Origin of the sequence: Parapusillimonas granuli (genome assembly GCF_013416525.1) — a bacterium.
GTDB classification, from domain to species: Bacteria; Pseudomonadota; Gammaproteobacteria; order Burkholderiales; family Burkholderiaceae_B; genus Parapusillimonas; species Parapusillimonas granuli.
The window spans coordinates 56044-113503 of record NZ_JACCEM010000003.1 but is presented as its reverse complement, the minus strand read 5'-3'; the positions used below and the strand labels follow the sequence as shown (position 1 = coordinate 113503).

General features: G+C 67.3%; 47 protein-coding genes (1 of these 47 cut by a window edge). 16 read left to right on the top strand and 31 right to left on the bottom strand.

Annotated features, from left to right (window positions below):
* The 3 genes in view from H0A72_RS05880 to H0A72_RS05870 are tightly spaced (at most 5 nt apart) and all read left to right on the top strand, a layout consistent with a single transcriptional unit that may run on beyond the window.
* Positions 1-475: the 3' portion of a TlpA disulfide reductase family protein gene (locus H0A72_RS05880; protein ID WP_180154143.1), read on the top strand. Its footprint begins 20 nt before the window's first position; only the last 475 of its 495 coding nucleotides appear in the window; its start codon lies off the left edge, out of view; the stop codon is at positions 473-475.
* A gap of 5 nt (positions 476-480) precedes the next feature.
* Positions 481-1380: an acetylglutamate kinase gene (gene argB, locus H0A72_RS05875; RefSeq protein WP_180154142.1), complete on the top strand. Its 900-nt coding sequence runs from the start codon at positions 481-483 to the stop codon at positions 1378-1380.
* Between the two features lie 4 nt (positions 1381-1384).
* Positions 1385-2107, top strand: coding sequence for a pyrimidine 5'-nucleotidase (locus H0A72_RS05870; protein ID WP_180154141.1), 723 nt, complete (start codon positions 1385-1387; stop codon positions 2105-2107).
* 6 nt (positions 2108-2113) lie between these two features.
* Here H0A72_RS05870 and H0A72_RS05865 read toward each other — a convergent pair whose 3' ends face one another.
* Genes H0A72_RS05865 through gpmA form a run of 4 tightly spaced genes read right to left on the bottom strand, consistent with a single transcriptional unit; the run spans position 2114 to position 6669 of the window.
* Positions 2114-2863 carry a HesA/MoeB/ThiF family protein gene (locus H0A72_RS05865; RefSeq protein WP_180154140.1) on the bottom strand — a complete coding sequence of 250 codons (750 nt, stop codon included), beginning with the start codon at positions 2861-2863 and terminating at the stop codon, positions 2114-2116.
* Complete coding sequence (locus H0A72_RS05860) at positions 2860-4383, bottom strand: S41 family peptidase (protein WP_180154139.1); 1524 nt, start codon at positions 4381-4383, stop codon at positions 2860-2862. Before H0A72_RS05860 ends, H0A72_RS05865 begins: the two co-directional genes overlap by 4 nt.
* A gap of 60 nt (positions 4384-4443) precedes the next feature.
* Entirely contained in the window at positions 4444-5916 is a 1473-nt protein-coding gene (locus H0A72_RS05855) for a murein hydrolase activator EnvC family protein (RefSeq protein ID WP_180154138.1), read from the bottom strand.
* Positions 5917-5919: 3 nt separating this feature from the next.
* Complete coding sequence (gpmA, locus tag H0A72_RS05850) at positions 5920-6669, bottom strand: 2,3-diphosphoglycerate-dependent phosphoglycerate mutase (RefSeq protein WP_180154137.1); 750 nt, start codon at positions 6667-6669, stop codon at positions 5920-5922.
* Positions 6670-6758: 89 nt separating this feature from the next.
* On the opposite strand from gpmA, the gene H0A72_RS05845 reads away from it, so the two are divergent.
* The 5 genes from H0A72_RS05845 to H0A72_RS05825 all read left to right on the top strand — a co-directional run bounded on the left by H0A72_RS05845 (position 6759) and on the right by H0A72_RS05825 (position 10145).
* The gene (locus tag H0A72_RS05845; protein WP_343060151.1) at positions 6759-7169 is read left to right on the top strand and encodes a rhodanese-like domain-containing protein; all 411 of its coding nucleotides are present in this window, start codon (positions 6759-6761) and stop codon (positions 7167-7169) included.
* Between the two features lie 25 nt (positions 7170-7194).
* Positions 7195-7452 (top strand): glutaredoxin 3, encoded by a 258-nt coding sequence (grxC, locus tag H0A72_RS05840; protein WP_180154136.1) that lies wholly within the window; start codon positions 7195-7197, stop codon positions 7450-7452.
* 73 nt (positions 7453-7525) lie between these two features.
* Complete coding sequence (gene secB / locus H0A72_RS05835; RefSeq protein ID WP_180154135.1) at positions 7526-8041, top strand: protein-export chaperone SecB; 516 nt, start codon at positions 7526-7528, stop codon at positions 8039-8041.
* Positions 8042-8062: 21 nt separating this feature from the next.
* Positions 8063-9121, top strand: coding sequence for an NAD(P)H-dependent glycerol-3-phosphate dehydrogenase (locus H0A72_RS05830; protein WP_180154134.1), 1059 nt, complete (start codon positions 8063-8065; stop codon positions 9119-9121).
* A gap of 28 nt (positions 9122-9149) precedes the next feature.
* Complete coding sequence (locus tag H0A72_RS05825; protein WP_180154133.1) at positions 9150-10145, top strand: Bug family tripartite tricarboxylate transporter substrate binding protein; 996 nt, start codon at positions 9150-9152, stop codon at positions 10143-10145.
* Between the two features lie 11 nt (positions 10146-10156).
* Here the strand turns inward: H0A72_RS05825 and H0A72_RS05820 are convergent, their stop codons facing one another.
* Complete coding sequence (locus tag H0A72_RS05820; protein WP_180154132.1) at positions 10157-10627, bottom strand: tRNA (cytidine(34)-2'-O)-methyltransferase; 471 nt, start codon at positions 10625-10627, stop codon at positions 10157-10159.
* 18 nt (positions 10628-10645) lie between these two features.
* Positions 10646-11416 (bottom strand): ComF family protein, encoded by a 771-nt coding sequence (locus H0A72_RS05815; RefSeq protein WP_180154131.1) that lies wholly within the window; start codon positions 11414-11416, stop codon positions 10646-10648.
* A gap of 86 nt (positions 11417-11502) precedes the next feature.
* Between H0A72_RS05815 and H0A72_RS05810 the strand changes: the two genes are divergently transcribed.
* Positions 11503-12453 (top strand): methyltransferase domain-containing protein, encoded by a 951-nt coding sequence (locus tag H0A72_RS05810; RefSeq protein ID WP_180154130.1) that lies wholly within the window; start codon positions 11503-11505, stop codon positions 12451-12453.
* Positions 12454-12485: 32 nt separating this feature from the next.
* Here H0A72_RS05810 and H0A72_RS05805 read toward each other — a convergent pair whose 3' ends face one another.
* The 5 genes from H0A72_RS05805 to rsmB form a co-directional block, all read right to left on the bottom strand.
* On the bottom strand, positions 12486-13604 hold the full coding sequence (locus tag H0A72_RS05805) for an NADH:flavin oxidoreductase/NADH oxidase (protein WP_180154129.1): 1119 nt from the start codon (positions 13602-13604) through the stop codon (positions 12486-12488).
* Positions 13604-14302, bottom strand: coding sequence for a response regulator (locus H0A72_RS05800; RefSeq protein WP_180154128.1), 699 nt, complete (start codon positions 14300-14302; stop codon positions 13604-13606). Before H0A72_RS05800 ends, H0A72_RS05805 begins: the two co-directional genes overlap by 1 nt.
* A 10-nt stretch (positions 14303-14312) precedes the next feature.
* Positions 14313-16661: an ATP-binding protein gene (locus H0A72_RS05795; protein WP_180154462.1), complete on the bottom strand. Its 2349-nt coding sequence runs from the start codon at positions 16659-16661 to the stop codon at positions 14313-14315.
* Positions 16661-17242: a DUF4390 domain-containing protein gene (locus H0A72_RS05790; RefSeq protein WP_180154127.1), complete on the bottom strand. Its 582-nt coding sequence runs from the start codon at positions 17240-17242 to the stop codon at positions 16661-16663. The genes H0A72_RS05795 and H0A72_RS05790 overlap by 1 nt, the downstream gene beginning before the upstream one ends.
* Before the next feature lie 76 nt (positions 17243-17318).
* Positions 17319-18629, bottom strand: coding sequence for a 16S rRNA (cytosine(967)-C(5))-methyltransferase RsmB (gene rsmB, locus H0A72_RS05785; RefSeq protein ID WP_180154126.1), 1311 nt, complete (start codon positions 18627-18629; stop codon positions 17319-17321).
* A 179-nt stretch (positions 18630-18808) separates the two neighbouring features.
* Here rsmB and rimO point away from each other — a divergent pair, with 179 nt between their 5' ends.
* Entirely contained in the window at positions 18809-20131 is a 1323-nt protein-coding gene (gene rimO, locus H0A72_RS05780) for a 30S ribosomal protein S12 methylthiotransferase RimO (protein ID WP_180154125.1), read from the top strand.
* Between the two features lie 61 nt (positions 20132-20192).
* Here the strand turns inward: rimO and fmt are convergent, their stop codons facing one another.
* Complete coding sequence (gene fmt, locus H0A72_RS05775; RefSeq protein WP_180154124.1) at positions 20193-21131, bottom strand: methionyl-tRNA formyltransferase; 939 nt, start codon at positions 21129-21131, stop codon at positions 20193-20195.
* Between the two features lie 31 nt (positions 21132-21162).
* Positions 21163-21675 (bottom strand): peptide deformylase, encoded by a 513-nt coding sequence (gene def / locus H0A72_RS05770; RefSeq protein WP_180154123.1) that lies wholly within the window; start codon positions 21673-21675, stop codon positions 21163-21165.
* A 110-nt stretch (positions 21676-21785) separates the two neighbouring features.
* On the opposite strand from def, the gene dprA reads away from it, so the two are divergent.
* Genes dprA through H0A72_RS05755 form a run of 3 tightly spaced genes read left to right on the top strand, consistent with a single transcriptional unit; the run spans position 21786 to position 24380 of the window.
* Positions 21786-22970 (top strand): DNA-processing protein DprA, encoded by a 1185-nt coding sequence (gene dprA / locus H0A72_RS05765; protein WP_180154122.1) that lies wholly within the window; start codon positions 21786-21788, stop codon positions 22968-22970.
* A gap of 19 nt (positions 22971-22989) precedes the next feature.
* Positions 22990-23904, top strand: a complete 915-nt coding sequence (locus H0A72_RS05760; RefSeq protein ID WP_180154121.1) for a hydroxymethylglutaryl-CoA lyase — start codon at positions 22990-22992, stop codon at positions 23902-23904.
* Complete coding sequence (locus H0A72_RS05755) at positions 23901-24380, top strand: hypothetical protein (RefSeq protein ID WP_180154120.1); 480 nt, start codon at positions 23901-23903, stop codon at positions 24378-24380. Before H0A72_RS05760 ends, H0A72_RS05755 begins: the two co-directional genes overlap by 4 nt.
* Before the next feature lie 27 nt (positions 24381-24407).
* On the opposite strand, the gene H0A72_RS05750 is transcribed toward H0A72_RS05755, so the two are convergent.
* The 8 genes from H0A72_RS05750 to H0A72_RS05715 form a co-directional block, all read right to left on the bottom strand.
* Positions 24408-25424, bottom strand: a complete 1017-nt coding sequence (locus H0A72_RS05750) for an amino acid ABC transporter substrate-binding protein (RefSeq protein WP_180154119.1) — start codon at positions 25422-25424, stop codon at positions 24408-24410.
* 78 nt (positions 25425-25502) lie between these two features.
* Entirely contained in the window at positions 25503-26777 is a 1275-nt protein-coding gene (locus H0A72_RS05745) for a phenylacetate--CoA ligase family protein (RefSeq protein ID WP_180154118.1), read from the bottom strand.
* 8 nt (positions 26778-26785) lie between these two features.
* Entirely contained in the window at positions 26786-27622 is an 837-nt protein-coding gene (locus H0A72_RS05740; RefSeq protein ID WP_180154117.1) for an ABC transporter ATP-binding protein, read from the bottom strand.
* A gap of 58 nt (positions 27623-27680) precedes the next feature.
* The gene (locus tag H0A72_RS05735; RefSeq protein WP_425502486.1) at positions 27681-29003 is read right to left on the bottom strand and encodes an ABC transporter substrate-binding protein; all 1323 of its coding nucleotides are present in this window, start codon (positions 29001-29003) and stop codon (positions 27681-27683) included.
* Between the two features lie 164 nt (positions 29004-29167).
* A complete protein-coding gene (locus tag H0A72_RS05730) occupies positions 29168-30232 on the bottom strand; it encodes a branched-chain amino acid ABC transporter permease (RefSeq protein WP_180154116.1) in 1065 nt (354 codons plus the stop codon).
* 17 nt (positions 30233-30249) lie between these two features.
* On the bottom strand, positions 30250-31179 hold the full coding sequence (locus H0A72_RS05725; protein WP_180154115.1) for a branched-chain amino acid ABC transporter permease: 930 nt from the start codon (positions 31177-31179) through the stop codon (positions 30250-30252).
* 15 nt (positions 31180-31194) lie between these two features.
* Positions 31195-32028 carry an ABC transporter ATP-binding protein gene (locus H0A72_RS05720; protein WP_180154460.1) on the bottom strand — a complete coding sequence of 278 codons (834 nt, stop codon included), beginning with the start codon at positions 32026-32028 and terminating at the stop codon, positions 31195-31197.
* Positions 32028-33962 carry an AMP-dependent synthetase/ligase gene (locus tag H0A72_RS05715; protein ID WP_180154459.1) on the bottom strand — a complete coding sequence of 645 codons (1935 nt, stop codon included), beginning with the start codon at positions 33960-33962 and terminating at the stop codon, positions 32028-32030. The genes H0A72_RS05720 and H0A72_RS05715 overlap by 1 nt, the downstream gene beginning before the upstream one ends.
* Positions 33963-34143: 181 nt before the next feature.
* Here H0A72_RS05715 and H0A72_RS05710 point away from each other — a divergent pair, with 181 nt between their 5' ends.
* On the top strand, positions 34144-34818 hold the full coding sequence (locus tag H0A72_RS05710; protein WP_180154114.1) for a Crp/Fnr family transcriptional regulator: 675 nt from the start codon (positions 34144-34146) through the stop codon (positions 34816-34818).
* Between the two features lie 26 nt (positions 34819-34844).
* On the opposite strand, the gene H0A72_RS05705 is transcribed toward H0A72_RS05710, so the two are convergent.
* A complete protein-coding gene (locus tag H0A72_RS05705) occupies positions 34845-35810 on the bottom strand; it encodes a Bug family tripartite tricarboxylate transporter substrate binding protein (RefSeq protein ID WP_180154113.1) in 966 nt (321 codons plus the stop codon).
* Positions 35811-36058: 248 nt separating this feature from the next.
* Between H0A72_RS05705 and H0A72_RS05700 the strand changes: the two genes are divergently transcribed.
* Entirely contained in the window at positions 36059-37348 is a 1290-nt protein-coding gene (locus H0A72_RS05700; protein WP_180154112.1) for a Glu/Leu/Phe/Val family dehydrogenase, read from the top strand.
* Positions 37349-37352: 4 nt separating this feature from the next.
* On the opposite strand, the gene treY is transcribed toward H0A72_RS05700, so the two are convergent.
* Genes treY through glgA form a run of 8 tightly spaced genes read right to left on the bottom strand, consistent with a single transcriptional unit; the run spans position 37353 to position 56166 of the window.
* Complete coding sequence (treY, locus tag H0A72_RS05695; protein ID WP_180154111.1) at positions 37353-40019, bottom strand: malto-oligosyltrehalose synthase; 2667 nt, start codon at positions 40017-40019, stop codon at positions 37353-37355.
* On the bottom strand, positions 40016-42190 hold the full coding sequence (gene malQ, locus H0A72_RS05690) for a 4-alpha-glucanotransferase (protein ID WP_180154110.1): 2175 nt from the start codon (positions 42188-42190) through the stop codon (positions 40016-40018). Before malQ ends, treY begins: the two co-directional genes overlap by 4 nt.
* Complete coding sequence (treZ, locus tag H0A72_RS05685) at positions 42187-44034, bottom strand: malto-oligosyltrehalose trehalohydrolase (protein ID WP_180154109.1); 1848 nt, start codon at positions 44032-44034, stop codon at positions 42187-42189. Before treZ ends, malQ begins: the two co-directional genes overlap by 4 nt.
* Positions 44027-46168, bottom strand: coding sequence for a glycogen debranching protein GlgX (gene glgX / locus H0A72_RS05680; RefSeq protein ID WP_180154108.1), 2142 nt, complete (start codon positions 46166-46168; stop codon positions 44027-44029). The genes treZ and glgX overlap by 8 nt, the downstream gene beginning before the upstream one ends.
* Complete coding sequence (glgB, locus tag H0A72_RS05675; protein ID WP_246436870.1) at positions 46165-48126, bottom strand: 1,4-alpha-glucan branching protein GlgB; 1962 nt, start codon at positions 48124-48126, stop codon at positions 46165-46167. The genes glgX and glgB overlap by 4 nt, the downstream gene beginning before the upstream one ends.
* Positions 48123-51491, bottom strand: a complete 3369-nt coding sequence (treS, locus tag H0A72_RS05670) for a maltose alpha-D-glucosyltransferase (RefSeq protein WP_180154106.1) — start codon at positions 51489-51491, stop codon at positions 48123-48125. Before treS ends, glgB begins: the two co-directional genes overlap by 4 nt.
* Entirely contained in the window at positions 51488-54511 is a 3024-nt protein-coding gene (locus H0A72_RS05665; protein ID WP_180154105.1) for an alpha-1,4-glucan--maltose-1-phosphate maltosyltransferase, read from the bottom strand. The genes treS and H0A72_RS05665 overlap by 4 nt, the downstream gene beginning before the upstream one ends.
* Before the next feature lie 2 nt (positions 54512-54513).
* Entirely contained in the window at positions 54514-56166 is a 1653-nt protein-coding gene (gene glgA, locus H0A72_RS05660) for a glycogen synthase GlgA (RefSeq protein ID WP_180154104.1), read from the bottom strand.
* A 198-nt stretch (positions 56167-56364) separates the two neighbouring features.
* Here glgA and H0A72_RS05655 point away from each other — a divergent pair, with 198 nt between their 5' ends.
* Positions 56365-56607, top strand: coding sequence for a hypothetical protein (locus H0A72_RS05655; protein WP_180154103.1), 243 nt, complete (start codon positions 56365-56367; stop codon positions 56605-56607).
* Here the strand turns inward: H0A72_RS05655 and H0A72_RS05650 are convergent.
* Positions 56577-57422, bottom strand: a complete 846-nt coding sequence (locus tag H0A72_RS05650; RefSeq protein ID WP_180154102.1) for a glycosyltransferase family 2 protein — start codon at positions 57420-57422, stop codon at positions 56577-56579. The genes H0A72_RS05655 and H0A72_RS05650 overlap by 31 nt on opposite strands.
* Positions 57423-57460 lie beyond the last annotated feature (38 nt).

The window sequence follows — 57460 nt, the reverse complement described above, 5'->3', positions numbered from 1 at the left end:
CGCAATCGCCGTCCTGGCCCTGGCCGGCATAGGCATCTGGCAATTCTCCGCGCCCTTCAAGGCCGCGCCCGACGTCACCTTCACGTCTCTGACGGGCGAACGAATCACCACCCGCGATCTGCGCGGCAAGGTCGTGCTGGTCAAGTTCTGGGCGACCAGCTGCGTCACCTGCATCGCCCAGATGCCGGACACCATCAAGTACTACAACGAACTTTCGCCCAAAGGCTTCGAGACCATCGCGGTGGCCATGCAGTACGATCCGCCCAACTACGTCAAGAACTACGCCGAAACGCGCCAGCTTCCGTTCAAGGTGGCGATCGACGCCCAAGGCGAAATCGCCAAGGCGTTCGGCGACGTCCGGCTCACGCCCACGGCCTTCCTGATCGACAAGGAAGGCCACATCATCAAGCGCTACCTGGGCAACTACGATAAAGAAGCCTTCCTCAGCATCGTCAACAAGGCATTGGCCAGCTAAGAAACATGACCACTCCCATCGATCCATCCCAGCATTCCTCGACCGTCAAGGCTGACGTCCTCTCCGAAGCCCTGCCCTACATCCGCCGCTTCCACGGCAAGACGGTCGTCATCAAGTACGGCGGCAACGCCATGACCGAAGAAGAACTGCAGCGCAGCTTCGCGCATGACGTGGTCCTGCTCAAGCTGGTGGGGCTCAATCCGGTGGTCGTGCACGGGGGCGGCCCGCAGATCAATGCCGCCCTCAAGCGCATCGGCAAGGAAGGCGAGTTCGTCCAGGGCATGCGCGTCACCGACGCCGAAACCATGGAAGTCGTCGAATGGGTGCTGGGCGGGCAGGTCCAGCAGGACATCGTCATGATGATCAACGAGGCCGGCGGCAAGGCCGTGGGCCTGACCGGGAAAGACGGCGGCATGATCCAGGCCAAGAAGAAAATGCTGGCCGACAAGGACAAGCCCGGCGAATGGCTGGACATCGGCTACGTGGGCGACATCACCCACATCGAGCCGGCGGTGGTCAAGGCCTTGCAGGACGACCAGTTCATCCCGGTGATTTCCTCCATCGGCTACGGTGAAGACGGCCGCGCCTACAACATCAACGCCGACGTGGTCGCCGGCAAGATGGCCGAGGTCCTGGGCGCCGAAAAACTCGTCATGATGACCAACACGCCGGGCGTGCTGGACAAGAACGGCAATCTGCTGCGCAGCCTGTCCGCGCAGACCATCGACGAGCTCTTTGCGGACGGCACGATTTCAGGCGGCATGCTGCCCAAGATCTCTTCCGCCCTGGATGCCGCGCGCAACGGCGTCACGTCGGTGCATATCGTCGACGGGCGCGTTCCGCACTGCCTGCTGCTCGAAATCCTGACGGACCGCGGCGTCGGCACGATGATCAGTTCCCACTGATCCCATGCGTCCGCTGCGCCATGCCGTTGCCCGGCATCGTCCGCCCCTGCCCGCGGACACCGGAAAAACGGTCTGGCTGTTCGACCTGGACAACACCCTGCACGATTGCTCCAAGGGCATTTTCAAGGCCATAGACAGCGCGATGTCGCGCGCCGTCGCCACCAGCCTGCAGCTGCCTCAGCACGAGGCCGACGTGCTGCGCAAGGACTATTGGCGGCGCTATGGCGCGACGGTCATCGGCATGGTGCGCCATCACGGCATCAAGGCCGATACCTTTCTGCACCTGAGCCATGATTTCGACATCGCGGCGCTCGTGCATTCGGAATACGGCCTGGCGCGCAAGCTGGGGCGGCTGCGGGGGCACAAGATCCTCCTGACGAACGCGCCCACCGAGTACGCGCGCACGGTGCTGAAGACGCTGGGCATACTGCACCATTTCGACGGGATCTGGACGATAGAGCACATGGCGCTGCAGGGCCGCATCCGTCCCAAGCCCTCGCCCGCGCTGATGCGGCAGGTGCTGGCGCGCTTGCGCGTGCCGGCGGCGCGGGTGGTGCTGGTGGAGGACACGCTCAGGAACCTGAAGAGCGCGCGGCAGGCGGGCATGCGGACGGTGCATGTGTACCATGCGGGAACGCCGTTTTCGGCGCAGCATTACGGCCGCGCCTTGTATGTGGATGTGCGGGTCAATTCGGTGGGACGGCTGCTGGTGCGCGGCGGCGGTTGACCCCGGTCAGCGCCCCGAGCACACCGGGCAGGCGGGGTCACGCCGGAACCGTATGGTCTGCCACTGCATGGCCAGCGCGTCCAGGCACAGCATGCGCCCCGTCAGCGTGTCCCCCATCCCAGTGATCACCTTCAAGGCCTCCGCCGCCTGCATGCTGCCCACTATGCCCACGAGCGGGCCCAGCACGCCCGTGGTCGCGCAGCGCAGTTCCTCGACATCGTCGGCTTCGGGGAACAGGCAGTGATAGCAGGGCGCGTCCGCGCGCCGCAGGTCGAACACGCTGACCTGGCCGGCAAAGCGAATGGCCGCGCCCGACACCAGCGGCTTTCCGTAACGCACGCAGGCGCGATTGACGGCGTGGCGCGTGGCGAAATTGTCGCAGCAGTCCAGCACCAGGTCCGCCTGCGCCACTTGCTCGTCGAGCGCCGGCCCCAGCAGCCGCGCCACCACCGCGTCGACGCGGACATCGGGGTTGAGGGCGTTCAAGGCGAGCTTGCCGGACTGCGCCTTGGCCTGGCCCACGCGCGCCGTGGTGTGCAGGATCTGCCGCTGCAGATTGCTGAGCTCGACCTCGTCGTCGTCGGCCAGCACGATGTGGCCGACCCCGGCGGAGGCCAGGTACAGGGCCGCCGGCGACCCCAGCCCCCCGGCGCCGATGATCAGCGCCCGCGCGGACAGCACGCGCTCCTGCCCTTCTATTCCGAATTCGTCCAGCAGGACATGGCGCGCGTACCTCAGCAGCTGCTCGTCGTTCATGGCTGAACAGGCACCACGCCCTGGGGAGTGACCCTGTAGCGGAGCACTTTGGGAGCCTCAGCGGCTTTCACTGGGCTTTTTTTTTCAGCCCCGGATGAATTCCCTTTTGTGCTCCCCTGTGCTTTGTCGGCCGGCTTGTCGGCCTTGGCGACCATGCTGGGATCGCTCTTCTTGACCGGCCGGCCTTCCAGGAAATTGATGGCCTGCATCAGCTGGTAGTCGTCGCCGCCGCCGAACTCGAACATCTTGGGCTTCGGCTTGCCGTCGTCGTCGGCGGCTTCCTCGGCAGGGTCTTCGACCACGCCGCTGTTGATCAGATGGCGCTGCAGGTCGACCTCGCGGGGCAGGCGGAAGAGATTGCCTTGCGCGGTGTCGTCCACGGTGATGTCGGGATCGACGCCGGTGACCTGGATGGAGCGCCCCTTGGGCGTGTAATACCGCGCGGTGGTCAGCTTGATGCCGGTGTCTTCGCTGAGGGGCAGCACGCTTTGCACGGACCCCTTGCCGAAGGTGCGGTTGCCCAGGATCTTGGCGCGGCCGTGGTCCTGCAGGGCGCCCGCCACGATTTCGGAGGCCGATGCGGAGCCGACGTTGACCAGCACCACCATGGGGATGGTCTTGACCCATTCGGGCACCCGCACCCGGTTCGGCGGCTCGCCGTTGAGCAGGTTGCTGGTGAAGCCCACGGGCTTGGAGAAGTACTCGCGGTTGGACGAGGGAATGCGGCCCTTCGTGGAGACCACCAGGATGTCGGGCGGCAGGAAGGCCGACGAGACGCCGATTGCGCCGTCGAGCAGCCCGCCCGGGTCGTTGCGCAGATCGAGGACCAGCGCCTTGGGTTGCTTCTTGCTGCCGAGTTCGGTCAGCTGCCGGGCCAGGTCTTCGACGGTGCGTTCCTGGAACTGGGCGATGCGGACGTAGCCGATGTCGTTGTCCAGCATCTTGCTGCGCACGCTGCGCACTTTGATGAGGTCGCGCACGATCGTGATCACCAGCGGCTTGTCGACCCCCGCGCGCTTGATGGTCAGCACGATGGAGGTCTTGGGTTCGCCGCGCATGAGCTTGATGGCGTCGTTGAGCGTCATGCCCTTGGTGGGCTTGCCGTCGATGTGCGTGATGAGGTCGCCCGACAGTATGCCCGCCCTGGCGGCCGGCGTGTCCTCGATGGGCGAAATGACCTTGGGCATGCCGTCTTCGCTGCCGATCTCGATGCCCAGGCCGCCGAAGCCGCCCTGCGTGATGGCTTCCATTTCCTTGAACGCCTCGGCGTCCAGGTAGGTGGAATGCGGGTCCAGGTCGCTGAACATGCCCTTGATCGCGTCATTGATCAGCTTGTCGTCGGCCACCGGCTCGACGTAGCTGGCCTTGATGGCCGCAAAGACGTTGGCGAACTGCTGCAATTCTTTGAGCGGCAAGGGCTCGCCCCGCTGGGCGGCCGCCGTGATGCCAAGGCTGATGAGCACGCCGCCAAGCGCGCCCGCAACCACCAATCCAAATCCGCGTAACCTGCGAGTGCTCATGCACGTTCCTGATGAAAGACAAAACCCGATGCCGGCGGCATCAGGTAAATAGTAACGAAATTACGGCTTCAACCAAAGCAGGGGATTCACAGGGGTGCCCTGGTGCCGGATTTCAAAGTATAGACCCGGGTCGACCTGCCCGCCGGTGGCGCCCACGGTGGCGATGGTGTCGCCGCCGTGGACGATGTCGCCCACCTGCTTGAGCAGGCTCTGGTTATAGGCGTAGACGCTCAGGAACTTGGCGCCATGATCGACGATCATGATGTTGCCGAAGCCGCTGAGCCAGCTCGCATAGACCACCCTGCCCGCCTCGATGGCGCGCACCGCCGTTCCTTCCGGGGAGCGCAGCACGATGCCCCGCCACAGCCCGCCGTCGGGCCGCTGCGCGCCGAAGCGGCCGAGCACCTCCCCCCGCACGGGATATGGCAGCCCCTTGCGTAGACCCTTGAACCCCCCGGAAGGTTCCGCACGGGCCGGCCGGCTCGCCGGTTCGCGCGCCGCCTCGGCCTGTCTCGCACGCTCCGCCTGCTGCGCCTGTTCCGCGCGTTCCGCCTGCTCCGTGCGCGCCGCCAGCTCCGCGCGTTCGGCCTGTTCCGCCCGCTTCGCCTCTTCCCGGGCCTGTTCCACCTGCAGCCGGGCCTGCTCGGCTTCCTGGCGCTCGCGTTCGCGCTGGGCGCGCGCCTGGGCGATGCGCGCTTCTTCCTCGGCCTTGCGCGCGGCCTCGCGCCGGCGCGCGAGTTCGGCGGCGCGCCGGGCCGCTTCGGCCTTGCGTTTTTCTTCGGCGATCCTGGCCTCTTCGGCCTGCCGGATGATGGCTTTTTCGAGGCCGGCGACCAGATTGCCCAGGCGGGCGTCATTGCGCGCCAGGCGCTCGGCCTGGCCGCGCTGTTCGGCGAGGCGCGATTCGATGCGGGCCAGCACCTTGCGCCTTTCCTCGGTCTGTTTCTCCAGCGAGGCCTTTTGCTCGGAGGTTTCCTCCACCAGGCGCGCCAGCTCTTTCCGGCCGGTCTCGGTGCGCTGCCGCAGGCCTTCCAGGCGGGCCAGCGCCTCGCGCACGGCCTGCACCGCCGCCGCCTGCGCCCGGGTGACATAGCCCAGATAGCTCAAGTCCCGCCCGATCTGCTGCGGGTCGTCGCCCGACAGCAGGGCGGCCCAGGGAGACAGGCCGCCGGCGTACTGGGCGCGCAGCTGCTCGCCGAGCTCGTGACGTCGCTTGGCCAGCAGACGCTGCTGTTCTTCGGTCTGCTTGGCCAGGTCCTTCAGTTCGTTCTCGGCATGCCGGCGGCTCTCGGAGAGTTCGGCCAGCCGCCGGTTGATGGCGGAAATGGCCGATTCCGATTCTTTCAGCTCGCTGGCCGCATCGCGGCGCGAGGACTCCTGGCCATCTATTTCCTTTTGCAGTTGCTCGATCCGCTCGCGCAGCTCGGCCTGCTGCTTTTTGGCCGCCGCCTGTTTTTCGGCCAGCGTCGGCTCCGCGCCCGCGGCCGCCCCCATCCAGAAGGCGAGCACCAGGAGACCGGCCGCGATCCGCATGATTTACTTGGCCGCCTTGCCCTGGTTGGCCACGGCCGCCATCGCGGCCTCGATCTCGGCGGGATCGCCGAGATAGTAGTGCCGGACCGGGCGCAAGTCCTCGTCCAGCTCGTAGACGAGGGGCTGGCCGGTGGGGATGTTCAGGTGCACGATGTCGTCGTCGGAAATGCCGTCGAGGTGCTTGATGAGCGCGCGCAGGCTGTTGCCGTGCGCGGCCACCAGCACGCGGCGGCCGGCGCGTATGGCGGGGGCGATGGACTCGTTCCAGAAGGGCAGCACGCGCGCCACGGTGTCCTTCAGGCATTCCGTGGCGGGCAGCTTGTCGGCGCCGATCTTGGCGTAGCGCCGGTCGAAGCGCGGATGGCGCGGGTCGTCGAGATCGAGCGGATCGGGCGCGATGGCGTAGGCGCGGCGCCAGATCAGCACCTGTTCGTCGCCGAACTTCGCGGCGGTTTCCGACTTGTTGAGCCCCTGCAGCGCGCCGTAGTGCCGTTCGTTCAGCCGCCAGCTGAGCCCGACCGGCGTGTACATGGCATCCATGGCGTCGAGCGCGATCCACAGAGTGCGAATGGCGCGCTTCAGCACGGACGAATACGCCAGGTCGAATTCGAATCCCTTTTCCTTGAGCAGTTCGCCCGCCAGGCGCGCCTGCTCGCGGCCGGCGTCGGTCAGATCGACGTCCGTCCAGCCGGTGAAGCGGTTTTCAAGATTCCACTGGCTTTCGCCATGGCGCATCAGAACAAGTTTATGCATGGTAAAAATCGCCTAAAAGTTGAAATTCTTCGTCCATTTTATAATCCCCGCAATCAGCCTATTTTCCAAAGGCCTATTCGGGATACATCGTGGACTTTTTTCTTGACCAGAACAACCTCATCCTCGTCTTCATCGCCATCGCCGCCGCGGTCATGCTGGCCTTGCCCAGCCTGTTGAAGGGCGGTTCCAAAGCCGTGGGCGTCCACGAGGCCGTCAAGCTGGCGAACGACCAGCAGGGCGTGTTCATCGACGTGCGCAGCGCCGAAGCCTTCAAGCTCGGCAGCATACCGCAGGCACGCAATATGCCCACTGCCGACATCCCCGCCAAGCACGCCACGCTGCCCAAGGACAAACCCCTCATCATAGTCTGCGACCAGGGCCGCGAGTCCGTCCGGGCCGCCGCAACCCTGCGCAAAGAGGGCCACGCCGGCGCGGTCAGCCTGGAAGGCGGCTTGCGCGCATGGCTGCAGGCCGGCCTGCCGCTGACCAAAAAGAACTGACTTCTTGCACCTGTAAAGGAATCCCATGGCTACCGTAACGATGTACTGCACCGCAGTCTGCCCGTATTGCGTACGCGCCGAAATGCTCCTGAAGCAGCGCGGCGTCAGCGAAATCCAGAAAATCCGCATCGACCTGGATCCGAGCCAGCGCGCCATCATGATGGAACGCACCGGCCGCCGGACCGTACCCCAGATCTATATCGGCGAGACCCATGTCGGCGGCTACGACGACCTGGCCGCGCTGGACCGCGCCAACGGCCTGCTGCCCCTGCTGGCAAGCTAGCCGGCGGGCGCTCAACACCCCCAGGCCCTAGGCTTACACTTACGCTTCACCTCATTCTAATCAGGACACAACCATGGCCGAGAACCAGAACAGCCACGACCAGCAAGCCAGCCGGGATCCCAGCTTCAGCCTGCAGCGCACCTACATCAAGGACTTGTCGGTCGAGATGCCCAATGCGCCCGAGATCTTCCTCGAGCAGGAAGGCCCCACCGTCGAAGTATCGATCAACGTCGGCGGCCAGCGCCTGGCGGAAACCATTTTCGAGGCCACCGTCACCGCCACCGTGACCACCCGCATCCAGGACAAGGTCCTGTATCTCGTCGAAGCCACGCAGGCGGGCATCTTCGAAGCCTCCAACATCCCGGCCGAACAGCTCGATCCCCTGATCGGCATCGTCTGCCCCACCATGCTCTACCCCTATCTGCGCGCCAACGTGGCCGACGCCATCAACCGCACCTCGCTGCCGGCGCTGCACTTGGCCGAAGTCAATTTCCAGGCCCTGTACGAACAGCGCATCGCCCAGCTCGCCGAAGAACAGAAGCAGCAGGATTCCGGCATCATCCTGCCTCCCGGCGCCACACGCCAGTAACCGGCCGATGGCTGCCTGCGCATGAGCGCCGCCTCCCCGACCATTCGCGTCGCCGTCATCGGCGCGGGCAGCTGGGGCACCGCGCTGGCGGCGCTGGCCTGCAAACAGGCCGGCGCGCTGCTCTGGGCCCGCGATCCGGCGCTGGCGCTCGCCATTCAAAGCACGCGCCGCAACGACCGATACCTGCCCGGCATCGCGCTGCCCGAAACGCTGGAAGCCACGTCCGACTTCGGCCATGCCCTGGGGCATGCCTGCGCCGACCCGGCGCGCGGGCTCATCGTGCTGGGCGTTCCGGTGGCCGGCCTGCGCGACACCTGCCGCCGGCTCGCCGACGCATTGCGGCATCTTCCCCATGCCGGCCTGAGCGTCGTCTGGACCTGCAAGGGCTTCCAGCCGGAGACCGGCGAGCTGCCCCATGAAATCGCGCAAGCCGCATTCAAGGACCTGCCCGCCATCGGGCTGGGCGTGCTGTCGGGGCCGTCGTTCGCGCACGAGGTCGCCCGCGGCCTGCCCGTGGCGCTGACCATCGCCACCCGCGCAGCGCGCACCGTCCAGGCGGTCACGGCCGCCCTGCACGGCGGCAGCGCGCGCATCTACAACAGCGAAGACATCATCGGCGTGGAGGTCGGCGGCGCCCTCAAGAACATCATGGCCATCGCCTGCGGCATCGCCGACGGCCTCGAGCTCGGCACCAACGCGCGCGCCGCCCTCATCACCCGCGGGCTGGCCGAAATGCAGCGGCTGGGCGTCGCCCTCGGCGGCCAGGCGGAAACCTTTTCCGGCCTGACGGGCCTGGGCGACCTGGTCCTGACGGCCACCGGCGCCCTGTCCCGCAACCGGCAGGTCGGCCTGGCTATCGGGCAGGGGCGCCGGCTGGACGACATCCTGGCCGGCGGCATGACCGCCGAAGGCGTGCGCTGCGCCCAGGCGGCAAGAGACCTCGGGCGGCGCCATGGCGTCGACCTGCCCATCACCGAGGTCGTGTGCCAGGTATTATTCGAAGGGCTTGCGCCACAGGAGGCGGTCACCGGCCTGCTGTCCCGTGTCGCGCGATCCGAATCGCCGCTCGCTCCGCGATAGGCATCTTTTTTCTGCAAAGAGGAATCCCATGTCTCGCTCTCTTTCCACGCGCCGCCTGCGCGCGTCCCTCCTGGGCCTGGCGGCCGCCGGACTGCTCGCCGCATCCGCCGCCGCCCAGGCCGCTTGGCCCGACCGCCCCATCCAGATGGTCGTCCCCTTCCCCGCCGGCTCGTCGCCCGACATCCTGGCGCGGGCGATCGCGGAACCCCTGTCGGCGGATCTCGGCCAGCCCATCGTGGTCGACAACAAGCCCGGCGCCGGCGGGAACATCGGCACGCGCTTCGCCAGCAAGGCCAAGCCCGACGGCTACACCATCCTGCTGACCATCAACGGGCCCATGGTGACCGCGCCGACGCTGTACAAGAAGACGCTGGGCTATGACCCCTTGAAGGACCTGGCGCCCATCACCCTGGTCGGCACCAGCCCGAACGTGCTGGTGGTGCCGGCCGGCTCGCCCGCCGGCAACGCGCAGGAATTCGTCGCCATGGCGAAAAGCAAGCCCGGCGAGCTGAACTACGGCACGGTGGGCCCGGGCAGTTCCTCGCACCTGGCGATGGCCATGCTGGAACACCAGGCCGGCATCAAGCTGCAGCAAATCCCCTATACCGGCTTCCCGCAAATCATCACGTCCATTCTCGCGGGCGACATCCAGGCCGGATTCATGGTGCCCGGCATCGCGATGAGCCAGGTGAAGGCGGGCAAGGCGAAAATCCTGGGCATCACCAGCCTGCAGCCCAGCGACGTGCTGCCGGGCCTGCCCACCATGGCCGAGCAAGGCTTCAAGGACTTCGAATCGATTTCCTGGGACGCCATCTTCGTGCCCGCCGGCACGCCGGACGACATCGTCCGGAAGCTGAACGCGGCCATCCGCAAAGTCATCGAGCGCGACGAGGTCAAGGCGAAGATGGCGGCGCTTTATTTCACCCCGGCGGCCTCCACGCCCGAGGAGTTGACCGCGCTGGTGGTCAATGAAAAGAAGCGCTGGGACGAGGTCATCAACCGCCTGGGATTGTCGCTGGACTAGGCCCTGAGCCCCTAGACCGCGCCCTGGTAGCCCGCCTGCCGCCATGCCTCGTAAACGGTCACCGCGACCGCATTGGACAGATTGAGGCTGCGCTGCGCGGGCAGCATGGGCAGCCGCAGGCGCTGCGCGGCGGGAAACAGCGCCAGCTGTTCCGCCGACAGGCCGGCGGTTTCCCGCCCGAATACGAATACGTCGCCCGGACGCAAAAGCGCCGCGCCGATCAGGCGCGAACCCTTGGTCGTCATGGCGTAGCGGCGCTCGGGGTCCCCGCCTATGTGGTCGAAGGCGGCCTGCAGGCCGTCGTGCACCCGGACCCGCGCCCATTCGTGATAATCCAGCCCCGCCCGCTTGAGCTTTTTATCTTCGAGCTCGAATCCCAAAGGGCGGACCAGATGCAGGGCCGCCCCCGTATTCGCCGCCAGCCGGATCACATTGCCCGTATTCGGCGGGATTTCGGGCGACACCAGGACGATATGAAACATGGAACATCCGTAAAAGAATCAATAAGGCGTGCGGGCCACGACCAGCCCGCACACCGAGGCCGCGCCCGCTTCTTTCAGGGCAAGCGCGATGCTGTGCAAGGTGCTGCCCGTGGTGAGGACGTCGTCCACCACGGCGATGTCCCGCCCGGAGACGTCGCCGGCGCAGCGGAACAGCGCACGCGCATGCAGGCCGCGCTCGTGCCGGTTCAGGCGGGTCTGGCTCGCGCCGTCGCGCGCCCGGACCAGCAGCTCGGGGCGGTGGGCAAGCCGCAGGCGGCGGGACAGCGACCGCGCGATCTCGGCGGCGGGGTTGAAGCCCCGGCGCAATACGGCGGCCCGGCCGGCGGGCACGGAAACGAGAATTGTAGCCTTGGACAGAGGCGGCCCCGCATCCTGGACGGCATCGGCCAGCAGGCCGGCCAGCGTGGCGGCGCTGATGAATTTGCCGCGGCTCTTGAGCTGGTGGATGAGCAGGTCGCCCGGAGCGGCGTAGTCGAACGCCGCGATGATGCGATCGAAGGCGTAGCCGCCCGGCGGGCAGTCGGGACAGCGCTTGCGGCCGTCGAGCCGCAGGCGGCAGACCGCGCAGCGCGCGCCGCCGTTCGCCATGGACGCGAGCACCAGGCCGCGGCAATACGGGCATAGCCGGCTTGCACGCGAGGCGCACTGGCACAGATCGCAATGGCCGGGCGCCAGCGCGGCGGGATCGAGCGGCAACGCGCCGTGCAAGCGCCGCATGAGCGCGGCGATGGGCGCCGCCGATTCGCGCAGGAAGTTCATATACGCCATAATGACATCTATCGTTGCGGCCGCCAGGCCTTACGCCCGCATCTGAACACGAATCGCCTTTCAACGCCATCGTCCGCCAGCCATAAATGTCCCAGCCTCCCCGACTGCGCATCAGCGCATCCCATGTCAGCCGGCAATTCGCCCGCCGCAGTCCGCTGGACGCGGCCCAGTTCCTGTACGGCGAAATCGCCCAGCGCATGCTGCAGCGCCTCAGCTACATCCGCGTCAAGCCGGTCAACGTGCTGGACGCCGGCTGCGGCGCCGGCCATGCGCTGGAACCGCTGCGCGCGCAATACCCCGACATGGACTATTCCGGCCAGGACGCCTGCAAGGCGCTGCTCGACGTGGCGCGCGAACGCTACGTCGCCAAGCCCGGCTTCTGGCAAAAGCTGCGCAACAAGCCCACGCCGCCCGTGCGCTTCCTGGAGTCCGACATGGCCGATTCGGGCCTGCCCGTGGAAAGCATGGACCTGGTCTGGTCCAACATGGCCCTGCACTGGCATCCCGAGCCTCACAACGTGCTGGCGGAGTGGCGGCGCATACTGAAGCCGGGCGCCCTGGCGATGTTTTCCTGCCTGGGCCCGGGCTCCTTGGCGGAACTGCGCGCGGCCGTCGCGGAAGCCGGCCTGCAGACGGAAACCCTGCAGTTCGTCGATATGCACGACTTCGGCGATCTGCTGCTGGGGCGCGGTTTTCTGGATCCCGTCATGGACCAGGAGATCATCACCCTGACCTACCGGACGCCCGAAAAGCTGCTGGAGGACATGCGGATCCTGGGCGGCAATCCGAGCCTGGACCGCCGGGCCGGGCTGCCGGGCCGGCAATGGCTGAACCGGCTGCTCACGGCCCTGGAGGCGCAGCGGCATCAGGACGGCACCATCCATCTGAGCCTGGAAGTCGCTTACGGCCATGCCTGGCGTTCGGCAGCGCTTCGCGCGCCGGGGGAAACGCGCATCTCGGTTTCGTCGGTGGGCAGGGCGGGCGACGCGGGCGGCCCGCGGCCTACGGTCAGGCCGCGCAAGCCGGACGAGTTCTAGGGCTCGTCAACGCTGAAAGGCGGGCGGCCCGCTCAGCGCATCCCGAACGCAGTGTTCAGAAAGATGGAATTCAAGCCCGCGGGCAGCGAGCGCCAGTACTGCGGCGGCGCCTCCAGTTGCGCGCCGAGTTCCGCGGCGGCGTGCCAGACCCAGCGCGGGTTGTAGAGCATTGCCCGCCCCAACGCCACCATGTCCGCGCGGCCCTGCGCGACGATGTCCTGCGCCTGCCGCGGCTCCGTGATCAGGCCGACCGCCATCGTCGGGACGCCCACTTGGCGCTTCACCGCCTCCGCCAGATGGACCTGATACCCCGGCGCGACCGGAATCTTCTGGCGCGGCGAGACCCCGCCGCTGGAGATGTCCAGCCAGTCCACGCCCGCGTCCTTCAAGCGCAGGCCCAGCTCGACCGTCTGCTCCAGCGTCCAGCTCGGCTCGCCGTCCAGCCAATCCGTGCCCGATAAACGAACGCCCACCGGCATCGTGTCCGGCACCGCGGCGCGCAGCGCGCGGAAGACCTCCAGCGGGAAGCGCATGCGGTTTTCCAGGCTGCCGCCGTATTCGTCGCCGCGCCTGTTCGAGACCGGCGAAAGGAACTGGTGCAGCAAATAGCCGTGCGCCGCATGCAGCTCGATGGCATCGAAGCCCAGCCGGACGGCGCGCCCGGCCGCCGCCGCGAAGGCATCGCGGATGCGCCGCAGGCCGGCGGCGTCCAGCTGCTCGGGCGCGGGCTCGCCGGGCTTGTGCGGCACCGCCGACGGGCCGATGGGCCGCCAGCCGCCCTCGGTTTCGGCCAGCAGCTGGCCGCCTTGCCATGGCGGCGCGCTAGACGCCTTCCGGCCGGCGTGGCCCAGCTGTATGGCCAGCTTCACCGGGCTCGCCGCCCGGATCACCTTCAGCAGCTTCGCCATGGCGGCCTCGTTTTCGTCGGACCATAGCCCCAGGCACCCGGGCGAGATCCTGCCTTCGGGCGTGACCGCGGTGGCCTCCAGGCACAACAGCCCCATGCCGCCCAGCGACAGGCTGCCGAGATGGGCGACGTGCCATTCGTTGGCATTGCCGTCGCGTGCCGAATACTGGCACATGGGCGACACGACGACGCGATTGGGCAGGGCCAGCCCGCGCAAGGCCATGGGGTCGAAAAGATCGGCCATCAGTTGTTCGAGCTGCTTTGCTTCTTGCGTGAGGAATCTATGCCCAGCTGCTTGAGCTTGCGGTACAAATGGGTGCGTTCCAGGCCTGTTCGTTCCGACACGCGGGTCATGCTGTGGTTTTCGCGCCCCAGGTGATATTCGAAATAGATGCGCTCGAATTCGTCGCGCGCGTCGCGCAGCGGCTGGTCGAGCGAAATGCCGCCCAGCAGGGAATGGTTGAGTTCGGCCGCGGGCTCGGCGGCGGGGGCCGACGCGGTGTCGGTGGTCAGCGGGGGCAGGTGGTCGGGGCGGCGTTCGGGCAGGCGCGCGCCCCCCGCCGGCGCAGGCGCGGCGACAGGCTTGGCCAGGGCCGCCGCGATCGTCTTCAGGAGCTTCTGCAGGGTGATGGGTTTTTCGAGGAAATCCACCGCGCCGATGCGCGTGGCTTCGACCGCCGTGTCGACCGTGGCGTGGCCGCTCATCATGATGACTGGCATGTCGAGCAGGCCTTGCGAGCCCCATTCCTTCAGCAGGCTCACGCCGTCGGTATCCGGCATCCAGATGTCGAGCAGCACCAGATCGGGGCGGGCCCGCAAGCGCGCCGCGCGCGCCTGCGCGGCGTTCTCCGCGAGCTCGACCGAATGCCCTTCGTCGTAAAGGATTTCGGACAAAAGCTCACGGATACCAATTTCGTCGTCAACAACCAGAATTCTGGCCATAAAGCGTCACCTACCTTTTTTCCGCATTATCGTTCCCTTGTCTTTCTTCGTCCAGCGGAGACGCTGGGTCGGCAAGGCGCGTGAACAGGATGGAGATGCGCGCCCCGCCTTCGCGGCGGTTGGAAATATCGATGCGACCGCCATGTTCTTCGATAATTTTTTTAACTATAGCAAGTCCCAGGCCCGTTCCGCTCGCCTTGGTGGTCACATAGGGCTCGAAGACCCGCGCCAGCACCTGGGAAGGGAAGCCGCAGCCATTGTCGGTGATGGTGAGCCGCACGCCGGAACGCTGGGTGTCGCCCTCCGCGCCGGAATACATGAGCTTGGTCTGCACGTGGATGCGGGCCTCGGCCAGCGGCTGGTGCTGCGAGGCCGCGTCGCGCGCATTGGCCAGCAGGTTGTGGATCACCTGGCGCAATTGGGTGGGGTCGCCTTCGATGTCGGGCACGGCGCGATCGAACTCCACATCGATATGCATGCTTTGCCCGTCGTCGCGCACCATGCCGCCCTCCGGGTCCCACCCGTACAGGGCGAGCACGTCGGCGATCAGCGCATTGATTTCGATGCGCTGCATCTGCGCCGGCGGCGTGCGCGCGTACTCGCGGAAGTCGTCCACCATCTGCTTCAGCGAAGCCACCTGGTTGACGATGGTGGCCGTGGACCGCGTGAGCATCGCGGCGTCCTCGTCGCTGAGCTTGCCTTCCAGCTTCATGGCCAGCCTTTCGGCCGACAGCTGTATGGGGGTCAGGGGATTCTTGATCTCGTGCGCCAGCCTGCGCGCCACCTCGCCCCATGCGACGGTACGGTTGGCGGAGATCACTTCGCTGATGTCGTCGAACACGACCAGGTAGCCGTTGCCCCGGCCGTCCACCCGCAGGTGCGTGCCCCGCGCCAGCAGGGTGACGATGTGCTTCTTCTTTTCGTTGTCGACCGCGGCTTCGAGTTCGAGCTCGAACTGCTGCTGCCAGTACTGGCGCTCGGAACCCACGGCGGCATGGGCGGCGAAGGCCTGGCGGATGAGCTGGGACAGCGCGAAAGCGCCGTCGGCGGTCTCCAGCGGCCGGCCCTTGACCGAGCGCAGGTCGGTGCGCAGGATGCTCTGGGCGCCCTGGTTGAACATGCTGACCCGGAACATTTCGTCGAACACCAGCACGCCCGAGGACAGATTGCTCAGCACGGACTCCAGATAGACGTTCGACCGCTCCAGCTGCTGCCGGTTGTTCTCGACCATGTGGCGCGCTTCGTCCAGCTGGCGCGTCATGGCGTTGAAAGAGCGCGTCAGCTGCCCCACTTCGTCTTTCTCGGGCGGCTCGGGCAGCGGGCGGTAGTCGCCCACGCCGACCGCCTGGGTGCCGGCGGCGAGCGACAGCAGCGGCCGCACCAGCCGGCGCGACACCGACAGCGCGAACACGATGGCCGCGAACACCGCCAGAATCAGCGCCAGGGTCAGGGTGATGCCGTACAGCTTGCGCAAGCCCAGCCGCGACAGCGCCAGTTCCTGGTAGTCGCGGAAGCCTTGCTGGACCTGGTTGGCGTTGCGCGCGATCTGTTCCGGCACCGGCTCGATCACCTGCAGCCAGCGCGCATCGGGCGCCATGCCCAGCACCGATGACAGCCGTTCCACCGTGTTGATCGGCAGCACCACCCGCAGATGCAGGCCCGCCTGCGCCACGGCCTCCCCGTCCCGGTCCTTGGCGGGCTCGTCGACTTCGTCGGCCTCGGCCGCCGAGTAGTAGCGCGACACCCTGAGCTGGTTGATCACCGACGCGGGCGGCAGATCCGGCAGCAACTGCCCGTAGGCCGAGGAGCTGAAGGCGATCAGCCGCCCGTTGCCGGTGAAGATCATGGCCTCGGCCACGCCATAGGACTCGCGCAGGCGCGAGATGACCAGGGACATTTCCGCATCGTTGGCGTTGCCCAGCTTGGCGGACATTTCCTTGGCGCGGGCGTTCAGGTCGTCGAGCTGCGAATCGAGCGCCGCGCGGCCCAGGTTCAGGCCGGCCTCCAGCGCCGTGTCGACCCGCACGTTGAACCAGGACTCGATGGACCGCGACATGAATTCGACCGACAGGACGTAGATCAGGGCCCCCGGCAGTACGCCGATCAGCGCGAAATACAGGGTGAACCGGGCGGTCAGCCGGGCGCCGAACTGCCTGCGCCGGATCTGGCGCAGCAGCCTCGCCGACAGGGCCAGCACCCAGAAGATCAGCGCGACGGCCAGTATCCCGTTGAGCACCAGCAAGGTGTCGTACTGCTGGGCGTAGCGCGACGCATTGCCCGTGGACCAGACCAGCAAGGCGAGCAACGCCAGGGCGCTGAGCGCGGCGACGATCAGGGCGGCGCGCAAGCCCCAGCGTATCAGCGCTGAGGCTCGACGACCGAGATTGAAAAATTGAAATTTTTCCATGGAGTAGCAAGCGACCACGCGCTGCTGTTCAGGGCGTCGACCTGGAAGGGCCGGGCAAGAAGCGAAGTGTCGAGCCGCACCCGGATGCGGCCCTCGTAAGGCTCATCGTGCTCCAGGTCGCCGATGTCCGCGACCGCCCAGCCGCGGATGTTCCGCACCAGCGACAATGCGTTGTCCAGCGAGGATTCCGGCAGCGAGAGCTCGCCGGTGCCCACGCGCCATTGCCGGGTCAGGGCGTTGTAGACGATGCGCCAGGTTTGCTGCTCGTCGACGACCACTTTGTCGAACCACCACCATCTTTTGGTAACGATCTTGAGGTCCGCCGTGAAATAAATGGGCACGCCCTTTTCGGCGGCGTTGCGCAGGTCGCCCGTGACGTCCAGCTGGACGTCGGCGTCGATATAAAGCTTGCCGTCGCGGACCATCGGCTCGACGCGCAGCACCTGTTCACCCGCCTCTTGCACGCCGGCTTCGGCGCACGCGGCCCCCGCCAATGCCAGGGAAAGGAAAACGGAAAACAGCAGTCGCAGCATTTAAGGCCTATCAATGCTAAAGAGTGGCAGGGCCGGCCTGCACAAAGAGTGGTCCGAAGCCGTCATTTTTGACGAGTCACGCCTTCTTGGCAAACAAAGCATAAAAAAAACCGTCGTGCGCCGTCATGGGATCTTCGGCCAGGGGCAGCATCTGGCCGGGCGCGTCGAGCCGGACGGCGTCGGCCTGACGCTGCAGGAATCGCCGCGCCTGGTCTTCGCATTCTTCCGGAAAAATGGAGCAGGTGGCATACAGCATGTGGCCGCCCGGGCGCAGGGTGCGCCACAGGGCATCGACGATGCGCCGCTGCAGCGCGGCGGTCCTGGCGACGTCGGCCTCGCGGCGCAGCCAGCGGATGTCGGGATGGCGGCGCACCACGCCGGAGGCCGTGCAGGGGACATCGGCCAGGATGGCGTCGAAGGGCGCGCCGTCCCACCAGGCGGGAAGGTCGGCGGCATCGGCGCACTTCAGGGCCACGGCCGGGCCGTCCAGCCCCAGTCTCGCAAGGTTTTCCCGCACGCGCACGAGCCGGCCGGCATCGGCGTCGAGCGCCAGCAAGCGGACATCGGCCCGTTCGAGCAAGTGGGCGGTCTTGCCGCCCGGCGCGGCGCAGGCGTCCAGCACCCGCATGCCCGGCTCCAGGGGCAAGAGGGCGCCGGCCTGCTGCGCGGCGTAATCCTGGACCGAAAACCACCCCTCTTCAAAGCCGGGGACGAGCGGCACCGGGCTGGGCGTGTACAGGGTGACGGCGTCGCCGCCCCGATGGAACGCCGGCATGCCGGCGGCGTCCAGGGCCCGCAGCATCTGCTGGACGGTGGCGCGGCGCCGGTTCACGCGCAGCGTCATCGGCCCCGGTTCGTCGGACGCCCGCAGCAGATCTTCCCACCGATCGGGATAGGCTTTGCGCAGGCGCGCCACCCACCAGTCCGGAAAGTTGAAACAGGCCTCGGGCGACTCCTGCGCCTGGGTTAAAATCGCCTTGCGCTCTCGTATGTAATTCCTGAGCGCCCCATTCAACAGCGCTTTGTAGGCACGCAGCTTCGGCTGCGCCGACGCCGCCTTGACGGCCTGGTCCACCAGGGTATGCACGGCATAGACGGGCAGGTGGCGCGGAACGGGCCCGCCTTCCGGCGCCTCGTGCCCGATGGCGGTCTCGAGCAAGGCCAGCGACACCAGCAGCAAGGCATCGAACAGCGGGTTGGGCGGCTTGCGGCTGACCAGCATCCGCCTGGCATGGCGGGCCTGCCCCAGCTTGCGCATGGCATGAAACGACACGGCCTGGGCCGAGGCCCGCAATTCGCCCGGCGTCGCGGCCAGGCTGTCCGACAGCGACCTGCCGGCCAGGACGTCGCGCACATTGCGCGCGCTGGCCGACAAGGTGTCGGACAAGCTGATATTGCGATGCCGGGACGGGTCTGGGTGCACAGCTGCGAAAGACGTGTGTATGAATGGGCTTTGAGTCGGACTTTATCATCAAATCGCGCGCGGCCCGTCCATGGCGCGCGGCGCACCGTTAAAATTCTTTCTTTTCCGGGCCCCGGCGGCCCGTCAACGCTAAAAGGTCATCCATGAGTTCCCCAAAAGTCGGCTTCGTCAGTCTGGGCTGCCCGAAAGCGCTGGTCGACTCCGAGCGCATCCTGACGCAGCTGCGCACGGAAGGCTATGCCATCACCCCCGACTACGACAATGCGGACGTGGTCGTCGTCAACACTTGCGGCTTCATCGACAGCGCCAAGGCCGAATCCCTGGACGCCATCGGCGAAGCCATCGCCGAGAACGGCAAGGTCATCGTCACGGGCTGCATGGGGGTGGAAGAAAACCTCATCCGGGAAGTGCACCCGGCGGTGCTGGCCGTGACCGGCCCGCAGCAATACGAGCAGGTGGTGCGCGCCGTGCACGAGGCGGCGCCGCCCAATGTCGAGCACGACCCCTATGTCGACCTGGTGCCGCCCCAGGGCATCAAGCTGACGCCGCGCCACTATGCCTACCTGAAGATATCGGAAGGCTGCAACCACCGCTGCAGCTTCTGCATCATCCCCTCCATGCGCGGCGACCTGGTCAGCCGCCCGATCGGCGACGTCATGGGCGAAGCCGAACGCCTGGTCAAGGCGGGCGTGAAGGAACTGCTGGTGATCTCGCAGGACACGAGCGCCTACGGGGTGGACGTCAAGTTCCGCAGCGGCTTCTGGAACGGGCGCCCCATCAAGACCCACCTGACGCAGCTGAGCGAAGCGCTGTCCGGCTTCGGCGTGTGGGTGCGCCTGCACTACGTTTACCCCTATCCGCACGTCGACGAAGTGATTCCCCTGATGGCCGACGGCAAGATCCTGCCCTATCTGGACATCCCCTTCCAGCATGCCAGTCCGCGCATCCTGAAAGCCATGAAGCGGCCGGCATTCGAGGACAAGACCCTGGCCCGCATCAAAAGCTGGCGCGCGGCCTGTCCGGAATTGACCCTGCGCTCCACCTTCATCGTCGGCTTCCCCGGCGAAACCGAGGAGGACTTCCAGTATCTGCTGGACTGGATGAGCGAAGCGCAGCTGGATCGCGTGGGCTGCTTCCAGTATTCGCCCGTGCAGGGCGCCAAGGCCAACGAACTGCCCGATCACGTTCCCGACGAAGTGAAGCAAGAGCGCTGGAATCGCTTCATGGAACACCAGCAGCGGATCTCCGCGCAGCGGCTCGCCGGGAAGATAGGCCGTGAAATCGAGGTGCTGATCGACGAAATCGACGAAGACGGCCCCATCGGCCGGTCCAGCGCCGACGCGCCCGAGATCGACGGCAGCGTGTTCGTCGAAACCGAGGAAACGCTGGCGCCCGGAGACATCGTGCGGGTGCGCGTCACCGATTCGGACGAGTACGATCTATACGGCACGCAGCTGGCCGGCTAATCAGGCATTGCCGGCCGCCGGCCGGGCCGGCGAGGCATTCGGGCGGCGCTCCGCCGGCCCCTCAGGCCTGCCAGCCCTGCACAAAAGCCGCTACGGGCTGGCGCTTTCCGCCCGCTTTTTGCAACTCCAGCAGGCGCAGGACGCCGTCGGCGGTGGCGACGTCCACCCCTTCCGCGCCGACCGCCACGATGTCGCCCGGCTGCGCCGCGGGCCGGCCGGGCAAGGCGGCCGCCCGCCAGACCTTGACCGGGTCGGCCAGGCCGGGCAGCCGCATGGTGCTGCCCGGAACCGGATTGAACGCGCGGACACGCCGAGCCAATTGCTCCGCGGGCTGCGTGAAGTCCAGCGGCGCCTCGGATTTTTCCAGCTTGGCGGCGTAGGTCACCCCTTCGGCGGGCTGCGGCGTGGCGCGCAGCGCATTGGCCTCGGCCGCCTCGACGGCCTCGACGATGGCCTGCGCGCCCATTTGCGCGAGCGCATCGTGCAGGGTGGCCGCGGTGTGTTCCGGCGTGATCGGCAGCGCCCGGGCCAGCAGCATGTCGCCGGTGTCCAGGCCCTGATCCATCTGCATGATCGTGATGCCGGTTTGCGCGTCGCCCGCTTCGATCGCGCGCTGTATGGGCGCGGCGCCACGCCAGCGCGGCAGGAGGCTGGCGTGGATGTTGAAGCAGCCGCGTTCCGGCAGGGCCAGGACCCATTCGGGCAGGATCAGTCCGTAGGCGGCGACGACCATCAGTTCGGGCCGCGCATCCAGCAGGGCCTGGCGCGCGGCGGCCGCGTCCTCGGGGTATTTACCGTCGAGCCGGAGGCTGCGCGGCTGGCAGACCGGAATGCCCGCCGCCTGCGCGGCCTGTTTCACGGCGCTGGGCATCAGTTTCAACCCGCGGCCCGAGGGGCGGTCGGGCTGGGTCAGGACCAGGGGCACCTGATGCCCGGCCGCCAGGATGGCGTCCAGCGCCTGGCGGGCGAATTCGGGGGTTCCGGCAAATACGATGCGCACGGCGTAGGGACTTGGTATCGGAATGACGGGGTCAGGCTTTGAGCGCTTCGCGTTCCTGCTTGCGCAGCCGCGTCTTGATGCGGTTCTGCTTGAGGACGGAAAGATATTCCACGAACACCTTGCCCAGCAGGTGGTCGAGTTCGTGCTGCACGCAGACGGCCAGCAGGCCTTCGGCGTCGAATTCGTAGGATTCGCCTTTTTCATTCAGCGCCCGCACCCGTATGCGGGCGGCGCGTTCGACTTCGTCGTAGACGCCGGGCACCGACAGGCAGCCTTCTTCGTAGACCTGTTTTTCTTCGCTCTTCCAGATGATTTCGGGGTTGATGAGCACGATGAGTTCGTTGCCGCCTTCAGAGACGTCGATGACCACCACGCGCTCGTGCACGTCGACCTGGGTGGCGGCAAGGCCGACGCCCGGGGCGGCGTACATGGTTTCGGCCATATCGCGCACCAGCTGGCGGATACGGTCGTCGACCACCTGGACCGGCTTTGCAACCTTGTGCAAGCGCGGGTCGGGGTAGCGAAGTATGGGAAGCAAAGCCATGAAGCAAAATCTCTGAATTAGTCTAAGCTTCCATGATAAAACAAAGTTTTGACTGTGACCATTCGTGGCGCCGGCCCTCCTCGAAGGCCGGCATTGTGTCAAACTGAGGCATGCCCCTGACCTTACCCACAGACGAACTCTCCTCCTGGATCCGGCTGTCGCTCGAACCCGGCCTCGGCCCGGCGCAGGCGCGCGGCCTGCTGGCCGCCATCGGCCTGCCGCAAGACGTCTACGCGGCCTCGCTGGGACAGCTGGCCGGGCTGCTGCCGCCGCCGCTCGCCCTGCAGCTGAAAAGCCCGCTCGCGGACGAAACCCGCGCCGCCGTCGATGCCACCCTGAAGTGGCTGGACCAGCCCGGGCACCACCTGCTGACCCTGGCCGATCCCGGCTATCCCAGGTCGCTCCTGGACACCCACGATCCCCCTTTGCTGCTGTACGTGAATGGCGCGGTGCCGCTGCTGTCCCGTCCCGGCATCGCCATCGTGGGCGCGCGCAGCGCGACCGTCGGCGGCGCCGACAACGCCCGGGCGTTCGCGCGCTATCTGGCGGAGCAAGGCTGGAGCATCGTCAGCGGGCTGGCCCTGGGCATCGATGCCGCGGCGCACGAAGGCGCGCTGGCGGCGGGCAGCCAGGGCGGGGGCACCGTCGCGGTGCTGGGCACGGGCATAGACATCGTCTATCCGGCGCGCAATCGCGGGCTCGCCCACCGCATCGCGGCGGAAGGCGCGCTGGTTTCCGAATTCCCGCTGGGCACCCGGGCTTTGCCCCATCAGTTTCCCAGGCGGAACCGGCTGGTCGCCGGGTTGTCGCGCGGCGTCCTGGTGGTCGAGGCCGCCCGCCAAAGCGGTTCGCTCATCACCGCCAGGCTCGCCACCGAAATGGGGCGGGAAGTCTTCGCCATCCCGGGGTCCATCCATTCGCCGCTGTCGCGCGGCTGCCATGCCCTGATCCGCCAGGGCGCCAAGCTGGTCGAGTCCGGGCAGGACATCCACGAGGAATTGGGCGCTCCCGGCTCAAGCGCCGCCGCGTCCGCGCCGGATCTCCTTTCTCCGCTGGAGGCGCCCCCGCTGGACGAGGACGCCGCCAGGGTGCTGGATGCCCTGGGCCACGACCCGGCCCACATCGACCAGCTGGCCGCGCGCAGCGGCATGGACCTGCCCCGGCTCAACGCCTGCCTGCTGGAACTCGAATTGTCGGACCGCGTCTTCCGGCACGAAGACGGCCGCTTCCAGCGGCGCCAGGCCGCAGTGGCGCCTACGGATCAAAGGCTTTATGATGGCCGGCAACCCTCATGAATCCTCCGGGAATGCGCATATGTACCTCCCAAGCAAAGTAAAGATCGTGGAAGTCGGCCCCCGCGACGGGCTGCAGAACGAAAAGCAGTTCATCGACACCGCCGTCAAGATCGAGCTGGTCGACCGGCTCAGCGCCGCCGGCTTCCCCAACGTGGAGGCCGCGTCCTTCGTGTCGCCCAAGTGGGTGCCCCAGATGGCCGACGGCACGGAAGTCATGCGGGGCATACGGCGCAGGCCCGGCACCGTCTATTCGGCCCTCACGCCCAATCTGCGCGGCTTCGAGGCCGCCCTGGCGGCCGGCATCGACGAAGTGGTGATCTTCGGCGCCGCCAGCGAAGCCTTCTCCCAGCGCAACATCAATTGCAGCATAGACGAATCCCTGGTCCGCTTCGAACCGGTGGCGCAGGCGGCGAAGGCCGCCGGCATCCGGCTGCGCGGCAGCATCAGCTGCGCCCTGGCCTGCCCCTATCAGGGCGAAACCCCCATCGCCTCGGCCGTCAACGTGGCGCAGCGCCTGCTGGCCATGGGCTGCGATGAAATCGACGTGGCCGACACCATCGGCACGGGCACGGCGCGCCGCGTGTACGACGTCATGCGCGCGGTCACCGAGGTCGTCGATCCGGCGCGCGTCTCCGGCCATTTCCATGACACCTACGGCCAGGCGCTCGCCAACATCCTGGCCGCCATGCAGGCCGGCATCACGATATTCCACAGTTCGGTCGCCGGCCTGGGCGGCTGTCCCTACGCCAAGGGCGCCACCGGCAACGTGGCGACGGAAGACGTGCTGTACATGCTCCACGGCATGGGCATAGAAACCGGCGTCGACCTGGACGCCGTGGCCGACATCGGCCACTGGATCTCGGGCCAGCTGGGCCGCAAGTCGTCCAGCCGGGCCGGCTCGGCCTTGGCGGCCCGCAAGGCGGCGGCCGCATGAATCTGCTGGGTCACCAGCGCCCCAGCCCCGAAGAACACGCCCAATTGATGCAGGAACTGGGGCCGCTGCCGCTCAACGGCATGGCCTGGCCGAAATGGATCAAGGTGCTGGCTTGCGCAGTGCTGGCGTTCATCGGCGTGCAGATCGCCGTCACCGCCGCCGGCCCCGTCGGGCGGAACGTCAGCCCGATGGTGGCGGGCAGCATCGTGCTGTGCTTCGCCGGGCTGGTGGTCCTGGCGCGCTACATGCTGGTGTCGGTGACCAGCATCACGCACGAGGGCATACGGCAAACCTGGATCAGCCGCCGGGAAGTCGATTGGCAGGACATCACCTTTGCCAAGTTCGTCCCGCTGCTTGCCTCGAAGCGGCTGATCTGCTTCACCAGCCGCGGCCGGCCGGTGGTGTTCCAGGCGGGCACCAGGGAACTGCAGATCGCCTTCGCCAGGATCGCGCTGGTGTACAGAAGGCGCAGGTAGGCGGCTTGCCTCCCGCGCCGCCTGTGCTCACCGTATCGGCAGCGCGTACATCAGCCCGCCGTCGGTCCACAGCGCATTCAGTCCGCGCTGGATCTTCAACGGGCTGCCCTGCCCCACGTTCCGCTCGAAGCTTTCCCCGTAGTTGCCCACCTGCTTGATGATGGCGTAGGCCCACTTCTCATCCAGCCCCATGTTCTTCCCCGACCCTTCCGTCACCCCCAGCAGGCGCTTGATGTTCGGATTGTCGCTCTTCAGCTGCTCGTCCACATTGCCCGAATTCACCCCCAGCTCCTCAGCGCCCACCATCGCGTGCAGCGTCCACTTCACCACATTCAGCCAGGCATCGTCGCCCTGGCGCACGAAGGGGCCAAGCGGCTCCTTGGAAATGATCTCCGGCAGCACCTGGTAGTCGTCGGGGTTGGACAGCTTCGAAATGCGTATGGAAGCCAGGCCCGAAGCGTCGGTCGTGAAGACGTCGCAGCGCCCCGCCGCGAAAGCGTTGACCACCTCATTGAACTGCTCGATCACCACCGGCTTGTACGTGACCTTGTTGGCCCGCGCCCAGTCGGCCATCGTGTTCTCATTGGACGTGCCGGTCTGCATGCAGACCGAAGCGCCGTTGAGCTCCTTGGCGCTCTTGACCCCCAGCGACTTGGGCACCAGGAAGCCCTGCCCGTCATAGAAATTCACGCCCGCCGAGATCGCGCCCAGGGCCGTATCGCGCTGCTGCGTGACCGTGGTGTTGCGCGCCAGGAGGTCGATCTCGCCGGATTGCAGGGCCGTGAAGCGCTGCTGGGAATTGAGCGGGACGGCCTTGAATTTGGACGCGTCCCCCAGAACCGCCGCCGCCACCGCGCGGCAGACGTCGACGTCCAGCCCGCGCCATTCGCCCTTCGAGTCGGGCGCCGAGAACCCCGCGAAACCGGTGGTCACCCCGCAGTGCACGACACCGCGCTTCTTGACGACGTCCAGCGTAGCGGCTTGCGCGGCCTGCACCGCGGCGAACATGGCCATCACGCCCAAGGCGTACTTGAACTTGCGCATAAACATTCCCCTGTAAGAAACAACGTGGATTTTCGCTGCATCTTACTGCAAAGCCGGCGGGGGCCACACCTTATATGCTTATTCGTAACTGCGTATGTCGTCGATGATCTTGCCGTCGTTGGGCAAGCTGCCCGGGGCGACCGGCTCGATGTCCGCGCGCAGCTTCGTGAGCTCGCGCACCGACGCGGCCAGTTGGTCCAGCACTTCGCGGCGGGGTTCCGGAAGCTCGACTTTCAGGATCATGACGTCGCTGCCCGGCGTGCCGCTGACCACCAGCCTTGCCCGGCCGACCTCGGGGTGGCGCTTGAGCACGCCGGCCACCTGCCCGGGATGCACGAACATGCCCCGCACCTTGGTGGTCTGGTCGGCCCGGCCCATCCAGCCCTTGATGCGCAGGTTGCTGCGGCCGCAAGGCGATTGCCCGGCCAACAGGGCGGACAAGTCGCCCGTGCCGAAGCGCACCAGCGGATAGTCGGGATTCAGGGTCGTGACCACGACCTCGCCCACCTCGCCGGCGGGCACTGGCTGGCTGGTGCCCGGGCGCACGATCTCCAGGATGATGTCCTCGTTGACGACCAGGCCCTCGCGCGCCTGGGTTTCAAAGGCGATCATGCCCAGGTCGGCGCTGCCGTATGCCTGGAAGCCGTCGATGCCGCGGCCCGCGAACCAGTCGCGCAGCGACGGCGGGAAGGCCTCGCCGGAAAACAGCGCCCGCTTCAGGGACGGTAGCCCGATGCCTTGCTCGTCGGCTTTCTCCAGGATGATCTTGAGAAAGCTGGGCGTGCCCGTATAGCCCGAGGGCGCCAGGTCGGCGATGGCCTGGACCTGCTGTTCGGTCTGCCCCACGCCGCCCGGGAACACGGTGCAGCCCAGGGCGTGGGCGGCGGTCTCCATCATCGAGCCGGCGGGGGTGAAATGATAGGAGAAGCAGTTGTAGACCAGGTCGCCCGGGCGAAACCCGGCCGCGTACAGCGAACGGGCGAAACCCCAGTAGTCGGCGCGGGCGCTTTCGGGCTCATAGATGGGGCCGGGCGACGCGAAGACCCGCAAAGCCTCGCCCCAGCCTATGGTGGAAAAACCGCCGAAGACGCGGCTCGAGGAAGGCTGCCCCTCAGGCCCGCCCTGCCGCCGCATGGCCAGTTGCGCCTGCAGCAGCTCGCTCTTGCGGATGACGGGTATGCGTTCCAGCTGCGGCCGGCTGCGGATCGCTTCCGGATCCACGCCTTGCAGCTGCTGCGCGATGGCCGGCGCGCGCGCCCGCGCGCGCGCCAGAAGCGCCGGCAAGCGGGAAAAGAGTTCGCGCTCGCGTTCCTCGGGGGAGATCGCCTCGCGATCCTGATAGTATGGATTCATGACAGATCCTAAGCCAGCCAGCGCTTGCGCCGCCGATAGAATTTGGTGTCTCGGAAGCTCTTGCGTTCGCCGCTGGACACGCCCAGGTAGAATTCCTTGACGTCTTCGTTCTCGGCCAGTTCCGAGGCCCGGCCGTCCATCATGACGCGGCCGTTTTCCAGGATGTAGCCGTAGTCGGCGTAGCGCAGGGCGATGTTGGTGTTCTGTTCGGCCAATAGAAAGCTGACCCGCTCGCGCACGTTCAGGTCGCGCACGATCTCGAAGATTTCCTCGACGATTTGCGGGGCCAGCCCCATGGACGGTTCATCGAGCAGGATCATGGCGGGGTTGGCCATCAAGGCGCGGCCGATGGCCGTCATTTGCTGCTCGCCGCCGGACGTATAGCCCGCCTGGCTGCCGCGCCGCTGCTTGAGCCGGGGAAAGTACCGGTAGACTTTTTCCAGCTCGGCGTTCAGCTCGCCGCGGCTCAACGAGCGCGTGTAGGCGCCCGTCAGCAGGTTCTCTTCTATCGTCAGGTGGGCGAAGCAGTGGCGCCCTTCCATCACCTGCACCACGCCCCGCTTGACCAGGTCGGCCGGCGTGAGCTTGTCGATGCGCTCGCCGCGATAGTCGATGCTGCCCTTGGTCACGTCCCCGCGCTCGGCTTTCAGCAAGTTGGAAACCGCCCGCAGCGTCGTGGTCTTGCCCGCGCCGTTCGCGCCCAGCAGCGCGACGATCCGCCCCTGGGGCACGCATAGCGACACCCCCTTCAGGACCAGGATCACGTGGTTGTAGATGACCTCGATGCCGTTCACATTCAGGAGAATGTCCGGGGCCTGTGTGGCTGCCGCCTCGTTTGTCGTCATGATGACCGCCATGGTTGGGGCCGGGGCTGCGCAAGCGCCTTCCCGACCCGATGCACAATCAGCCCGCGCAGTTGCGCACTTCCAGCTTTTTCTCGGCGGCGTACTTGGCGCCGAGCTCCTTCACCAGCGGCTGGACGAAATCCTTGTTGGATTGATACCAGTCGGAGACGATGTTGAACTTCGCGCCGTCCCATTGGATGATGCGCGCCCAGTCGTCGCCCATATGGTTGCTGCAGCTGGTCTTCACCGGGCGCATCAGCTTGGCGAAGCCGAGCTCTTCGAGGCGCTCCTGCGTGATGTTGAGGTTCTCGAAGCCCCATTGCACCTGTTCGGGCGTCATGTGCTTGCCCTTGCCGAACTTTTCCTGCGCGGTCCGGATGGCCTCGACCTGCAGCATGGAAATCATCATGCCGCGGGTGTGCGCGATGCTGCCCACGTACTTGCCCTGGGTGTCCGAGCCCTGGCCCTTGGCGTAGACGTATTTCTTCAGGTCCTCATGCACGCGGCCATGGTCGGCGCTGTTGTGTATGGTGATGCCGTTGTAGCCCTTCGCGACCTGCCCCAGGTCGTTGAGGTCGGTCTCGGAGCTGGCCCACCAGATGCCGTACATCTTGTCCCGCGGGTAGCCCACGGCCTGGGCTTCGCGCACCGCGGTGGGCGTCATGATGCCGGCGCTCCAGAGCAGCAGGAAGTCGGGGCGGCTCTGGCGTATTTGCAGCCAGGTGGATTTCTGCTCGACCCCGGGCGCGGTCACCGGATACAGCAGCAATTCGAAGCCATTGGCCTTGGCGCGCGACTGCAGCAGGACGATGGGCTCCTTGCCATAGGGCGAATCGTGATAGACCAGCGCGATCTTCTTGCCCTTGAGCTTGTCTTCGCCGCCCAGCTTCTTGGCGATGTCCTGGATCATGACGTCGGCCGCCGTCCAGTACGTGCCCAGCAGCGGGAAATTCCATTTGAACACGGAGCCGTCGGCGGACTGCGACAGGCCGTAGCCCACGGTCTCGATGGAGATCCCGTCGACGATGGCCTTGTCGGTCAGCGCGAAGGTGATGCCGGTGGATTGCGTGTCGAACCCCGACGCGCCGCCGTGCTTGGCCTTCAGGCGTTCGTAGCATTCCACGCCCTTGTCCGTCGCGTAGGCGGTTTCACATTCTTCATAGACGATTTTCACGCCGTTGATGCCGCCGTCGCGCTCGTTGACCAGCTTGAGGTAGTCCATTTTGCCGTCGGCCCATGGAATGCCCAGGGGCGCGAACGAGCCGGTGCGATAGGCCAGCAATGGAATGAATTGCTCCGCCGCCGCGGCGGGAAGCGAAGCGGCGGCCAGCGAACCCGCGACCGCGGCCATGGCAACTGCACGTTTAAGGGAAACCTTCATCTCCAAGTCCTCCATGGTGTCTGAATGCACCGTTGTGTTTCAGCGTAGCCGGAACAGACCGGCCGCCTCGTCGTCCCGTTTCCCGTCTTGCGCCGGTGACGCCGCGCCTGGGCGCCGCGCATGCGCTGGATGGTGAAACGGAATCAGCCGCCTTCCCGCGGGCATCAATGCGGAAACGGCCAGATCCTGAGTTTTTCCTTGCCTATGCTCCATAGCCGGGCCAGCCCGTGCGGCTCGACGATGAGAAAAAATACGATCAAAGCGCCGAACACCATGTGCTCGATGTGCGACGCCGTGTCCACCGCCAGGGACAGGCCGAAGAAGTGCGGCACGTTGGTCAGCAGCACCGGCAGGAGCACCATGAAGGCCGCGCCGAAGAAACTGCCGACGATGGAGCCCAGCCCGCCGATGATGACGATGAACAGCAATTGCAGGGAACGGTTCAGGTCGAAGGCCAGGGGCTCCCAGGACCCCAGGTGCACGTATGCCCACAAGGCGCCGGCCACCCCGATGATGAAAGAACTGACCGCGAAGGCCGTGAGCTTGGCGTAGACCGGGCGTATGCCGATCACGGAGGCGGCGACGTCCATGTCGCGTATGGCCATCCATTGCCGGCCGATAGCTCCCCGCACCAGGTTCTTGGCCAGCAGCGCGAACACCACGACGAAAGCCAGGACGAACAGATAGCGCTGCGCCGGGGTCTGGACCGGCAGGCCGAAAGCGGACAGGGCGGGCACCGAGACGTTGCCCGACGACGAATAATTGGTGAAGTAGGGGATGCGCAGGAAGGCCCAGTCGACGAAGAACTGCGCGGCCAGCGTGGTGACCGCCAGGTAGAGGCCGCGGATCCGCAGGCTGGGCACGCCGAACACCACGCCCACCAGGGTGGCGAACACGCCGCCCAGGAGGATTTGCACCACCAGCGGCGTGGCCGGCATGCGCACGCCGAAATTCCATGCAGCATAGGCGCCCACCGCCATGAAGGCGCCCGACCCGATGGAGATCTGCCCGCAGTACCCGACCAGAATGTTCAGCCCGATGGCCGCCAGCGACAGGATGAGGAAGGGCGTGAGTATGGCTTGCAGGAAATACGGCGTGGCCAGGAGGGGAACCGCCACCACGGCGACGGCCAGCAGGCCCAGGATGAACACCCGGTCCTGCCGGATCGGGAAGATTTGCTGGTCCGCCCGGTAAGTGCTTTTGAACTGGCCGTTTTCACGATAGAACATGGTCTTCCCTGTATGCGCTAAACACGGTCTATGATTTTTTCGCCGAACAGGCCTTGCGGCCGGAACAGCAGGAACACCAACGCCAGCATGTAGGCGAACCAGATCTCGATGCCGCCGCCCACGAAGGGGCCGAGGTAGACTTCGGACAGCTTTTCGCCCACCCCGATGATCAGCCCGCCGATGATCGCGCCCGGCACCGAGGTCAGCCCGCCCAGGATCACCACCGGCAAGGCCCGCAAGGCGGCGGTGGCCAGCGTGAACTGCACGCCGAACTTGGAGCCCCAGATGATGCCGGCCACCAGCGCGACCAGGCCCGCGACCGTCCAGACCACCACCCAGATGCGATTCAGGGGGATGCCTATGGATTGCGCTGCCTGGTGGTCGTCGGCCACGGCGCGCAGGGCGCGCCCCACGCCGGTGTACTGGAAGAAGAAGGCCAGCGTGGCCACCAGCAGGGCCGCGATGACGGCCGCCGTCAAGTCCTCGAGGCTGATCAGCAGCCCTCCTTCGAATACGCCGTCGAGGATGAAGGCCGGGTCCTTGGGCATGCCGACGTTGATGGAATAGACGCTGCTGCCGAAGATGATCTGGCCCATGCCGTCGAGGAAGTAGCTGATGCCTATGGTGGCCATCAGGAGCGTCGTGCCTTCCTGGTTGACCAGGTGGCGCAGCACCCAGCGCTCGACCGCCACGGCGATCAGCCACATGAACACCGCGCTGGCGGCGAAAGCCAGGATGTTGCCCAGGATCATGTTGTCGATGCCCAGCCATCCGGGGATCCATTCCGAGAACCGGGCCATGGACAGCGCGGCGATCAGGACCATGGCGCCCTGCGCGAAATTGAAGACGCCCGAGGCCTTGAAGATCAGCACGAAGCCCAGCGCGACGAGGGAATACAGCATGCCCGTCATCAAGCCGCCGAACAGTGTTTCCAGGAAAAATGCCATGTCTGCCGTCCTTTCCTATTTGGCGAGCCCGGGTTCGGCCGGGGCCGGGGCGGCGCCGCCCGCCCCCAGATAGGCCCGGATCACCTCGGGGCTCTGGCGGACGTCGTCCGGCGCGCCGTCGCCGATCTTGCGCCCGTAGTCCAGGACCACCACGCGGTCGGAGATGTCCATGACCACGCCCATGTCGTGCTCGATCAGGACGATGGTGGTTCCGTATTCATCGTTCACGTCGAGGATGAAACGGCTCATGTCCTGCTTTTCCTCGATGTTCATGCCGGCCATGGGCTCGTCGAGCAGCAGGATGCGCGGCTCCATGGCCAGGGCGCGGCCCAGGTCCACCCGCTTCTGCAAGCCGTAGGGCAGCCGGCCCACCGGGGTCTTGCGGTGCGCCTGGATTTCGAGGAAGTCGATGATGTTCTCGACGAATTCCCGGTGCGCGATTTCTTCGCGCTCGGCCGAGCCCAGGCGCAGGGCCTGGGCGAGTATGCCGCTTTTCATGCGCAGGTTGCGGCCCGTCATGATGTTGTCAAGCACGCTCATGCCCTTGAACAGCGCCAGGTTCTGGAAGGTGCGCGCAATGCCCATCTCGGCGGCGCGGCGCGAATTCATCTTGGAAAAGCGGATGCCGTCGAGCAGGATTTCGCCTTTTTGCGGGGTATAGACGCCGTTGATGACGTTCAGCATGGAGCTCTTGCCCGCCCCGTTGGGCCCGATGATGGCGCGGATCTCGTGCTCGCGGATGTCGAAGGAGATGTCCGTGAGCGCCTTGACGCCGCCGAAGGACAATGAAATGTTGCGCAAGTCGAGTATGACTTCGCCCATCCGGCGCTGGTGCATGCTCTGGCTCATCATGCGGCCTTCCTGGTGTTTTCCGGGTAGGTCTTCGCCGGGATGATCTGCAGGTCGGCGGAGATCGCCCCGCTGCGACCGTCCTCGAACTTGACCTCGGTTTCGATGAACTGGCTGGACTTGCCCGCGAACATGGCGTCGACCAGCACCTGGTACTTCTGGGCGATGAAGGCGCGCCTGACCTTGCGCGTGCGCGTGAGCTCGTCGTCGTCCGGGTCCAGCTCTTTGTGCAGGATGAGGAAGCGCGAGACCTGCGACGCGGCCAGCCGCGGGTCGGCGGCCAGGTCGGCGTTGACCTGCTCGACGCATTCGCGGATCAGCTCCGACACCTGGGGCTTGCCGGCGAGATCGGTATAGCCGGCATAGGGCAGGCCGCGGCGCTCGGCCCAGTTGCCCACCGCTTCCAGGTCGATGTTGATGAAGGCGCAGACTTCCGGGCGGCCGGCGCCGAAGGCCACCGCCTCTTTGATGTACTGGAAGAACTTGAGCTTGTTTTCGATGTATTTGGGGGCGAACAGGCTGCCGTCGGCCAGCTTGCCGACGTCCTTGGCGCGGTCGATGATCTTGAGCTGCCCGTCGGTGTCCAGGTAGCCGGCGTCGCCCGTGTGATACCAGCCGTCCTCGGTATAGGATTCGGCCGTGGCGGCCGGGTTGCGGTAATAGCCCTTGAACAGGCCAGGGCTCTTGACCTGGATCTCGCCGTTGTCGGCCACCCGGATCTCCACGCCCTTGACGGGCGGCCCGACGGTGTCGGACCGCACCTGGCCGTTCGCCTGCACGCAGACGAACACCGAGGTTTCGGTGGAGCCGTAGAGCTGCTTCAGATTGATGCCGATGGAACGGTAGAAAATGAACAGGTCCGGCCCGATGGCCTCGCCCGCCGTATATGCGACGCGCACGCGGCTCATGCCCAGGGCGTTGCGCAAGGGCCCGTAGACCAGCAGGTTGCCCACGGCGTACTTGAGCCTGTCCCAGGCGCCGACCGACGGGTCCTGGTCCAGGATGCGCACCCCCACCCGGCGCGCGAGCTTCATGCAGGCGTGGAACATCTTGCGCTTGATCGCGCCGGCGTCCTCCATGCGGATCATGACGTGCGTCAGCAGGCCTTCCAGCACGCGCGGCGGGGCGAAATAATAGGTGGGGCCGACGTCGCGCATGTCGATCGCGACGGTGTCGGGGGATTCGGGATGGTTGACGGTGAAGCCGGTGACCAGGAACTGCGTGTACGAGAACATGTTCTGGCCTATCCATGCGGGCGGCAGGTAGGCCAGGACGTCTTCGCGGTCGGTCAGGCCTTCGAATTCCTGTATGGCCAGGCCGCGGTCGATCAGGGCATGGTGGCTGAGCACCACCCCTTTGGGCTTGCCGGTGGTGCCCGACGTATAGAACATGGCGGCCGCGTCTTGCGGGTCGATGGCGGCGATGGCCTGGTCGACATGGGCCGGATGGGCGGCGGCGTGCTCGCGCCCAAGCTCCAGCACGCGCGTGAAGGCCATCAGCCTGGCGTCCTTGTAGTTGCGCAGGCCACGCGGGTCGTCGTACACGATGCGCGCAAGCCCCGGGTATCGGTCGCTGACTTCCAGCAGCTTGTCCACCTGTTCCTGGTCTTCGACGACGGCCAGGCTGATTTCGGCGTCCTGCAGCACGTACAGCATTTCCTGCGCGACGGCGTCCTGGTACAAGGGGACGGGGATGGCGCCCACGCATTGCGCGGCCATCATCGCGAGGTATAGGCGCGGGCGATTCTCGCCTACAATGGCCACGTGCTGGCCGGCGCGCAGGCCCAGCGCGGCCAGGCCGTGGGCAAGCTCCTGCACCTGCGCGGCGAGCTCGGCCCAGGTGATGGTCTGCCAGATGCCCAGATCCTTTTCGCGCATGGCGGGGCGCGCGCCACGCACCTTGGCATGATGCAGCACCAGCGCAGGGAACGTCATCCCTGCATCGGCGTGCGGCGAAGCGACATTTTGCGCCACGTTGTCTCCTCCGGTCGGTAGATTTCCTAGTGCTTGCGCACGGTCCGGACGTTTTATGATTGAGCTGGGTATAAGTTATAGGCTCGCCACCGCGTCAACTGTCACGAACGTGACATTCCTGCTTTTTCTAGGGTTAATCCTCATGCTGATGAAAGACTCCCTGCAAGACGCAGCCGCCTGGTTCAGGCTACTCGACCGCGAACAGCAGGAACGCGTCCAGCGTGACATCTCGACCACGCACTACCCGGCCGGCGCCATGATAGAACGCAAGGGCGAACAGGCCCACGCCTGGCTGGGCGTCATCAGCGGCCTGATCAAGGTGTCGGTGGGCAATTCCGACGGCAAGGTGGCCTCGCTGATGGGCGTGCCCGCCGGCGGCTGGCTGGGCGAAGGCTCGCTCTTGAAAAACGAAGCCCGCAAATACGACGTCGTGGCCTTGCGCAACACCACCATCGCGCGGCTGCCCGACCAGACCTTCAACTGGCTGCTCGACCGCAGCATCCCGTTCAATCGCTACCTGCTGCACCAACTGAACGAGCGCGTGGGGCAGTTCGTGGGCAAGGCGGAATCCGACCGCCTGCTGGCGCCCGACGCCCGGGTCGCCCGCTGCCTGGCGGAACTGTTCAACCCCCTGCTATACCCCAGCCGCAACATGCGGCTGGACATCACCCAGGAAGAAGTGGGCTACCTGGCCCGCATATCGCGGCAGCGGGCCAACCAGGCCCTCAGCAAGCTCGAATCCGCCCGTTTGCTGAAGGTGGAATACGGCGCCTTGCAGGTCCTGGACCTGGAAGGCCTGAAGCGCTACGGAATGTAGCGCCCCATGGCGCCAAGCGGCCGCACTCAGTTCAGCTTGATTCCGGCGGTCTTGATGACCTCGGCCCATTCGGCCCGCTGGGCGTCCGAATAGCGCTTGAATTCGGCGGCGGGCATGGGCAGGGGCTCGACGCCCATGGCGCGGATCTTGGCGTCGATCTCTTCGGATTTCAAGGACGCCGCCAATTCATTGCTGAGCTTTTCCACGACCTCGCCGGGCAGGTCGGCCGGGCCGACCAGGCCTTGCCAAGCATAGGCGGTGAAGTTCGGGACGCCCGCCTCGGCCATGGTGGGCACTTGCGGCAGCAGGGCGATGCGCTCGGGCGTGGCGACGGCCAGCACGCGCAGCTTGCCGGCCTTGATGTTGGCCAGCGCCGATGCGGAATCGACGAACCCCAGGCTGACCTGGCCGCCCAGGATGTCCTGCAGGGCGGGAGCGGCGCCTTTGTACGGCACGTGCTGGATCTGCACGCCGGCGCGCTGCTTGAACATTTCCAGGGCCATGTGGTGGGGCGAACCCGCCCCCGCCGAGGCGGAAGTGAGCTGCCCGGGCTCTTTGCGCGCCGCATCCAGGACGTCGGCCACGGACTTGAACGGAGAGTCTTCCTTGACGGCCAGCATCAGCGGAAAGCGCCCCAGCCCGCCGATATACGTGAATTTGGCCGGGTCGTACTTCAGGGAATCGTACAGGGACGGGTTGAAGGCCAGGGTTCCGGAATCGGCCGTGCCCACCACGTAGCCGTCAGACTTGGCGCTCTGGATGTAGCTGGCGCCCACGATGGTGGCCGCGCCCGGCTTGTTCTCCACGACGATGGGCTGGCCCAGCCGCTTTTCCAGGCCGGATGCCACCACCCGGCCGATGACGTCGGAGCCGCCGCCGGCGGGATACGGGATGACCCATTGCACGGCTCTTTCAGGCCAGGCCGAGGCCTGGCTGATGCCCGCGACCCCGAAGAGCGTTACGGCCAGCATGGATTTCAGAATTTTAGACATGGACTTTTGCCTCATTGAATTTATAGACATGAAGATTTACGGGCTTGATTATGCATGCAAATATCCGATAATGAAATCCGGACCGGCCCTGCCGGCGCATGCCGGGGGCGCGTCCGCGCTTCCGTCCCCTTTTTGGCACACGCCCCCGAAAAAAAGGGACGCTACCGCGGCAAGACACTAAAATATCCGCATTTCCAATCCACCGCCCGCGCCGGCGGGCGCCACATTCAATCATTAAGGCCCTCCAAATGTCAGAAAACCCGACGCATCCGCTCCCTTCATATCTGCACGCCGACGACCTCGGCCCTTGGGGCATTTACCTGGAGCAGGTAGAGCGCGTTACCCCCTACCTGGGCAAGCTGTCCAAATGGGTCGAAACCCTGAAACGGCCCAAGCGGACTCTGATCGTGGACATTCCGGTGGAATTGGACAACGGCACCATCGCCCACTTCGAGGGCTACCGGGTGCAGCACAACACCAGCCGCGGCCCGGGCAAGGGCGGCGTGCGCTTCCACCAAGACGTCACCCTGTCGGAAGTCATGGCGCTGGCGGCCTGGATGTCCGTCAAGGCGGCCGCGGTCAACCTGCCCTTCGGCGGCGCCAAGGGCGGGGTGCGCATCGACCCGCGCAATTATTCGCGCGGCGAGCTCGAACGCATCACCCGACGCTACACCAGTGAAATCGGCGCCATCATCGGGCCCCACAAAGACATCCCCGCGCCCGACGTCAACACCAACGCCCAGACCATGGCTTGGATGATGGACACCTACTCCATGAACAAGGGCGCCACGACCACCGGCGTGGTCACCGGCAAGCCCGTCGCCCTGGGCGGCAGCCTGGGCCGGGTCGAAGCCACCGGCCGCGGCGTGTTCGTGATCGGCACCGAAGCCGCCCGCGACGCCGGCATTCCCATCGAAGGGGCTCGCGTCGTCATACAGGGCTTCGGCAACGTCGGCGGCACGGCCGCCCGCCTGTTCTATGAAGCCGGCGCGAAGGTCATCGCCGTCCAGGACCACACCGGCTGCGTGCACAACGCCGGCGGGCTGGACGTCCTGGGCCTGACCAAGCACGCCGAAGAGCACGGCGGCGTCGCCGGCTGCCCGGGCACCGAATCGCTGTCCGCCGCCGAATTCTGGGCGCTGGACACCGAGCTCCTGATTCCCGCCGCCCTGGAAGGCCAGATCAACGAAAGCAACGCGGACGGCATCCGGGCGAAAATCGTCATCGAAGGCGCCAACGGCCCCACCACGCCCGAAGCCGACGATATCCTGACGTCCAAGGGCACCCTGATCGTCCCCGACGTCCTGGCCAACGCCGGCGGCGTCACGGTCAGCTATTTCGAATGGGTCCAGGACTTTTCCAGCTTCTACTGGACCGAGCCCGAAATCAACCACCGCCTGGAAGCCATGATGCGCAGCGCATACAGCGCTGTCTCCGCCGTCGCCAAGGAACACCGCGTCAGCCAGCGGACGGCGGCCTTCATCACCGCCTGCACGCGCATCCTGGAGGCACGCGAACTGCGCGGCCTCTATCCCTGATCCCTCACGCCTCGACCAGCAAGGCCACGGGCAGGCGGGCCAGCAGGCCGGTCACGTCCAGCATGCCGTCGGCGGCGCCGGCATGCCGCGCGCCGGTCAGGGCATCGGTGAAGGCCGCGCCCGCATAGCGCGACGGCAGCGCCAGCCGCGTGCCGCGCCAGTAGGTCGCGGGCAGCATCGGGGCGGCGGCCCCGATGCCTATCGCCTGGGCGCACAGGCGCGGCGCCACGACGACGGCGTGCTGGTCGCCCAGTACCCGCATGAAGGCCAGCACGTGGCCGGTGCGCGGGCCGTCCACCCGCAGCGGCACGTAGTCGCCCTTGCGGAACAGCTCCGGCATGCCGCGGCGCACCGCCAGCGACCGGGCCAGCACGGCCTGCTTGATCGCGCCGGAGCGCCAGTCCCGCAGCAGCGCGGCATGGTCCTTCCCCTCCAGTTCCCGCAGCATGCGGCCGCGCAGATCATGGGCCACCGGCCGCCGGTTGTCGGGGTCCACCAGGCTGAAATCCCATAGCTCGGTCCCCTGGTAGAGGTCGGGAACGCCGGGCGACATCACTCTCAGCATCAGCTGCGCCAGGCTGTTGACGGCGCCGGCGGCGGCCACGTCGTGGGCGAATTCTCCGATCTCCGCCAGCAAGGCCCGATTTGCGCCCCCCGCGGCCAGGCTGCCGATGAAGTCCGCGGCCCGCGCCTCGTAGCCCGGATCCGGCGCCATCCAGCTGCTGTCCCGCTTGGCCTCGCGCAGCGCCTTGAGCTGCCACGCGGCGACCCTGTCCAGATAGGCTTGCGTGTCCGCCGGCGCGGCGTCGGGCGCCAGATCCAGCGGCCAGGCGCCGACCAGCGTCTGGAACAGCATGTAGCGCTCGCCCGCCTGGCGCGGGCCGGCCGCCGGGTATTCATGCTCGGCGTCCCGCAGCCAGCCGCGCGCCTTGCGCCCCCAGCGCAGGGGAATCTCGCTGAGCACCGCCAGCCTGGCCCGGACGTCCTCGCCGCGCTTGTGGTCGTGCGTGGCGGTGGCGAGCATGGACATATTGCCGTAGCGGGCGCGCCAGGCGTTCTGCTGGTGGAAGTCGTCCACCGACAAGGAAAAAACCGCCGGATCGGAACCCACTTCATTGCGCGACAGCAGCCGCCCGTACCGGTAGAACACGGTGTCTTCCAGGGACTTGGCCGCCAGCGGCGGCGTCAGCTGCTGGAACCGGTTCAGCACCGTCTTGCGCGCGTCGCCGCCCGGCGCATCCGGAATGGCCGCGCCCAGGCAGGGCTCGCCGCCCAGCCAGCCGTCCAGGCAAGCCAGCAGGGGCTCGCCCTCGTAGCGCCCCAGCTGCAGGCGCTCGGACACCCCGGGCAGCAAGCGCTTGAACAGATCGGCGTCCGCCTGCCGGCGCCCGCTTCCGTCGGCATAGCTGCGGTACACCGGAAAGCCGAGCAACAGCTCGTCCAGGACGCGCCCAATGGCTTCGATGCTCCAGTCGCGGCCTTGCAGGCCTCTTTGGGCCACCTCGTGCAAGGCCTCCAGCAAGGCTTTGCGCTCGGCGACGAAGTAGCGCCGCAGCAGCAGCGCGCGGGCCTCGCGCACGTAGTCGCCGACTTCGCGCGCGTCTTGCGCCACCGCGTTCCAGGTGGCGGTCAGCGCGCTCTCGCCCGTGGGATCGTGCAGCACGGCCCCCGCCTGGTCCATGAAGTCGTACCCCGTCGTGCCGTCCGCCTGCCAGTCGCTGTCCAGGATTTCGCTGGGCGCGAGAATCTTCTCCACCACGATCCAGGCACGGCCGGCGCCCGGCTTCGCCGGACGGCGCAGGGCCCGCTCGTCGAGGGCGGCGCGCAGCCGGCGGCAGTATCCCAGCGGATCGGCCAGACCGTCCACGTGGTCGATCCGCAAGCCGTCTATCCAGCCGTCCTCATACAGCCTCAAGGGCAGCGCATGGACCGCGTCGAAGACTTCTTCCAGCTCGACGCGCACGCCGATCAGCTCCGTGATGTCGAAGAACCGGCGCCAGTTGATGCTGTCGGCCGCGCAACGCCACCAGGCCAGCCGGTAGTGCTGGCGCTCCAGCAGATCGTGCAGGCGCTGGCGGCCGTCGGCGTGGCGGCCGCTGAAGAGCTTTTGCGACTGGGCGGGATCCAGGCCCAGGGCCGGCATCGTGCCTGGCGCGATGGGATAGGGATTGCCGCAAGCCTCGATGCGCCAGGCGCCGGCGCCGTCATCGTGGACCAGCCGGATGTCGCCGTTCGCCAGGCTTTCCGCGTAAGGGCGCGCCAGGAAGGGCGCCAGGACCTTGCCGCGCAGCCGCGGGTCCGCCGCCCGCCAGTCGATGTCGAACCACGCCGAGCATGGGCTGTTCACGCCGGATTCGAGCACGCTCCACCACCAGGCGTTGTCGGCATGGACCGCCATGTGGTTGGGAACGATGTCCAGGATCAGGCCCATGCCCTGCTCGTGCAGGCACTCGGCCAGGGCGATCAAGCCTTCCTCGCCGCCCAGCGCATCGCTCACGCGGGTATGGTCGACCACGTCGTAGCCATGGCGCGAGCCCGGCCGCGCCCGGGTGACGGGCGACAGATAGAAATGCGAGACGCCCAGGCGGGCATAATAGGGCACCTGCTCGCGCGCGGCATCGAAGCCGAAGTCGGCATGCAATTGCAGGCGGACGGTGGACGATGGGGTCATGGATCGCTGCTCCCGGTGCGGGCCCTGGCCTGCTTGACGGCCGCGATGGTTCGCCGCACGCCCTCGCTCGCCCACATGGCGTCGAGGTCCGCGCCCAGGGCCAGCATCCAGCTCGGATAACAGCCCGGTTCCAGCCCGGACCGGCTGCCGGGGATGTTGGGCTGTTCCTCCACGCCCAGCAAGTCTTCCAGCGGCAGCATGAAGAGCGGGGACGGCGAGCGCGCGACGAAAGCCAGTATGTCCGCCAGCGGCGGCTCCGCAGGCGGCGGCGCGGCGGCCGACGGCGCCGCCCGCCGCCACAGCAGGGCCCGCTCCTGCGCCCGGACGCCGGACTCTCCCGGACCCGCCGTGGCGTGATGCTGATCGGCCGCGGCGCCATACGGATCGGCCGCGGCATCGTGCGGGTCGGCCGTGGCGCCGCTGGGCGGCGGCGCAAGCCGCCGCCGCCAGTACAAGTCCCTGCCCTTCCACCAGCCCGCCACCGTGGGCAGGTCGTGCGTGGTGCTGGTGGCCATGGTCCAATCCGGCCATTGCTCGGCCGCGGCGAAATCCTGCGCCCCGCCCCGGGCGTGGTCCCGCCGCTCGAACCACAGCACGCTGGTGCCCATGATGCCCCGGCGCGCCAGCCTGTCATTGAAGTCTTCGGGCACGGTGCCCAGATTCTCGCCGATGACGACGGCGCCGGCGCGCCATGCCTCCAGCGTGAGCAGCCGCAGCATGTCGTCCAGGGGATAGCGCAGGTAGACGCCGTCCACGGGGTCGCCGCCTTCCTCTATCAGCCACATCCTGCCGTAGCCCAGTATGTGGTCGATGCGCAGCCCTCCGGCATGGGCGAACGCGGCCCGCAAGGTCTCCAGGAAGCCCGCATACCCGTTGTCGGCGAGCGACCAGGGGGAAAAAGTCGACAGCCCCCAGTTCTGGCCCGCCTGCTGGTAGAGGTCGGGCGGCGCGCCCACCGACGCCCCCACCAGCATCTCGGACTGGCGGCTCCACACTTGGCTGCCGCGCCCATCGACGCCGATGGCCAGATCGGCGATCAGGCCGATGCCCATGCCGGCCTGCTTCGCGGCGCGCTGCGCGCCGGCAAGGCTGCGAAAGGCCTGCCATTGCAGGAACATGTGGAAATCCAGCTCCAGCGCGTGCCGCTGGGCGAAATCCCGCGGCGCCGGCCCATCCGGATCGTGAAATTCGGCGGGCCAGTCTCGCCAGCCGCAGCCCGGCCCCAGGGCGGCGGAAAAATGCGCGTGCAGGGCCTCGTAGCCCGCATGCCGCCGCAGCGCTTGGCCGCCCTGGCGGCAAAACTCGGCGAACTCCCGCTTCGCCCCCTCGGCCCCTTGCGTCCGGAACGCATCGAACAGCCGCCGCAGGACGCGCAGCCGCGCCGGCACGATCCGGTCCCAATGCAGGTGGCGCGAGCCGGATGCCGCGTCCGGCCTTTCGGCTTCCGCCGGCGGCGATCCGATCGCGCTCGCCGCCGCGTCCGGGCCCAGGACGCTGGAAGGCTCGATGTGCGCCACGTTCAGGAACAGCCGGCTGGACGGCGAGTAAGGACTGAAGCGCGATGGGTCGGCGCTGAACATGGCATGGGCCGGGCTGATCGCCAGCGCGCTGGCGCCCTGCGCCGCCGCGTGCCCGGCCAGGCGGGCCAACTGGGCGTAAGCGCCCTCGCCGGCCAGGCTGTAGAGCTGCGCGGTCAGGCCCCATGGCCTCGCGCCGCCGCCAGGGACCAGGTCCCGGACCGCCGGGCAGCGCGCGGGACACACCGCCAGCGCGAACGCCTGCCCGCCGATGAGCAGGCGATGATAGCCGGGCCGGCGGATGGCTGGAATGATGGCCGAACCGGGCGCGCCGGCGCCCGCCGTGCCGAACAGCGTCTCGCCGGATTCCAGCTCCACCTTGTATTTCAGGCTCGCGACATCGCGCAATTCGATGGCCTGACCGGCGTCCACCACCCGCAACGGCCGCCCGCCGGCCGTTGCCTTCGATTCGAGCCTGTGGACGCTGTCCCGCAGGTCCTGGACCGTGCCGCAGGGAAAGCCCATGCGCGCCAGCATGCCGGCAAGCACTTCCGGCGCGACGGAGCGCGGCGCGCCGAAGGCATCGCGCCACTCGGCCAGCAGCCCGGCGGCACGCGCGAGATCGCGCAGCGCCTCCGTCTCCGGCCGGCTCATCGCGCCCTCCGCGGCCGCGCCGGCATGGAGGCGAGCGATTCGATCGTGGCGATGGTGCTTTCCGCCGGCAGGCGCCCTTTGCGCATAGCGGCGTCCGCTTGCTTCGCGCTGGAAAACAGGATGACCTCGTTGGTGGAGACATCGGACGGCGTGAGGACTTCTTCCTGCGACAGATTGCAATACAGCCGCAATACGCTGCCATTGTCCAGCCGCCAGGCCGCCAGCACGGCCAGCCTGCCCAGCTCCCGCACGCCCACGGATCGAGCCCCGCGCAGATGCGGCGTCAGGAATTGCTTGCGCACCCGCAGCAAGCCGCGGTAATACGCGCGCCAGGCCTTGGCCGCCGGGTCGGCGCAATGCAAGGACCCGGGGCGCGATGCCTCCCAGGTCCGGACATCGTTCGGGTCCGGTATGCGCGCCCGCTCGTCCGGATCGGAAAACGCCCGGAAGCCCGCGAACTCGGCGCGCCGCCCGTCCCGAACCGCGGCCGCCAGCGCCTCGTCGCGAAAGCTCGTGAAATACAGGAAAGGATCCCGCGACCCGCATTCCTCTCCCATGAACAGCATGGGAATATGCGGCGCCAGCAATTGCAGCGCGACGGCGGCGCGCAGGGCGCCGGGCCGGTCGGCGCACAAAGCGGCCAGGCGCTCGCCCATGGCGCGGTTGCCGGTCTGATCATGGTTCTGCAGGAAGAACACGAAGGCGAGGGGCGACAGGCCGCCGCTGGGCTCGCCGCGCCTGGCGCCCCCGCGCCACCGGCTGGCCTGCCCCTGGTAGACGAAGCCCTCGGCCAGCACCTTGGCCAGGTCCGCCGTGGGGTCCTCCGCGTAGTCCGAGTAATACCCTTCCGTCTCTCCGGTGAGGATATGGTGCAGCACATGATGGGCGTCGTCGTTCCATTGCGCGTCGAAACCCTGGCCCAGCAGGGCGGCGCTGTTGTCGTCGTTTTCCAGGATCAGGTGCACATGCCGGTCCGGGCCTATCCGGTCGCGCAGGAAGCGCGCCATTTCCGGCAGCCAGCCCTCCGCCCGTATGGCGTGCACGGCATCGAAGCGCAAGCCGTCCATGCGGTATTCCTCCAGCCAGTACAGGGCGTTCTCTGCAAAAAAACGCCGCACCTGAGCCTTGCGAAAATCGATGGCGGGACCCCATGGGGTCTTCACGTCGTCCCGGAAAAAGCCGGACGCATACTTGCCGAGATAATTGCCGTCCGGCCCGAAATGGTTGTACACCACGTCCAGAAAGACCTGCATGCCCATGCCGTGCGCGGTGTCCACCAGCAGCCTCAGGTCGTCCGGGCCGCCATAGGCGCAGTCGGGCGCGTAAGGCAGCACGCCGTCGTAGCCCCAGTTGCGCGCCCCCGGGAAATCGGCCACCGGCATGAGCTCCACGGCCGTGATCCCCAGGTCCTTCAGTTCCGCCAGTTTTTCCAGCACGCCGCGAAAGCCGCCCGCCAGGCCGGCGTGGATTTCGTAGATCACGCTCTCGGACCACGGCAGCCCGCGCCAGCCGCGGGTCTGCCAGGCATAGGCGGACGGATCCACCACGATGCTCTGATCGTGCACGTCGCCGTCCTGCCGGCGGGAAGCCGGGTCCGGCACGCACAGATCGTCGTCGATGCGGAAGCAATAGCGCGTGCCCGGCGCGCACGGGCATACCAGCTCATGGAAGCCGTCGGCGGCCGTGCCCATCAGCATGGACACCTGTCCTTCCAGCTCCAGCCGCACCTGGCATGCATCCGGCGCCCACAGGCGAAAACGGGTGCGTCCCCCGTCCACCGGCATCGCGCCGAAGCCATAGGCGTAGGCGGCGCCGGCGGCGGGATGTTCGCCCCGTTCAGCCATGGCCGCCCTCCGGCTCATGCGTGGCGGTGAACACCATCAGCGAATGGCCGCGCAAGTCGACGGCGTCGCCGACGGGGGGGGCCGCGGCGGGCCTGGCGCCCGGCCTGGCGACGCTCGGCTTGGGATTCGCCGCGGTGTCCAGCTGCAATTTCCAGTCGAAGGCCGGCTGCGGCAGCTTGAAGCGCACGTCGTCGCCGCCGCCGTTCAAAAGCACCAGGCTCAGGTCGATGTGCCCTTGCCCCGTCTCGGCGGCCCGGCGCAAGCCCAGCACCCTGCCCGGCGCATAGTCCCAGGCCTCGGCGCTCATGGGCCCGCCGTCCAGATCGAACCAGCCGACCCTGGGCAGGCCGGGCAGCAGCTCGTGATTGCCGTCCACATAGCGCGGGAACCTGAGCGAAGGATGGGCGCGGCGCAAGGCGGCGAGCCGGGCGATGAAGGCCGTCAGGTCGCGCCCTTCCGGCGTGGCGGCGCGGGACCAGTCCAGCCAGGAAATCTCGTTGTCCTGGCAATAGGCGTTGTTGTTGCCCTGCTGGCTGTTGCCGAATTCGTCGCCCGCAAGCAGCATGGGCGTTCCGTGCGACACGAATACCGTCGCCAGCATGGCGCGCAGCGCGCGCCGGCGCAAGGCCGTGATGGCGGGATCGTCGACCGGGCCCTCATGGCCCCAATTGCTGCTGAAGTTGTCCGCATGGCCGTCCAGGTTGTCGTCGCCGTTGGCTTCGTTGTGCTTCTCCGCATAGGTGACGAGATCGTTCGCCGTGAAGCCGTCATGCGAGGCCAGGAAGTTCACCGACGCCCAGGGGCGGCGATGCCGGCTGTCGAACAGTTGCGGCGAACCCATCAACAGGGCGGCGACCTCGCCCCGCATGCCTTCCTCGCCCATCCAGAAGCGGCGGACGTCGTCGCGGAAGCGGCCGTTCCACTCGGCGAAGCCGGGCGGATGGTTGCCCAGCTGATAGCCGTCCGGCCCGATGTCCCAGGGTTCGGAGATGAGCTTGAGGCGCGACAGGACCGGGTCCTGCAGGATGGCGTCGAAGAAACCCGACCCGGGATCGAAGCCCGTTCCTTCGCGCCCCAGGGTCACCCCCAGGTCGAAGCGGAAACCGTCGACTCCATAGCTTTCCACCCAATAGCGCAAGGAGTCCATCACCATTTGCAGCACGCGCGGATGCGACAGGTTCACCGTGTTGCCGCAGCCCGTGTCATTGATGTAGTAGCGCTCGTCGCCCGGCACGAGCCGGTAATAGCTGGCGTTGTCCAGCCCCTTCCAGGACAGCGTCGGGCCGAGCTCGTTGCCCTCGCAGGTATGGTTGTACACGACGTCCAGCAGGACTTCGATGCCGGCGCTGCGCAGGCGGCGGATGGCCATGCGCAAGTCGTTGTTCATCCCGTTCTGCAGATACGAGGCCTCCGGCGCAAAGAAGGAAAGGCTGTTGTAGCCCCAGTAGTTGCGCAGCCCGCGCTCGAACAGGAAGTGATCCTGCAGATGGGCGTGCACCGGCAGCAGTTCGATCGCCGTCACGCCTATCCTCAGCAAATGATCAATCAGCCTCGGGTCGGCGAGCGCCGCGCAAGTGCCTCGCAACTCCTTGCGGATGTCGTCGCGCATCATGGAGATGCCGCGCACGTGCGCTTCATAGATGACCGTCTCCGCCCACGGCGCCACCGGCCGGTTCAGGTCGCCGGGCCGGAAGCGCGTGTCGGTGACGATGCACTTGGGCATCAGGGGCGCCGAATCCCTCCTGTCCAGGCTGAGGTCGGCCCGGGGATGCTGCACACGGTATCCGAACAAGGCGTCGGACCAGCGCGTCTCGCCCAGCAGCTTGCGCGCATAAGGGTCGATCAGCAGCTTCTGGGGGTTGAAGCGGTGGCCGCGCTTGGGGTCGTAAGGCCCATGGGCGCGGTAGCCGTAGACCAGGCCGGGCCCCGCATTGGGCAGGTAGCCGTGCCAGACTTCGTCCGTGCACTCCGGCATGGCCAGCCTGCGCAGCTCCTTGCGCCCGCGCGCATCGAACAGGCAGAGCTCCATCTTGGTGGCGTTGGCCGAGAACACCGCGAAATTGACTCCCAGGCCGTCGTTGGTCGCCCCCAGCGGATAGGGCAGGCCCGGCTCCAGACGATCAGGCAGCATCATGTCAAGCACTCCTGCGGTACGAACATCAGCGTCGCCAGCGGCGGAAGCTGCAGCGCAAGCGATTGTTCATGGCCGTGCGCCGGGACCGGGGCCGTCCAGGCCTCGCCGCCGTTGCCCACGTTGGATCCGCCATAGACGGCCGCGTCCGTATTCAGCAGCTCGCACCAGCGGCCGGAGACCGGCACGCCGATCCGGTAGGCCTGCCGCGGCACCGGCGTCATGTTGGACACCACCAGCACGCACTGCCCGGCATACCAGCGCGTAAAGGCGAACACGCTGTTCCCGGTGTCGTCGCCAACGGTCCACGCGAAGCCGGTGGGATCCGCGTCCGCGCCGTGCAGCGCCGGCAGGCGCCGATACAGGGCGTTCAGTTCGCGCACCAGCCGCTGCATGCCGGCGCGCATGGCCGCCTCGGGCCGGCCGGGCTCCAGGCCGGCCCAGTCCAGCGCGGCCTCGTGATTCCATTCCACCTGCTGGGCCAGTTCCCCGCCCATGAACAGCAGCTTCTTGCCCGGATGGCCCCACATGAAGCCCAGGTAGGCCCGCAGGTTGGCATGGCGCTGCCAGGCATCGCCCGGCATCTTGCCGTACAGCGAACCTTTTCCGTGGACGACTTCGTCGTGCGACAGCGGCAGGATGAAGTTCTCGGAATAGGCGTAGACCATGCCGAAGGTCATTTCATGGTGATGATAGGTCCGGTGTATGGGGTCCCGCGCCATATAGCTCAGCGTGTCGTGCATCCAGCCCATGTTCCACTTGTAATGGAAGCCCAGCCCGCCGCCGCCCACCGGCGCCGTGACGCCGGGCCAGGCGGTGGATTCTTCCGCGATCATGACGGCGCCCGGGCATTGCTCGGCCACGAGCGCGTTCAACTCCCGCAGGAACGACACCGCTTCCAGGTTTTCGCGGCCGCCATGGCGGTTGGGCGTCCATTGGCCGGGCTGGCGGCTGTAGTCCAGGTACAGCATCGAGGCCACCGCATCCACCCTCAGGCCGTCGACGTGGAAATGCCGCAGCCATTCCAGGGCGCTGGCCATCAGGAAGTTCCGCACCTCGGTCCGGCCGAAGTTGTAGATCAGCGTGTTCCAGTCCGGATGGAAGCCCTGGCGCGGGTCGGCATGCTCGTACAGCGCCGTGCCGTCGAACCAGGCGAGCCCGTGCGGGTCGGACGGAAAATGGGCGGGCACCCAGTCCAGGATCAGGCCCAGTCCGGCCTCGTGGCAGGCATTGACGAAGGCGGCGAAATCCGCCGGGGAACCATAGCGCGCCGACGGCGCGAACATGCCCAGCGGCTGATAGCCCCAGGAACCGCCGAAGGGGTGTTCCATGACGGGCAGCAGTTCCAGGTGCGTGAAGCCCATCTCGCGGACGTAGGCGATCAGCCTGGGGCCGGTCTCTTTCCATACCCGCCCCGGCGGCGCATCGCGCGCCCAGGAATCCAGGTGCGCCTCATAGATGGACAAGGGGGCGTCCACCCTCTGGCGCCGCCCGCGCTCCGCCATCCATGCCTCGTCCGTCCAGCGGAATGCCGCGGGCTCCGCCACCACCGAGGCCGTGGCCGGAGGCAGTTCGCTGCGCCGCGCCACGGGGTCCGCCTTCAAGGCCAGCATCTCGCCGTTGGGCGCCTGCAGCTCGTACTTGTAGAGCGCGCCGGGGCCCGCGCCCGGCACGAAGACCTCCCATACGCCGCATTCCCGCCTCAGGTACATGGGATGGCGGCGGCCGTCCCAGTCATTGAAGTCGCCGACGACGGACACCTTCCTGGCATTGGGGGCCCAGACCGCGAAACGCACCCCGTCCACCCCGTCGACGTCCATGCATTGGGCGCCCAGGCAGTCGGCCAGGCGCCAATGCCGCCCTTCGGCCAGCAGATGCACGTCCAGCTCGCCCAAGAGCAGGCGATGCCCTTCCCGCCCGGCGCGCGCCGGCGCCTGCGCCGTGGAATCCGCAGGCTTCATGATGCCTCTCCCGATGCGCCGCGCGGCAGCAAACGCTGGGCGACCCGATGCAGCCCGGCCAGCGGGATGGCCACCCAGTCCGGCCGGTGCGCCGCCTCGTAGCATATTTCGTAGGCCGCTTTTTCCAGCAAGGCCAGCTCCAGCAAGGGCTCGTTCCCGCCCGCCTCCGCGGGCGGCTCGGCAGCGGCGGCATCGCTCCCGTCCGGGCGCATGGCTTTTTCATAGCCGGCCCGATAGGCGCGCAGGAAAGCCTGCGAGGCGCTTTCGCAGAATTGCCCGAGCAAGGCCTGGCGCTGCTGCGCCATCAGCGCCGCCGCCGAAGCGCCCGTGGCGTCCGGCTCGGCGGGGGCCTCCGGCCGCGCGGCGGGCGCGGCGGACGATGCGAATACCGCGCACGCGTAGTCGAAGGACCGCAGCAGGCCGGCCACGTCGCGCCACCGGGTGCTCTTCGCCCGGCGCTCCTCCAGGGAACGCACCGGTTCGCCCTCGAAATCGATGATGTACACGTCGTTCTGGGCGATCAGGATCTGGCCCAGGTGGAAGTCGCCATGGATGCGCGTGCGCTGCGTTCCGCGCAGGGCGGCGGCCAGCGCATCGATGCTCTTGCGCAGGGCTTTGCGGGCATTGCGGAGCGCCTTGAGCTGCTGGGCGGCGATGTCGGACAGCGCGCAGCGGTCGGCGGCGGCCAAAGCGTCGTCGAACATGGCGCCCACCTGGACGGCCCATGCCTGCGCCTCGCGCGCGCCCGCGGCGACGGGCTCGAAGGCCGGATCGTCCGTGGGCAGCGACAGCGCCGCATGCAACTGGGCCAGTCTTTCGCCCATGATGCCCGCGACCGTGGTGTAGCCGCGCAAGTCCTCTTCGAAATCCGCCCTGCTTTCTCCCGTCAGCGCGGCGTTTTCCAGGGTGCGCTGCAGATAATCGCGCGTCCAGGCCCAGGCGTCTCCCTGGTTCGGTATGTGCGCATGCAGCAAGGCCAGCGTATGCGGCGTGCCTTCCGCGTCGACCCGCCGCAGCTCTCCCAGCAGCGCGGCGGAATTCGCATAGCCCACCGAGGTCAGGCGGCGCGTCATCTCGGCCTCCGGGTGCTCGCCCGCCACCACCCGGCGCAACAGCTTCAGGACCGCCTTGTGGGCGATGGACACCGAGCTGTTGGACTGCTCTCCCGGGAACCAGTCCACGCTCTGCTCGCCGTCCCATTCGCAGTCGGCGAACCCGGCCTCGGCACGGAAGATCAGGCGTGAGCGGCCGGCGGCGGTTTCAAACTCGATTTCACGCCCGGACGCCCAGCCCGCCAGCAACGCCCGCGTGAACTCCGGCAGGGTCAGGGCGTCGGTCGCCCACCCCAGGTCGGCGGCGCGGCGGACGCGCGCCAGGGCGTATTGCCCGGCCGGCCCCGACGCCTCCTCTTCCCAGCGCAGGCCCAGCGGCAGGAAATAGCGCGCCGGCTCGCCGCCCTGGCCGGCGCCGATCTCGACTTCCGACAGAAAGAGTTCGACGCCGCGCCCGTCGCCGGCGGCCATGAGCGGCGCGACATAAGCCAGCCCGATCTCGCCCGGCGGGCGCGGGCCGGCGAACCAGCGCTGCCTTTCCAGGTACAGCGGCAATACGTCGCGGCTCAGGGCCCGGCGCGAGCCCTCCATCAGCTGGAAGGCGCCCCGCCGCCGCAGCACCAGCGTAATGTATTCCGGCATCTGCGGCGGCCCGCTCGCGTGCCAGGCCGGCGGCGCGGCGTTTTCGCTCAGCTCGAACCAATAGAATCCGTAGGGCGGCAGGGTCAGCAGATAGGGCAGCGTGCCGATGGTGGGAAACGGCGTGCCGCCCAGCATTTCGATCGGCACCCGCCCCGCCATGGCGGCGAGGTCCAGCTCCACGGGCTGCGAGGCGTTGGAGAGATTGGCGACGCACAGCAGCACCGCGCCCTCGTACTCGCGCACATAGGCCAGGATCTTGCGATTGCCGGGATGCAGGAAGCGCAAGCTGCCCCGGCCGAACACGTGGCTTTGCTGGCGCTTGGCCAGCATGCGCCGCGTCCAGTTCAGCAACGAATGCGGATCGCGCATCTGGGCCTCGACGTTGACCGCCTCGTAGCCATACAAAGAGCCCATCAGCACCGGCAGCGACAGCTGCTCGGCGTCCGCCCTGGAAAACCCGCCGTTGCGGTCGGGGCTCCACTGCATGGGGGTGCGCACGCCGTCGCGGTCGCCGAGATGGATGTTGTCCCCCATGCCGATCTCGTCCCCGTAATACAGCACCGGCGTTCCCGGCATGGAAAGCAGCAGGCTGTTCATCAATTCGATCCGCCGGCGGTCGCGCTCCAGCAGCGGCGCGAGGCGCCTGCGTATGCCCAGGTTGATGCGCGCGCGCCGGTCGGCCGCGTACACGTCCCATAGATAGTCCCGCTCGCTGCTGGACACCATTTCCAGCGTCAGCTCATCGTGGTTGCGCAGGAAAATGGCCCACTGGCACGCCGGGGGGATTTCCGGCGTCTGCTGCATGATGTCCACGATGGGCAGCCGGTCTTCGCGCGCGATCGCCATGTACATGCGCGGCATCAGCGGAAAATGGAAGGACATGTGGCATTCGTCGCCGTTCCCGAAATATTCCTGGGCGTCCTCCGGCCACTGGTTCGCCTCGGCCAGCAGCATGCGGTCCGGATAGTCGGCGTCCAGCGCGGCGCGGATCTGCTTCAGGATGGCATGGGTCTCCGGCAGGTTCTCGTTGTTCGTGCCCTCGCGTTCCACCAGATAGGGCACGGCGTCCAGGCGCAGGCCGTCCACGCCCATGTCCAGCCAGTACCGCATGACCCCGATGACCGCCTTCAGGACGCGCGGATTGTCGTAGTTCAGGTCGGGCTGGTGCGAATAGAAGCGATGCCAGAAGTAGGCGCCGGCCACCGGATCCCAGGTCCAGTTGGACTTCTCGGTATCGCAGAAAATGATGCGGGTGCCGCTATAGGCCTGATCGTTGTCCGACCAGACGTAGAAGTTGCGGGCGGCGGAACCCGGCCGCGCGCGGCGTGCGCGCTGGAACCAGGCATGCTGGTCCGACGTATGGTTGACCACCAGTTCGGTGATCACGCGCAGGCCGCGCTCGTGGGCGGCGCGGATGAACTTGCGGACGTCCGCCAGCGAGCCGTAGTCTTCGTGCACGCCGCGGTACTCGGCGATGTCGTAGCCGTCGTCCAGGCGCGGCGACGGGTAGAACGGCAGCAGCCAGACCGTATTCACGCCCAGGCCGGCGATGTAGTCGAGCTTCTGGATCAGGCCGGCGAAATCCCCCTGGCCGTCGTTGTTCGCGTCAAAGAAGGATTTGACGTGCAATTGGTAGATGACCGCGTCCTTGTACCACTGGGTCTCCATCATGCCTCCGTCCCGGCAGACAGCCGCCAGATCAAAAAGGGCTGGTCGGGCGTCAATTCCACCTGGCGCCAGGCGTCACGGGCGGTGAAATACTGGTCGCCGAGCAGGTCGTGCAGCGGCACGGGGCGCCCGCTCAGCCCCCATTCGGCCACCGGCAGCTCCAGCCATCCCTGCTGGCGCGCATGCGGGTCCAGGCTGATCGCCACCAGCACCACGTTGTCCCGCTCGGGCGTGCTGCGCGTGAAGAACAATATCCGCTCGTTGTCGACGCGATGGAATTCCAGCCCTTGCTGGATCTGCAGGGCGGGATTGATGCGGCGGATGTGGTTGAGGCTCGCGATGGCTTGCGCGATGTTGCCCGGCCGGTCCCAGTCCCAATGGCGCAGCTGGTATTTCTCGGAATCCAGGTATTCTTCCTTGCCGGGGATCGCCGCGGCCTCGCACAGCTCGAAACCGCTATACATGCCCCACAAGCCCGAGGTCGTGGCCGCCAGCGCGGCGCGGATCAGAAAGCCCGCCCTGCCGGATTCCTGCAGGAAATGAGGGTTGATGTCCGGGGTGTTGACGAAGAAATGCGGCCGGAAATAATCCGACACGGGCGGCCGGGACACTTCCAGCAGATACTCGGTCAGCTCGTGCTTGCCGTGGCGCCACGTGAAATAGGTGTAGGACTGCGAAAAGCCCAGCTTGCCCAGGCGATACATCAGCTTGGGATGCGTGAAGGCCTCGGACAGAAAAATGACGTCGGGATGCGCGCCCTGCACTTCCGCGATCAGCCATTGCCAGAAAGGCAGGGGCTTGGTGTGCGGGTTGTCGACCCGGAAGACGCGCACGCCCTGGCTCACCCAGAACAGGACGACGTCGCGCAAGGCTTTCCACAGCCCGGCCTTGCCCGGCGCCAACTCCGAACTCGCATAGAACTCCGGATTCACGATGTCCTCGTAGCGCTTGGGCGGGTTCTCGGCATAGCGCAAGCTGCCGTCCGGACGCCAATCGAACCATTCGGGATGCGCCTTCAGCCATGGATGGTCCGGCGAGCACTGTATGGCGAAATCCAGCGCCACTTCGAGATGCTCGGCCTGCGCGGCGCTCACCAGTTCCTGGAAGTCCTCGATGGAACCCAGCAGCGGATGCACGGCGTCGTGCCCGCCGTCCTCGGACCCGATGGCGTACGGGCTGCCCGGGTCGTCGGGCTCCGCCTTCAGGGCATTGTTCCGGCCCTTGCGGTTCGTCATCCCGATCGGATGGATGGGCGGCATGTACAGCACATCGAAGCCCATGCGGCGTATATAGGGCAGGCGCGCGATGACGTCCCGGAAGCTGCCGTGGCGGCCGGGCTCCGGCGCCTGCGAGCGGGGAAACAGTTCATACCAGGACGCATAGCGGGCCTCGCGCCTTTCCACCACCAAGGGGTGGCTGGGCGTCGTCGTCTCGAAGGGGCGCACCGGCACCTCGTGCATGATGCTGGACCACAGCTCCGACAGCAGCAACTCGATCTGCTCGCTCGCGGCGGGCGGCAGGTCACGCGCGCCCGTCTCCGGCGTGGCGCCCGTGAGCAGGGATTTCTTCCTGGGAACTGGGGTCATGGTGGAGCGCGGATTGCCTATCCTGTGCAGCATCGACGCCAGCGTATTGGCCATGTCGGGCAACTCGTCCTGAATGCGGTCGCGATAGCGCGCGATGAGCATGCGCCCTTCTTCCACGTCCAGGGCCACGTCCTGGCCGGCCGCCACGCGCTTGGCCAGGCCGTCCCGGTAGCTCAGCCAGTCGTCCCGCCAGGCCTGGACCGCATAGCAGTGCATGCCCAGGCGGTCCGGATGAAAGGTGGCGCTCCACCGGTGATTGTCCACCAGCGCCATGGGAACGCGGCGCCAGTTCGGCTCGTCGACGGCGCGCCAGAGCAGGCAGGCCGAGAGCTTGGCATGGCCGTCCATGAAGATGTCGGCCTGGACCTCCACGGCCTCGCCCACGCTGCGCTTGACGGCAAACGCGCCGTCGTCCACCAAAGGCGTGACCCGTTCGATGGCGATGCGCGGCGCGGCCAGCGCTTCGGCGACGCCTTTGCGCCGCCAGGCTTTGACGCCCGTCGGCATCAGCACCGGCCTGGACTGCTCCAGCGGCAGCAGCAGCCAGCCCGCGGGCGGCAGGCGCTCCGGCAGGGAGGCGGCCGCATCCGCACTCAGCGTGTAGCTGCCGGGCAGGCGGGCGCCCGCCTGGCGCGCATCGACGGGCACGGCTTCGTCATCGCGCGGATTCACCAGAAGAAGCGAGGCTTGCGCATCCAGCCGCGCAAGCGCCGTCACGGGCGACAAAGGCCCCGTCAGCCCCCGGATGCGCGCGGTCCCGGAAGCGTCCTGCGCGACCCAGCGATTGATCTCCTGCAGGGCCGCCGCGCCCGCCAGCTCCTCCAGCCCTTCCTGCACCAGCCATCCGTCGCCCAGGAAAGCCGCCGTCCACAGCCAGCGCAAGGCGCGTTGCTCGTCGTCCCGCCGCGCACGCCCTTCCGGCATGTAGACCGGCGCGATGACGGGGGCCACCTCGCGCAGGCGGGCACGCTCCTCGACCAGCCAGTCCGAGCGGAAGTCCCACCAGGGCAGGGACGAGAAGACGTGGTCGAAGCCCGAGTCGGCCAGATCCAGCAGCTGCTGGCGGCTGAGCCCCGGCGTCCATGCCAGGAACGATGCGTCGGGGTGGCGTTCATGCATGTGCGCGATCATGCCGGCCCAGGCCCGGCCGTCCAGCCGGGACGGCTGGAGCACCCGCAGACCCGCCAGGCCCGCTCCCAGTCCGGCCAGCGCGGCTTCGGCCCAAGCGTCCGGGCCTGCTTCCGCCGGCGGGTCCAGGTCGGCCAGCAAGGCCAGGCCCGCGCGTCCGCATTCGCGCGCGAGCGGGCCGGCCAGCCGTTCCAGCTCGTCCGTGGGCGGCGAAACCAGCAAATGGTCGAAGCCCAGGCCTTTCACGTGGCTGCATACCGCCGCCCAATCGGGCCGGTCGGACGCATGGCGCAAGTGATAGATACGCATGATCAGGCTGCGGACGGTTCACGGGCGGATATCGCGCCTCCGACCTCCAGCCCTTTGAGCGCGGACCGCCCCATGGCCACGCCCGTGGACGGTCCGGATACCGGCGCATTGCGCAGCGCTGCCGGCAACACGGGCTTCCAGCCGCGCGCGCCGACCACGGCGCTGCGGCGCTCGGGAATGCGGCCCAGCATGACGTCCGGGCGCAGCGCCTGGTAGGCGCTGAGATAGGCCGGCGCGGATTTCTCCCAGCTGTAGTCGGTTTTCATGCCGTTCACCTGGATGGCGCGCCAGACGTCCGGCGTGCGCCGCAGCGCCATGGCCCTGTGTATCGCTCCCAGCATGTCGTCCGGCTGCTCGCCGTCGAACAGTATGCCGTTGGCGGCGCGCATGGCGGCGGTCGATACGCCGCCGCCCGGGTCGACGATGGTGTCGGCCATGCCGCCCACCCTGGATCCTATCGGGACCGAGCCATAGCGCATGGCGTACAGCGGCGTCAGGCCGAAGGGCTCGAAGCGGCTGCCGTGCAGCAGCACATCGGCGCCGGCATGGAGCAGATGCGCCTGCGGCTCATCGAAGCCCACGTGCACGCCGCAGCGGCCGGGATAGCGCTCGGCGACTTGCAGCAGGCCTTGCTCCAGGCCCTTTTCGCCCTGCCCCATGACGCACACCTGCAGGTCCGGGTGGGCGTCCAGCGCGCGGGGAATCGCCGCCATCGCCACGTCGGCCATTTTCTGAGTGGTCAGGCGGCTGCCCATCGCCATCAGCGTCGTCCCGGCCACGGGAGCCAGGCCGAAGAATTCCTGCAAGGCTTTTTTGTACCGCTGCTTGTTCTCCAGGCATTCCGCATCGAAGCCTTCGCCATCCAGGAACTGGTCCGCCCGGGGATTCCACAGCACGGTGTCGATGCCGTTCGGTATCGAAATCAGGTCGGCCCGCCTTTGCGTCAGCATGTGCTCCAGGCCGCAGCCGAAGCGGGGCGTCAGGATCTCGCGCGCATAATTGCCGCTGACCACGGTGATCAGGTCGGCATAGCGGATGCCGCCCTTCAGGAAGTTCATCTGCCCCCAATGCTCCAGCCCGTCGGACGTGCAATAGGCCTCTTCGATGCCCAGGCGGGGCGCCAGCGACATGGGGAAGACGCCCTGGAAGGCGATGTTGTGCAGCGTCAGCACGGATTTCACGTCCTCGACCCGCCGCTGCCGCAGATAGATGGGCACCAGCGCCGCATGCCAGTCGTGCGCATGCACCACATGCGGGCGCTGCAGGCCCAATATGCCCTGGCAGATCCTGGCCGCCGCCTGGGACAAGGCGGCGAACCGTACGGCGTTGTCCTCGTATTCGGTGCCGTCCGGCTTCAGATACAGGCCGCTGCGCGCATACAGGGCGTCGTTCTTCAGCAGGAGCACCGGCAAGTCCAGTTCCGGGCAATGGGCCGCCCACAGCTCCGCGTCGCCGCCCGGCAGATCCGTCAATGTGGCCACCCGCCGCATTCGATCGACGTGGCTGGAAACGCCTTGATAAGCGGGCAGCAGCACCGTCACCCGCGCCGCGCCCGATGACAGGGCCGCCGCCAGGCCGCTCACCGCATCCCCCAGCCCCCCGGTCTTCGCCAAAGGGTACACTTCCGACGAAACAGCAAGTATGTTCAGAGCCACAGTTTTCTCCCTTCAAGGCTTTGGACACCATGACACCGAACGCAACGCGGTTGCGGTCCATCCGCGTCATGGCCTGGGAGCCCCGCAGCAAGTGCCGTGCCTGGCGCCGCCGCGCCCCGCCTTCGATGCCGGGCACGCGATTTGCCGGGCATCCGAAGGCGCGGCCGGCCGGCCGGCCATCCAGCCCCGGAGGACCCCATGCACACCACGCAGAATTTTCAAATATCGGCGGGATCGCAGCGCGCTCACGTACCCACGCCGCCCGATCCGCCCGACGGCATTCCACAAACACCGCCCGAAACACCGCCCATAGAGGAGCCGGAAGAGGACATCGAACTGCCGCCGCGCGAAACGCCCGAGGAAATACGGATTCCGGATCCGCCGCCGGGCAAGCGCGTGAACCGGGACGTTCAGAATCCCAGGGTCGGCTTCATTTGCTGAGCCGCGGCCGACACCACCTGGCGGTGGGAAAGCACCCGCGGCAGCCCCGCGATCGCCCCCAGCGCGGTGCGGCATAGACAGCGCCGCCGATAGGCGCGGCGGAGCTGCTGCGCCGTGATGCGCCACGCCGCCCGCATGGGCAGGCGCATCCAGGCCACCCAGATCACATTGCGCAGCAGCAGGCGGTTGCGCGCATCGGCTTCCTCGCGGCGCGACGGCAGGCTGCGGGCGACCACATCGGCGGCATACACGATGCGCCAGCCGCGCTCCACCAGGTCCAGCGCCATCAGTACTTCTTCCCCGCCGTTGAAGAGCGGCGGCCAATAGCCGCCCACATCGCAGAACGCGCGCGTCCGCACCATGCATGCGCCCGCGAGAAAGCCCTGGAAGGCCGGGTGTTGCGCCCCGCCGTCCTCATCGCCCGCGGGGTCGCCGTCCTTCCATATGCGGGAACTGAGCACCGCGACGTCCGGTGCGCCGTCGAGCAGCCGGACGCCGCGCTCCAGGGCGTCGGGCTCCCATTGCATGTAGTCGTCGCAGAAAGCGATATAGGGGGTATGGACGTAGGCCGCGCCGATGTTGCGCGCCGCGGCGCCCAGGTTCCGTTTCGCCCTGATCAGCAGCACGGACGGAAAAGCCGCGGCCACCGCCGCCGCGGTGCCGTCCATGGAGCCGTTGTCCACCACGATGATGGGCCAGTCGCCGGCCAGCGCCTGGAGCCGGCGCAGCAACCCCAAGACCCGCGCCCGGCGGTTGTAGGTCAGCACGACGATGCTGACGCGCGCTTCCGCCTTTTCGTTCAGATAGATACTCATGCCCACGCTCGGATAGGTTGCAAAGCAAGTTGGCAGGG

Excerpts from the sequence above, each read along its gene's own strand:
- H0A72_RS05860 (WP_180154139.1), bottom strand. The coding sequence starts at position 4,383 with ATGAGCACTCGCAGGTTACGCGGATTTGGATTGGTGGTTGCGGGCGCG.
- treS (WP_180154106.1), bottom strand. The coding sequence starts at position 51,491 with ATGATGGAGACCCAGTGGTACAAGGACGCGGTCATCTACCAATTGCAC.
- H0A72_RS05710 (WP_180154114.1), top strand. The coding sequence starts at position 34,144 with ATGCTGATGAAAGACTCCCTGCAAGACGCAGCCGCCTGGTTCAGGCTA.
- H0A72_RS05760 (WP_180154121.1), top strand. The coding sequence starts at position 22,990 with ATGTACCTCCCAAGCAAAGTAAAGATCGTGGAAGTCGGCCCCCGCGAC.
- dprA (WP_180154122.1), top strand. The coding sequence starts at position 21,786 with ATGCCCCTGACCTTACCCACAGACGAACTCTCCTCCTGGATCCGGCTG.
- glgB (WP_246436870.1), bottom strand. The coding sequence starts at position 48,126 with ATGAAGCCTGCGGATTCCACGGCGCAGGCGCCGGCGCGCGCCGGGCGG.
- H0A72_RS05790 (WP_180154127.1), bottom strand. The coding sequence starts at position 17,242 with ATGCTGCGACTGCTGTTTTCCGTTTTCCTTTCCCTGGCATTGGCGGGG.
- H0A72_RS05750 (WP_180154119.1), bottom strand. The coding sequence starts at position 25,424 with ATGCGCAAGTTCAAGTACGCCTTGGGCGTGATGGCCATGTTCGCCGCG.
- treZ (WP_180154109.1), bottom strand. The coding sequence starts at position 44,034 with ATGGCTGAACGGGGCGAACATCCCGCCGCCGGCGCCGCCTACGCCTAT.
- argB (WP_180154142.1), top strand. The coding sequence starts at position 481 with ATGACCACTCCCATCGATCCATCCCAGCATTCCTCGACCGTCAAGGCT.
- H0A72_RS05730 (WP_180154116.1), bottom strand. The coding sequence starts at position 30,232 with ATGTTCTATCGTGAAAACGGCCAGTTCAAAAGCACTTACCGGGCGGAC.
- H0A72_RS05665 (WP_180154105.1), bottom strand. The coding sequence starts at position 54,511 with ATGCGTATCTATCACTTGCGCCATGCGTCCGACCGGCCCGATTGGGCG.
- H0A72_RS05700 (WP_180154112.1), top strand. The coding sequence starts at position 36,059 with ATGTCAGAAAACCCGACGCATCCGCTCCCTTCATATCTGCACGCCGAC.
- H0A72_RS05740 (WP_180154117.1), bottom strand. The coding sequence starts at position 27,622 with ATGACGACAAACGAGGCGGCAGCCACACAGGCCCCGGACATTCTCCTG.
- H0A72_RS05865 (WP_180154140.1), bottom strand. The coding sequence starts at position 2,863 with ATGAACGACGAGCAGCTGCTGAGGTACGCGCGCCATGTCCTGCTGGAC.
- rimO (WP_180154125.1), top strand. The coding sequence starts at position 18,809 with ATGAGTTCCCCAAAAGTCGGCTTCGTCAGTCTGGGCTGCCCGAAAGCG.
- H0A72_RS05655 (WP_180154103.1), top strand. The coding sequence starts at position 56,365 with ATGCACACCACGCAGAATTTTCAAATATCGGCGGGATCGCAGCGCGCT.
- malQ (WP_180154110.1), bottom strand. The coding sequence starts at position 42,190 with ATGAGCCGGCCGGAGACGGAGGCGCTGCGCGATCTCGCGCGTGCCGCC.
- glgX (WP_180154108.1), bottom strand. The coding sequence starts at position 46,168 with ATGATGCTGCCTGATCGTCTGGAGCCGGGCCTGCCCTATCCGCTGGGG.
- H0A72_RS05725 (WP_180154115.1), bottom strand. The coding sequence starts at position 31,179 with ATGGCATTTTTCCTGGAAACACTGTTCGGCGGCTTGATGACGGGCATG.
- H0A72_RS05735 (WP_425502486.1), bottom strand. The coding sequence starts at position 29,003 with ATGAAGGTTTCCCTTAAACGTGCAGTTGCCATGGCCGCGGTCGCGGGT.
- H0A72_RS05855 (WP_180154138.1), bottom strand. The coding sequence starts at position 5,916 with ATGCGGATCGCGGCCGGTCTCCTGGTGCTCGCCTTCTGGATGGGGGCG.
- H0A72_RS05830 (WP_180154134.1), top strand. The coding sequence starts at position 8,063 with ATGAGCGCCGCCTCCCCGACCATTCGCGTCGCCGTCATCGGCGCGGGC.
- H0A72_RS05705 (WP_180154113.1), bottom strand. The coding sequence starts at position 35,810 with ATGTCTAAAATTCTGAAATCCATGCTGGCCGTAACGCTCTTCGGGGTC.
- H0A72_RS05800 (WP_180154128.1), bottom strand. The coding sequence starts at position 14,302 with ATGGCCAGAATTCTGGTTGTTGACGACGAAATTGGTATCCGTGAGCTT.
- treY (WP_180154111.1), bottom strand. The coding sequence starts at position 40,019 with ATGACCCCATCGTCCACCGTCCGCCTGCAATTGCATGCCGACTTCGGC.
- H0A72_RS05825 (WP_180154133.1), top strand. The coding sequence starts at position 9,150 with ATGTCTCGCTCTCTTTCCACGCGCCGCCTGCGCGCGTCCCTCCTGGGC.
- H0A72_RS05820 (WP_180154132.1), bottom strand. The coding sequence starts at position 10,627 with ATGTTTCATATCGTCCTGGTGTCGCCCGAAATCCCGCCGAATACGGGC.
- H0A72_RS05805 (WP_180154129.1), bottom strand. The coding sequence starts at position 13,604 with ATGGCCGATCTTTTCGACCCCATGGCCTTGCGCGGGCTGGCCCTGCCC.
- H0A72_RS05720 (WP_180154460.1), bottom strand. The coding sequence starts at position 32,028 with ATGAGCCAGAGCATGCACCAGCGCCGGATGGGCGAAGTCATACTCGAC.
- gpmA (WP_180154137.1), bottom strand. The coding sequence starts at position 6,669 with ATGCATAAACTTGTTCTGATGCGCCATGGCGAAAGCCAGTGGAATCTT.
- H0A72_RS05755 (WP_180154120.1), top strand. The coding sequence starts at position 23,901 with ATGAATCTGCTGGGTCACCAGCGCCCCAGCCCCGAAGAACACGCCCAA.
- secB (WP_180154135.1), top strand. The coding sequence starts at position 7,526 with ATGGCCGAGAACCAGAACAGCCACGACCAGCAAGCCAGCCGGGATCCC.
- H0A72_RS05745 (WP_180154118.1), bottom strand. The coding sequence starts at position 26,777 with ATGAATCCATACTATCAGGATCGCGAGGCGATCTCCCCCGAGGAACGC.
- grxC (WP_180154136.1), top strand. The coding sequence starts at position 7,195 with ATGGCTACCGTAACGATGTACTGCACCGCAGTCTGCCCGTATTGCGTA.
- H0A72_RS05870 (WP_180154141.1), top strand. The coding sequence starts at position 1,385 with ATGCGTCCGCTGCGCCATGCCGTTGCCCGGCATCGTCCGCCCCTGCCC.
- H0A72_RS05815 (WP_180154131.1), bottom strand. The coding sequence starts at position 11,416 with ATGGCGTATATGAACTTCCTGCGCGAATCGGCGGCGCCCATCGCCGCG.
- H0A72_RS05810 (WP_180154130.1), top strand. The coding sequence starts at position 11,503 with ATGTCCCAGCCTCCCCGACTGCGCATCAGCGCATCCCATGTCAGCCGG.
- def (WP_180154123.1), bottom strand. The coding sequence starts at position 21,675 with ATGGCTTTGCTTCCCATACTTCGCTACCCCGACCCGCGCTTGCACAAG.
- H0A72_RS05650 (WP_180154102.1), bottom strand. The coding sequence starts at position 57,422 with ATGAGTATCTATCTGAACGAAAAGGCGGAAGCGCGCGTCAGCATCGTC.
- H0A72_RS05715 (WP_180154459.1), bottom strand. The coding sequence starts at position 33,962 with ATGACGTTCCCTGCGCTGGTGCTGCATCATGCCAAGGTGCGTGGCGCG.